51 protein-coding genes and 3 tRNA genes (1 of these 54 only partly in view) are annotated in these 53,430 nt (G+C 58.7%); 34 read left to right on the top strand and 20 right to left on the bottom strand.

The window, feature by feature from the left end; translation table 11 throughout:
- Positions 1 to 12: 12 nt before the first annotated feature.
- The 4 genes from JNB91_RS19800 to JNB91_RS19785 all read right to left on the bottom strand — a co-directional run bounded on the left by JNB91_RS19800 (position 13) and on the right by JNB91_RS19785 (position 2,660).
- A complete protein-coding gene (locus JNB91_RS19800) occupies positions 13 to 255 on the bottom strand; it encodes a hypothetical protein (protein ID WP_220327194.1) in 243 nt (80 codons plus the stop codon).
- Between the two features lie 31 nt (positions 256 to 286).
- A complete protein-coding gene (locus JNB91_RS19795) occupies positions 287 to 1,897 on the bottom strand; it encodes a site-specific integrase (RefSeq protein WP_220327193.1) in 1,611 nt (536 codons plus the stop codon).
- 84 nt (positions 1,898 to 1,981) lie between these two features.
- A tRNA-Leu gene (locus JNB91_RS19790) sits at positions 1,982 to 2,066 on the bottom strand.
- Positions 2,067 to 2,234: 168 nt separating this feature from the next.
- Complete coding sequence (locus tag JNB91_RS19785; protein ID WP_220327192.1) at positions 2,235 to 2,660, bottom strand: DUF3597 domain-containing protein; 426 nt, start codon at positions 2,658 to 2,660, stop codon at positions 2,235 to 2,237.
- Positions 2,661 to 2,842: 182 nt separating this feature from the next.
- Here JNB91_RS19785 and JNB91_RS19780 point away from each other — a divergent pair, with 182 nt between their 5' ends.
- From JNB91_RS19780 to JNB91_RS19760, 5 genes are all read left to right on the top strand, one after another.
- Positions 2,843 to 3,742: an alpha/beta hydrolase gene (locus tag JNB91_RS19780; RefSeq protein ID WP_220327191.1), complete on the top strand. Its 900-nt coding sequence runs from the start codon at positions 2,843 to 2,845 to the stop codon at positions 3,740 to 3,742.
- A 144-nt stretch (positions 3,743 to 3,886) separates the two neighbouring features.
- Positions 3,887 to 5,134, top strand: a complete 1,248-nt coding sequence (gene ilvA / locus JNB91_RS19775) for a threonine ammonia-lyase (protein ID WP_430736325.1) — start codon at positions 3,887 to 3,889, stop codon at positions 5,132 to 5,134.
- Positions 5,135 to 5,214: 80 nt separating this feature from the next.
- Positions 5,215 to 5,535: an HlyU family transcriptional regulator gene (locus JNB91_RS19770; protein ID WP_220327189.1), complete on the top strand. Its 321-nt coding sequence runs from the start codon at positions 5,215 to 5,217 to the stop codon at positions 5,533 to 5,535.
- Between the two features lie 139 nt (positions 5,536 to 5,674).
- The gene (locus JNB91_RS19765) at positions 5,675 to 8,650 is read left to right on the top strand and encodes an EAL domain-containing protein (protein WP_346269370.1); all 2,976 of its coding nucleotides are present in this window, start codon (positions 5,675 to 5,677) and stop codon (positions 8,648 to 8,650) included.
- Positions 8,651 to 8,735: 85 nt separating this feature from the next.
- On the top strand, positions 8,736 to 9,992 hold the full coding sequence (locus tag JNB91_RS19760) for a GGDEF domain-containing protein (RefSeq protein ID WP_220327187.1): 1,257 nt from the start codon (positions 8,736 to 8,738) through the stop codon (positions 9,990 to 9,992).
- Positions 9,993 to 10,006: 14 nt separating this feature from the next.
- On the opposite strand, the gene JNB91_RS19755 is transcribed toward JNB91_RS19760, so the two are convergent.
- Entirely contained in the window at positions 10,007 to 10,624 is a 618-nt protein-coding gene (locus tag JNB91_RS19755) for an FMN-dependent NADH-azoreductase (RefSeq protein ID WP_220327186.1), read from the bottom strand.
- Positions 10,625 to 10,777: 153 nt separating this feature from the next.
- Here JNB91_RS19755 and JNB91_RS19750 point away from each other — a divergent pair, with 153 nt between their 5' ends.
- Complete coding sequence (locus JNB91_RS19750; protein ID WP_220327185.1) at positions 10,778 to 11,761, top strand: LysR family transcriptional regulator; 984 nt, start codon at positions 10,778 to 10,780, stop codon at positions 11,759 to 11,761.
- Between the two features lie 204 nt (positions 11,762 to 11,965).
- A complete protein-coding gene (locus tag JNB91_RS19745) occupies positions 11,966 to 12,577 on the top strand; it encodes a DUF2087 domain-containing protein (protein ID WP_220327184.1) in 612 nt (203 codons plus the stop codon).
- A 5-nt stretch (positions 12,578 to 12,582) separates the two neighbouring features.
- Here JNB91_RS19745 and JNB91_RS19740 read toward each other — a convergent pair whose 3' ends face one another.
- The 3 genes from JNB91_RS19740 to JNB91_RS19730 all read right to left on the bottom strand — a co-directional run bounded on the left by JNB91_RS19740 (position 12,583) and on the right by JNB91_RS19730 (position 15,961).
- Positions 12,583 to 13,419 (bottom strand): PhzF family phenazine biosynthesis protein, encoded by an 837-nt coding sequence (locus tag JNB91_RS19740; protein ID WP_220327183.1) that lies wholly within the window; start codon positions 13,417 to 13,419, stop codon positions 12,583 to 12,585.
- A gap of 121 nt (positions 13,420 to 13,540) precedes the next feature.
- Entirely contained in the window at positions 13,541 to 15,529 is a 1,989-nt protein-coding gene (locus JNB91_RS19735; RefSeq protein WP_220327182.1) for a bifunctional 2',3'-cyclic-nucleotide 2'-phosphodiesterase/3'-nucleotidase, read from the bottom strand.
- Between the two features lie 93 nt (positions 15,530 to 15,622).
- Positions 15,623 to 15,961, bottom strand: coding sequence for a PilZ domain-containing protein (locus JNB91_RS19730; protein WP_220327181.1), 339 nt, complete (start codon positions 15,959 to 15,961; stop codon positions 15,623 to 15,625).
- A 219-nt stretch (positions 15,962 to 16,180) separates the two neighbouring features.
- On the opposite strand from JNB91_RS19730, the gene JNB91_RS19725 reads away from it, so the two are divergent.
- Positions 16,181 to 17,014 carry a DMT family transporter gene (locus JNB91_RS19725; RefSeq protein ID WP_220327180.1) on the top strand — a complete coding sequence of 278 codons (834 nt, stop codon included), beginning with the start codon at positions 16,181 to 16,183 and terminating at the stop codon, positions 17,012 to 17,014.
- Here the strand turns inward: JNB91_RS19725 and JNB91_RS19720 are convergent.
- Complete coding sequence (locus tag JNB91_RS19720; RefSeq protein ID WP_220327179.1) at positions 17,009 to 17,470, bottom strand: Lrp/AsnC family transcriptional regulator; 462 nt, start codon at positions 17,468 to 17,470, stop codon at positions 17,009 to 17,011. The two genes, JNB91_RS19725 and JNB91_RS19720, sit on opposite strands and share 6 nt — an antisense overlap.
- 158 nt (positions 17,471 to 17,628) lie before the next feature.
- Here JNB91_RS19720 and ald point away from each other — a divergent pair, with 158 nt between their 5' ends.
- Both ald and JNB91_RS19710 read left to right on the top strand, forming a co-directional pair.
- On the top strand, positions 17,629 to 18,747 hold the full coding sequence (gene ald, locus JNB91_RS19715) for an alanine dehydrogenase (protein ID WP_220327178.1): 1,119 nt from the start codon (positions 17,629 to 17,631) through the stop codon (positions 18,745 to 18,747).
- Positions 18,748 to 18,908: 161 nt separating this feature from the next.
- Positions 18,909 to 19,607: a PadR family transcriptional regulator gene (locus JNB91_RS19710; RefSeq protein WP_220327177.1), complete on the top strand. Its 699-nt coding sequence runs from the start codon at positions 18,909 to 18,911 to the stop codon at positions 19,605 to 19,607.
- A 657-nt stretch (positions 19,608 to 20,264) separates the two neighbouring features.
- On the opposite strand, the gene JNB91_RS19705 is transcribed toward JNB91_RS19710, so the two are convergent.
- The 5 genes from JNB91_RS19705 to JNB91_RS19685 all read right to left on the bottom strand — a co-directional run bounded on the left by JNB91_RS19705 (position 20,265) and on the right by JNB91_RS19685 (position 24,083).
- Positions 20,265 to 20,735, bottom strand: coding sequence for a DUF1203 domain-containing protein (locus JNB91_RS19705; RefSeq protein ID WP_220327176.1), 471 nt, complete (start codon positions 20,733 to 20,735; stop codon positions 20,265 to 20,267).
- 81 nt (positions 20,736 to 20,816) lie between these two features.
- Positions 20,817 to 21,374, bottom strand: coding sequence for a GNAT family N-acetyltransferase (locus JNB91_RS19700; protein ID WP_220327175.1), 558 nt, complete (start codon positions 21,372 to 21,374; stop codon positions 20,817 to 20,819).
- A 15-nt stretch (positions 21,375 to 21,389) separates the two neighbouring features.
- Positions 21,390 to 22,265, bottom strand: a complete 876-nt coding sequence (gene sseA, locus JNB91_RS19695; protein ID WP_220327174.1) for a 3-mercaptopyruvate sulfurtransferase — start codon at positions 22,263 to 22,265, stop codon at positions 21,390 to 21,392.
- A 21-nt stretch (positions 22,266 to 22,286) separates the two neighbouring features.
- Positions 22,287 to 23,024: an alanyl-tRNA editing protein gene (locus JNB91_RS19690; RefSeq protein ID WP_220327173.1), complete on the bottom strand. Its 738-nt coding sequence runs from the start codon at positions 23,022 to 23,024 to the stop codon at positions 22,287 to 22,289.
- A gap of 21 nt (positions 23,025 to 23,045) precedes the next feature.
- A complete protein-coding gene (locus tag JNB91_RS19685; protein WP_220327172.1) occupies positions 23,046 to 24,083 on the bottom strand; it encodes a cysteine synthase A in 1,038 nt (345 codons plus the stop codon).
- 267 nt (positions 24,084 to 24,350) lie between these two features.
- Here JNB91_RS19685 and JNB91_RS19680 point away from each other — a divergent pair, with 267 nt between their 5' ends.
- A complete protein-coding gene (locus JNB91_RS19680) occupies positions 24,351 to 24,995 on the top strand; it encodes a ChrR family anti-sigma-E factor (RefSeq protein ID WP_220327171.1) in 645 nt (214 codons plus the stop codon).
- A 181-nt stretch (positions 24,996 to 25,176) separates the two neighbouring features.
- Here the strand turns inward: JNB91_RS19680 and JNB91_RS19675 are convergent, their stop codons facing one another.
- Both JNB91_RS19675 and JNB91_RS30835 read right to left on the bottom strand, forming a co-directional pair.
- Positions 25,177 to 25,419 (bottom strand): DUF982 domain-containing protein, encoded by a 243-nt coding sequence (locus tag JNB91_RS19675; RefSeq protein WP_220327170.1) that lies wholly within the window; start codon positions 25,417 to 25,419, stop codon positions 25,177 to 25,179.
- Positions 25,420 to 25,599: 180 nt separating this feature from the next.
- Complete coding sequence (locus tag JNB91_RS30835; RefSeq protein WP_223218283.1) at positions 25,600 to 25,917, bottom strand: hypothetical protein; 318 nt, start codon at positions 25,915 to 25,917, stop codon at positions 25,600 to 25,602.
- Between the two features lie 153 nt (positions 25,918 to 26,070).
- On the opposite strand from JNB91_RS30835, the gene JNB91_RS19670 reads away from it, so the two are divergent.
- Positions 26,071 to 26,145 (top strand) — tRNA-Asn (locus JNB91_RS19670).
- A gap of 426 nt (positions 26,146 to 26,571) precedes the next feature.
- The gene (locus JNB91_RS19665; protein WP_220327169.1) at positions 26,572 to 26,745 is read left to right on the top strand and encodes a hypothetical protein; all 174 of its coding nucleotides are present in this window, start codon (positions 26,572 to 26,574) and stop codon (positions 26,743 to 26,745) included.
- 60 nt (positions 26,746 to 26,805) lie between these two features.
- On the opposite strand, the gene JNB91_RS19660 is transcribed toward JNB91_RS19665, so the two are convergent.
- Entirely contained in the window at positions 26,806 to 27,453 is a 648-nt protein-coding gene (locus JNB91_RS19660; protein ID WP_430736323.1) for an exopolysaccharide biosynthesis protein, read from the bottom strand.
- 125 nt (positions 27,454 to 27,578) lie between these two features.
- Here JNB91_RS19660 and JNB91_RS19655 point away from each other — a divergent pair, with 125 nt between their 5' ends.
- A complete protein-coding gene (locus JNB91_RS19655) occupies positions 27,579 to 27,908 on the top strand; it encodes a hypothetical protein (protein ID WP_220327168.1) in 330 nt (109 codons plus the stop codon).
- A 185-nt stretch (positions 27,909 to 28,093) separates the two neighbouring features.
- On the top strand, positions 28,094 to 28,231 hold the full coding sequence (locus JNB91_RS19650; protein ID WP_220327167.1) for a hypothetical protein: 138 nt from the start codon (positions 28,094 to 28,096) through the stop codon (positions 28,229 to 28,231).
- Between the two features lie 293 nt (positions 28,232 to 28,524).
- On the opposite strand, the gene JNB91_RS19645 is transcribed toward JNB91_RS19650, so the two are convergent.
- A tRNA-Cys gene (locus JNB91_RS19645) sits at positions 28,525 to 28,598 on the bottom strand.
- 240 nt (positions 28,599 to 28,838) lie between these two features.
- Between JNB91_RS19645 and JNB91_RS19640 the strand changes: the two genes are divergently transcribed.
- The 6 genes from JNB91_RS19640 (at position 28,839) to exoR (ending at position 37,014) form a co-directional block, all read left to right on the top strand.
- Positions 28,839 to 29,036, top strand: a complete 198-nt coding sequence (locus JNB91_RS19640) for a hypothetical protein (protein ID WP_220327166.1) — start codon at positions 28,839 to 28,841, stop codon at positions 29,034 to 29,036.
- Between the two features lie 165 nt (positions 29,037 to 29,201).
- Positions 29,202 to 29,855 (top strand): protein-L-isoaspartate O-methyltransferase family protein, encoded by a 654-nt coding sequence (locus JNB91_RS19635; RefSeq protein ID WP_220327165.1) that lies wholly within the window; start codon positions 29,202 to 29,204, stop codon positions 29,853 to 29,855.
- Between the two features lie 323 nt (positions 29,856 to 30,178).
- Positions 30,179 to 31,090, top strand: coding sequence for a PopZ family protein (locus JNB91_RS19630; protein WP_220327164.1), 912 nt, complete (start codon positions 30,179 to 30,181; stop codon positions 31,088 to 31,090).
- Between the two features lie 122 nt (positions 31,091 to 31,212).
- Positions 31,213 to 34,128 (top strand): valine--tRNA ligase, encoded by a 2,916-nt coding sequence (locus JNB91_RS19625; RefSeq protein WP_220327163.1) that lies wholly within the window; start codon positions 31,213 to 31,215, stop codon positions 34,126 to 34,128.
- A gap of 354 nt (positions 34,129 to 34,482) precedes the next feature.
- Positions 34,483 to 35,748: an OmpP1/FadL family transporter gene (locus JNB91_RS19620; RefSeq protein ID WP_220327205.1), complete on the top strand. Its 1,266-nt coding sequence runs from the start codon at positions 34,483 to 34,485 to the stop codon at positions 35,746 to 35,748.
- A gap of 495 nt (positions 35,749 to 36,243) precedes the next feature.
- Complete coding sequence (gene exoR / locus JNB91_RS19615) at positions 36,244 to 37,014, top strand: exopolysaccharide production regulator ExoR (RefSeq protein ID WP_430736320.1); 771 nt, start codon at positions 36,244 to 36,246, stop codon at positions 37,012 to 37,014.
- Positions 37,015 to 37,063: 49 nt separating this feature from the next.
- Here exoR and xth read toward each other — a convergent pair whose 3' ends face one another.
- Positions 37,064 to 37,870 carry an exodeoxyribonuclease III gene (gene xth / locus JNB91_RS19610; protein ID WP_220327161.1) on the bottom strand — a complete coding sequence of 269 codons (807 nt, stop codon included), beginning with the start codon at positions 37,868 to 37,870 and terminating at the stop codon, positions 37,064 to 37,066.
- Between the two features lie 108 nt (positions 37,871 to 37,978).
- Positions 37,979 to 38,308, bottom strand: a complete 330-nt coding sequence (erpA, locus tag JNB91_RS19605; protein WP_220327160.1) for an iron-sulfur cluster insertion protein ErpA — start codon at positions 38,306 to 38,308, stop codon at positions 37,979 to 37,981.
- 188 nt (positions 38,309 to 38,496) lie between these two features.
- Here erpA and JNB91_RS19600 point away from each other — a divergent pair, with 188 nt between their 5' ends.
- The 13 genes from JNB91_RS19600 to JNB91_RS19540 form a co-directional block, all read left to right on the top strand.
- On the top strand, positions 38,497 to 39,714 hold the full coding sequence (locus JNB91_RS19600) for a deoxyguanosinetriphosphate triphosphohydrolase (protein WP_220327159.1): 1,218 nt from the start codon (positions 38,497 to 38,499) through the stop codon (positions 39,712 to 39,714).
- Between the two features lie 63 nt (positions 39,715 to 39,777).
- On the top strand, positions 39,778 to 41,535 hold the full coding sequence (argS, locus tag JNB91_RS19595; RefSeq protein WP_220327158.1) for an arginine--tRNA ligase: 1,758 nt from the start codon (positions 39,778 to 39,780) through the stop codon (positions 41,533 to 41,535).
- Positions 41,536 to 41,600: 65 nt separating this feature from the next.
- Entirely contained in the window at positions 41,601 to 44,702 is a 3,102-nt protein-coding gene (locus tag JNB91_RS19590; protein WP_220327157.1) for an SPOR domain-containing protein, read from the top strand.
- Between the two features lie 123 nt (positions 44,703 to 44,825).
- Positions 44,826 to 45,842, top strand: a complete 1,017-nt coding sequence (gene nagZ, locus JNB91_RS19585) for a beta-N-acetylhexosaminidase (RefSeq protein ID WP_220327156.1) — start codon at positions 44,826 to 44,828, stop codon at positions 45,840 to 45,842.
- A gap of 69 nt (positions 45,843 to 45,911) precedes the next feature.
- Positions 45,912 to 46,715 (top strand): segregation and condensation protein A, encoded by an 804-nt coding sequence (locus tag JNB91_RS19580; protein ID WP_220327204.1) that lies wholly within the window; start codon positions 45,912 to 45,914, stop codon positions 46,713 to 46,715.
- 29 nt (positions 46,716 to 46,744) lie between these two features.
- Positions 46,745 to 47,440 (top strand): SMC-Scp complex subunit ScpB, encoded by a 696-nt coding sequence (gene scpB / locus JNB91_RS19575; protein WP_220327203.1) that lies wholly within the window; start codon positions 46,745 to 46,747, stop codon positions 47,438 to 47,440.
- Between the two features lie 155 nt (positions 47,441 to 47,595).
- On the top strand, positions 47,596 to 47,808 hold the full coding sequence (locus JNB91_RS19570) for a twin-arginine translocase TatA/TatE family subunit (protein ID WP_112507697.1): 213 nt from the start codon (positions 47,596 to 47,598) through the stop codon (positions 47,806 to 47,808).
- A 33-nt stretch (positions 47,809 to 47,841) separates the two neighbouring features.
- Complete coding sequence (gene tatB, locus JNB91_RS19565; protein ID WP_220327155.1) at positions 47,842 to 48,699, top strand: Sec-independent protein translocase protein TatB; 858 nt, start codon at positions 47,842 to 47,844, stop codon at positions 48,697 to 48,699.
- Positions 48,696 to 49,517 (top strand): twin-arginine translocase subunit TatC, encoded by an 822-nt coding sequence (tatC, locus tag JNB91_RS19560; protein WP_220327154.1) that lies wholly within the window; start codon positions 48,696 to 48,698, stop codon positions 49,515 to 49,517. The genes tatB and tatC overlap by 4 nt, the downstream gene beginning before the upstream one ends.
- 51 nt (positions 49,518 to 49,568) lie before the next feature.
- Positions 49,569 to 50,849, top strand: coding sequence for a serine--tRNA ligase (serS, locus tag JNB91_RS19555; protein WP_220327153.1), 1,281 nt, complete (start codon positions 49,569 to 49,571; stop codon positions 50,847 to 50,849).
- A gap of 10 nt (positions 50,850 to 50,859) precedes the next feature.
- Positions 50,860 to 51,630 (top strand): 5'/3'-nucleotidase SurE, encoded by a 771-nt coding sequence (gene surE, locus JNB91_RS19550; protein WP_220327152.1) that lies wholly within the window; start codon positions 50,860 to 50,862, stop codon positions 51,628 to 51,630.
- 8 nt (positions 51,631 to 51,638) lie between these two features.
- Entirely contained in the window at positions 51,639 to 52,280 is a 642-nt protein-coding gene (locus JNB91_RS19545; RefSeq protein WP_220327151.1) for a protein-L-isoaspartate(D-aspartate) O-methyltransferase, read from the top strand.
- A 124-nt stretch (positions 52,281 to 52,404) separates the two neighbouring features.
- A protein-coding gene (locus tag JNB91_RS19540) for a peptidoglycan DD-metalloendopeptidase family protein (protein WP_220327150.1) crosses the window boundary here: on the top strand, positions 52,405 to 53,430 show its 5' portion. Its footprint extends 519 nt past the window's final position; 1,026 of the gene's 1,545 nt are visible here — the first part of the coding sequence; its start codon is at positions 52,405 to 52,407; its stop codon lies beyond the right edge, outside the window.

The raw sequence follows: 53,430 nt of genomic DNA, 5'->3' as shown, positions 1-53,430 counted from the left end.
AAACGAAATCAATCACCCCTGACAGCAACCAGGCTGGCGGAAATCGATCGAGCCCGCTGTCCGCGACTTAGCGAAATGCTTGTCCGCGACTTGCTGAAATCGCTGTCCCGATTCATCGAAATCCGCACGCTTCTCGATCACCCACCGCCCCCACTTGCCGGACGGCCATTCGAACCGCTCCTCCCGGCTCCATGCGAACTCGTGGTTAGGCACCACCAGCTTCACCGTAGCCGAGCGCTCGTCTCTAGTCTCCACATTGAGGTGCCCAATATCCCTGCTATGTCATTTATCCGAGATTGTAGCGCGGGAACTTCTTCAGCTCCTCGGCCATGTCTTCCAGCGTCGGTGTTTCGTAGATGTCCCCCACATCGTCACTCTCGTGACCACAGAACGCAAAGCGGAAACGCTTCTCCATGTTCACCCTTGCGGCCTGCCGCTTGAACGTATGCCGCCATGCGTGGTTCGGGCTGATATTCGGGTCTGTAACCTCGACATCATTACGCACCCATTCTGCGAGCTTGTTCCGAGCGATTACATAGGGCGGGCGTACGGGCTTGGTTGGGTCATCCCCTGAGGCCCGCTTGTCGGCTGGGGCATAAAACAGCGGACCTGTCCTTTTCTCAGCGACGAAGTCCAAGAAGCCCATCTCGATCAGATGCTCATGGATTGGGACACGACGATATGAAGCGCCCTTTACGGTGCCGTCCTCGGGGCTGATGTCGATGATCCAGATACCGTCTTGCTGCCGCACACTCGTGGCTTGGAGCTGGGTCATCTCGCCGGGGCGCGATCCAGTATAGGCGCACAGCCACGGCACCCATCGACGGGCAGCCGCCTTCTCTGGCTTCAGTCGTGGCGATGGTGGAGCAAGGCTCGCGCTGAGAATGGCCTTCCACTCGATCGGCTCGAATGCTCGCTCCCGCACCTTGACCTTTTTAATCGTGGCAATGCGTACGCCCTCGAACGGGTTGGCAGCGACTTTCTTGTTTTCCAGCAACCAGTTGAAAACCGTTTTTGCCGCAGTAATCCACACATCGTTCGCCACCGCAGCAGACCGCTTTTCGGTGACCAACGTGCCCTTCCATCCTATCACCTCATCGTCGGTGATCGTGGCCACGTCCCTGCCGTCAAAGTGTTTATCAAGAGCGAGGAAGACGCTCCTCCAGCGGCTCACCGTTGCGGGTGCTGGACTACGCTCATTGACCCATTTTTCAAATGCCTGCCAGCAGGTCCAGCCCGATAGCTTCACGCCTTTTGAATTGATGCCGACCGGTTGCTCAACAAATCGAGCAAGCCGAGCGTCCGGCGAATAGTCGCCAACGGAACGCCGCCCTAACGCTGCGAAGGCAGGGGCTATCTCGACCTCAATCGTGTCAATGAAAGCGCTCAAGGACTTTTCGTCCAAAGAAGCAGACTGCTCGGCGAGAAAGGTGGCAACCATACCCAGTTCGGACACCGTAGCCCTGATGTGCCTGCGGGCAGCCGTTCCGACTTCCTGCTCCGGGTCCATGCTGGCAACGTCGAAGCGGTCATAAACCGCCTGAAGCTGGGCATAGCGCGACGACCAATCATCTTGATGCCCAGCGTTCTCAGCGTGAAGACTGGCAAACCATCGATACCAATCCCCCGTCAAGGCACTCAACTGGCGTTGCGTGAGGGCGACTGTCGCACCAATGCTCGCAGCCCTCAGTGCTTCAATACGGCTGCTGATAGTGGCATCCCAGTCGCGCAGCTCTGCCTTGGCTTGGCCCATAGTCGCGGACGAAGAAAGGCGGAAACGCTCCTCCATCGCGACGCCATAAGCTGCCTTGTAGGCTTCTCGAATGTCTGCGGGGATACCTTTTCGGCTAAACCAATCGCCATTAGCGGCACGTCGAAGAGAAGTCATAGCAACCATTTGTAGCGCCCTTTGTAGCGGTAGGGCGATGAAAAGGCTCTAATAATCAATAACTAACTGACATCTCAAGCTAAAATTTGAGGATGGTGCGGACGGCGGGGATCGAACCCGCATGACCGAGGCCGAGAGATTTTAAGTCTCTTGCGTCTACCAGTTTCGCCACGTCCGCGTGCTGTTGCTTTTCAGGTAGATAGACGATTCCGTCAAGCGCAGCTTTGCAAAACCGGCGGTTTTGTCTGTCTGTTTCGATATTGTCTCGCGCGAGATGTGAAGCTGAAAAGAAGAGGCCGGCACGCTGCCGCACCAACCTCTCGTCTAGACGCCCTCACATCACCTATCAGTCGAGAAGGTCTGCCGGCACCTTGCCGCCATTTTCCGACAGCTTTTTCATCAACGCCTTGTGCAGCCACATATTCATCTTGGCGGAATCCCCCGTGTCGCCGGTATAGCCCAGTTCGGCCGCGAGCTCCTTGCGTTCGGCAAGGCTTGCATCCATGCCGAGGGCCTTCATCAGGTCGACGATCGAGTGACGCCAGTCGAGCTTTTGGCCGCTCTTCTTGACCGCAGCATCGAGGATCGGCGCAACATCTACCGGGCCTGACGCGGGCTGGCTCTGCGCCGGAGCTGTGGATGTCGCAGCCGGAGCAGCAGCCGAAGTGGATGCTGAAGGTGTGGCAGGCGCAGCCGTTGTGGCGGCAGGATTTTCGGCCGCCGCTGCAGGCGAGCCGAAGATCGCATTCTTGATCTTGCTGAAGATGCTCATTGGTCCTCTCCTCAAAGTTTGACAGGAAAGAAACTAGGGCGTCGAGTAAGCGAGGAAATGGGGCGGAGGTCGAAACGAAGCGAATTCCCACCTATGCGGCTTCGCGGATACGACAACCTTCTGAACTGGCGTTGACGCGGCATGCGCCGGATCTATGTCCTCCCGACAACGGGAGAAAAAACATGGTCCGGATATTGATGTTCTTTTTGCTGGTGATCTTCGCCGGCTCGGCAGCGCGTGCCGAAGGCACGGTGAAGGAAGGCCAGTTCATGGCCAGCCGAATTCTTGGAAAGAACGTCGAGTTCACCCTTTATCTGCCGCCCGGCTATGGTCGCGATGACAGGCGTTATCCGGTCATCTACCTGATGCATGGCGGCGGTGATGGCCAGAATCAGGATTGGTATCGCTTCGGTAACGCCAATCTCGTTTTCGACAGGCTGATCGAAAGCGGCGAGGTGCCGCCCTTCATCGCCGTTACGCCCGAGGGCCGCCGTGATGAGGCCAACAAGTTCAACACCTATTACATGAACGACGCGGACGGCCAGTATCTGTGGCAGGACATGTTCGTAAAGGAGTTCGTGCCGCACGTGGAAAAGGCTTTCCCGGTCATTCCCGGCAAGAAATCCCGCGGCATTCTTGGCCTTTCGATGGGCGGTTATGCGGCGATCGCCTTCTCCATGAAATATCCTGATCTTTTCGCCGGTGCCGCGGCTTTGAGCGCTGCCTTCCGCACAGACCAGCAGATCGTCGATATGGATCAGGCTGGCTATGATCGCCGGTATGGCAAGGCCTGGGGTGTAGGATTGACCGGCCGCGATCGCCTCAACCAGAAATATTACGCCAACAGCGTCCTGGATCTGGTCGACAAGACCCCGGCAGACGACATCGCTAAGACCGAACTCTACATCGATTGCGGCTCCTACGACGATTTCTTCGTCGGCAATGCCGAGCTGACCCTGAAGCTGCAAAAGCTTAAAGTGCCGCATCGCTTCATGGCACGGGAAGGCGGCCATGACTGGACCTATTGGCGCACTGGATTGCCTCAGGCGACCACCTTTCTTGGAAATGTTTTCCATCAATAACAGGAGATTGGGAGAGGTCTCTAAGGTTTCACTGAAGCATTGTTACGGACAGGGAACCGTTCGGCGGCGAAACGGGCTTGGTCTTCCTCGGTCAGCTGTGGCATAGCGAGGGGAAATCTTGATGATCCGTGGATGGTTTTAGTGATGAAGACAGGTGTGGAAGATGCCAAGGCGGCGATGCGGACGATCTTTCCGGAGACGCCGCTCCAGTTGAACGAGCATCTGAGCCGCCGTTACGGCGCAGATATCTGGCTGAAGCGCGAGGACCTGTCGCCGGTCCGCTCCTACAAGATCCGCGGCGCCTTCAATTTTCTGCGCAAGGCAATTGCAGCCGGCGCGACAGGCAAGACTTTCGTCTGCGCCTCGGCCGGAAATCATGCGCAAGGGTTCGCCTTCGTCTGCCGTCATTTCGAAGTGCCGGGCGTGGTCTTCATGCCGGTCACGACGCCGCAGCAGAAGATCGACAAGACCCGCACCTTTGGCGGCGAATTCATCACCATCAAACTGATCGGCGATATTTTCGACCAATGCTATGCGGCGGCGCGCACCCATGTGGAAGAGATCGGCGGCATGATGGTGCCACCTTTCGACGATCTCGATATCATCGAGGGGCAGGCGACCGTTGCTGCTGAAATCGAAACGCAGCTGCCGGATGGCGTGATCCCGGACATGGTCATTCTTCCGGTTGGCGGCGGTGGTCTCGCCTCGGGCGTCACCGGCTACCTCAAGGACATCGTGCCGGCTGACGGCTTCGTCTTCACCGAACCGACGGGCGCGCCGAGCCTGAAGAAAAGCCTTGAAACCGGATCACCGGTCACTCTGCCGAAGGTCGACAATTTCGTTGATGGCGCCGCAGTCGCGCGTATAGGCGATCTCAATTTCGAAGCGCTGAAAGGTTTCTCCTCGACGCAGGTCATGCTGGTTCCCGAAAACGCGATCTGCGTCACGATGACCGACATGCTGAATGTCGAGGGTGTGGTGCTTGAGCCGGCAGGCGGTCTTTCCATCACCGCGCTCTCGCTTCTTGATCCTGAAAAGATCGCCGGCAAGACAATCGTTTGCGTCGTCTCCGGCGGAAATTTCGATTTCGAGCGGCTGCCGGATGTGAAGGAGCGGGCCATGCGTTATGCGGGCCTGAAGAAGTATTTCATCCTGCGTTTGCCCCAGCGTCCCGGCGCTTTGCGCGATTTCCTCAACCTTCTGGGCCCGGATGACGATATCGCCCGGTTCGAATATCTGAAGAAATCGGCCCGCAATTTCGGCTCGATCCTGATCGGCATCGAAACCAGGGCGCCTGAAAATTTCGCAGGCCTGTATGAGCGGTTCGAAGCGGCAGGGCTTGGATACGAGGACATCACCGAAAACGAAATCCTCGCCAACCTGATTATCTGATGGGGTGGCGCTCCCGGCCTGAAACGTTTACAGCCAAAGGGTGCGCTTCGGCGTCGGGAGCAATGTGGTAGGCAATATTCATGGCATCGTTTTTCTCTTCTCTCTTCTCCGCCTTCTCAGGCAAGGATAAATCGGCCCAGACTGCCAAGGGCGCCGAACCCGTTCCTTACAAGGATTGCCTGATCTATCCGGCGCCGATGCCCGAAGGTGGCCAGTATCGCCTGGCCGGTCGGATCGAGAAGGAAGTTGATGGCGAGACGCTGGTACGCCACATCATCCGCGCCGACATGTTTTCCTCCATGGAAGATGCCGTGACCTTTACCACCCGCAAGGCAGAGCAGATCATCGACCAGAACGGCCCGTCGCTGTTTTCCGGTGGTGAAAAGTCCCGCTCTGCCTGATTTTTTCCAAATCCCGTTCAACCATTGGTGATCGGGACCGCCGCGATACTCACTCAATATTAAAACCTGCCATCTAGGTTCGCTGGGCATTTATCAATTTTGCAGCGGCTTTTCTATGATGTCACAGCGGCTCTACTTGGTGCACGTTGTATGGTTTTTTGCGGCGATCGTTTTTTCGGCCTCTTATGCCTACGCTGAAAGCATCGTCTCCGGCGATCATCCGATTTCGCCGGTGATTGATGATGTCTGGATCATTGTTGTGGCGGCCTGCGTGGTGCTCACTCAGGTCGGTTTGCTGTTTCGGGCGGCCGGTGCCGGGCGGCCGAGAAATGCCTTTCTGGTTGCGAAGGCCAATCTTCTTGGCTTTGTTCTCGCTGTCGTCGCCTTCGCCTTGGTCGGAGCCACTCTGGCTTTCGGTCGATCGCAGATGTTTCCGTTCGGAACCGGGCCAGGCTTATCGCTGTTTGACGATCTTGTGTCCGGTCAGGCTGCGATAATCCTCTTCCATCTTATGCTGGGCGGCGTGGCCATCACCATCTTTTCCGGCGCCATTGCAGAGCGTATGGCCCCTAAAACTATGTTTCTTGCGTGTCTGTTCATGGCGGGGCTGGTCTATCCGGTCTTTCTTCACTGGGCGCGTGGGGATCTGCTTTTCCCAAACCTCACTGCATTTTTGGCCAATCTCGATTTTGTAGATCTCGCGGGTGGAGTCTCTGTGCACGCGACAGCGGGCTGGATCGTGCTTGCCGCCTTCATGGTGATCGGCTCGCAATTCGAGGCGCATGGCCGCAAGATCATTTTTTCAACCGCTGGGGCACTGCTGCTTTTTGTCGGCTGGGTTGGACTGAATGGCTGCTTTGCCATGGCATATGGCGCGAGCGTGCCTGCCGTCATCGCCAATTCACTCCTGGCTGGCGGGATGGGAGCCTGCATCGGTTATTTGATGGGAGTTCGCAAGCAGCGACAGGCTGCACCGGAGCATCTGATTGCGGGCATGCTGGGCGGAGTGGCGGCGGTCACGTCGGGCGCCGGCCTTCTCGACGTCAGCGGCGCATTGATCATGGGGGCTGCCGGCGGTGCTGTGGCGATTGGCGGCAACCTGCTCGTGGCCCGCATATTGAAGGTGAATGATCCGAGGGGGGCGGTGGGTATCTACGCCTTTGCAGGATCTGCGGGCGCGGTCCTGCTGCCACTGGTTGCGCCGCTCGCACATCTGCCTGCGGAAAGCCGCTTGGAGCAGATCACTGTCCAGATCGTCGGTGTCGGCATCAATTTTTATTGGGCGTTTGGCGCGAGTTACCTTTTCTTTCGGATTCTCGATCGCCTCATGGTCATTCGCAGGGAGGACGAGGCTGCGGATGGGCGTGATGAAGTGATCGCCGAATGGTCGCGCCAATATGATGATGCCGAACGCGTCGCGGCTCTCGCAAAGGCGACATTTGAAGCGATCATGATCCACCGCGACGGTATCGTGGTGGATGGCAACGAGGAACTGGCAAAGCTCGTCGGTCGCCCGCTGCCTGATCTGATCGGTCGCTCCATCTTCGATTTCCTGCGGGACGGGCAGGCGATCGGTGTGTCCGAGATCATCAAGCTCAACGATGATGCAAGGCATGAGATTTCGATCGAACTGCCGGACGGAACTCTGGTGCCGGTGGCAGCCCGTGGCCGTGACATTACCTTCCATGGCGAGATGGCGCGCGTCGGCTGTTTCGTCGACCTCAGGGAACGCAAAGAGGCCGAGAAGCATATCCGATACCTGGCGCTGCATGATCCGTTGACCGGTTTGCCGAACCGAGTGCTGTTCACGGAAAGCCTGAACGAGATCATGGCGCATGCCGGTACCAGCCCCGCTTTCGGCATCGCGATGATCGATCTCGATCGTTTCAAGGACATCAATGACATTCACGGTCATCAGGCTGGTGATACGGTCATCCGCGAAGTCTCTGCGCGGTTGATGGCTGTCGCAGGGCCGCGGGATATGGTGGCCCGCCTTGGAGGCGATGAATTCGCAGCCATTCTCGGCGGTGCATCGACGCTGGAGGATCTGGAGGCCTTCGGCGCGCGTCTGCTCGCCGCCATGGCGGTACCGATCGATATTCGGCGTCACGAGCAGGTGAATGTCACGCTCAGCATCGGCGCAGCTCTCTTTCCGGACCATGCGGCAGATAAGGATGCGCTTGTCGGCTGCGCCGACACCGCGCTCCATCACGCCAAAACCTCCGGCAGAAATGCCTTCCGCCTGTTTCGTTGCGGCATGAACGATCTCATTGAAAAGCGCCGTATGCTGGAAAGCGATCTGGAGCTGGCTTTGCACCAGGGGCAGTTCGAGCTTTATCTGCAGCCGCGGGTTCGCGCCGATGATGTCTCCATCAGCGGGTATGAGGCTCTGTTGCGCTGGTCTCATCCGGTACGAGGCATGGTCAGCCCGGCGGATTTCATCCCTGTTGCTGAGGCTTCGGGCAAGATCATCCAGCTAGGCGAATGGGTTCTGGCTGAAGCTGTCAGGCTGCTGGATCATGTTGATGGCCATATCAGCGTCAATGTCAGCCCGCTTCAGTTCCGCCATGGCGATTTTATCGCCAATCTCGCGGATCTTTTGCAAAGAACCGGTGCCGATCCTCGTCGCATTGAGCTGGAGATCACCGAGAGCGTGCTGATCGACGATGACAAGCGGGCGGTTCACATCCTGGATGAGTTGAAGCGCATGGGGTTCACCATTGCCCTCGACGATTTCGGCACCGGCTACTCGTCGCTCAGTTACCTGAGCCGCTATCCGTTCGATACACTCAAGATAGACCGGAGTTTTGTTGCCAATCTCGGACTTGACGACAAGGCGCGCATGATCGTGCGAACGATCATCGATCTCGGTACGGGCTTGGGAATGAAAGTCGTCGCCGAAGGTGTGGAAACGCCGGAAGAGGCACTGTTCCTAACCCAGGCGGGCTGCCACGAATTGCAGGGCTACCTTCTCGGGCGCCCTGCAAAAGTCTCCGGGATAATCAGCAAGGTCGATCCGGCGATCGCCGCTCAGCTGAAATATGCACGGGCGAGCGAGAAGGGGGATCACGGCCTCGAATTCGTACAGGACGAAAACACACGCCTTGTTGGCTAATTTGCGCAGGATCAGCCGCGATTTGAGAGAAACTTAACTGAGGCGATCCTAAAAGAACCTATTCTCAATGGCGCAAGGAGCGCCCATGCAATGGCTTAATCTCGGCCTGTTTCTGATTGAAGCGGTCGTTTATTTCTCCGTCATGACGGCGTTCCTGCATTTTCGGCGTCCGCTGGGCCTTGGTGTGTTCCTGGCTGCGCTCGGCGTCATGCATTTCATGGAAACCTATCTGGCGGCGGTCTTCTATGTTCAGCTGCCGTTTGGAACAGTCTCGCCGGGCTCCTCCATCTTTTTTGCCGGCAAGCTGATGATGATCCTGATGCTCTACATCAAGGAAGATGCAGCAACGGTACGCCAGCCGATCTATGGCCTGTTTTTGGGCAATCTGCTGACGGTCGGTATTGCGCAGATCCTGCAATTGCATGCTGCCGTGACACTTCCCGGCGGCCGCGCTGCCGACATGGGCTTCCTCGACGAGATGGGCTGGCTCATGGTTTGGGGCACGACCATTCTCTATATCGATGCCATTGCCATCATCCTGCTCTACGAGCGGCTGGGACGTTTCGTCGAGAATGTGGTGATCCGCTTCGCAATCAGCGGCGCCATCATTCTGACCTTCGACCAGGTCGCGTTCTTCTCGGTACTCCATATCCTGCTCGGTGTGCCTTTGCCGGTCTTCTTCGGCGGCTGGTATGCGAAGCTGTTGGCAGTGCTGCTCTATTCAGGTCTTTTTGCCATCTATCTGAGGATCGACCAGAATGATCCCTGGTCCGCGTCTTCCCGGCAGATCAAGGACATCTTCCACGACCTGACCTTCCGGGAGCGATACCAGGCATTGCTGGCCAAGGCCGGAGTGGATGGGCTGACCGGTCTGTTCGATCGAAGCCGTTACGAGATGGACGGGCCGGAACTGGTGAGAAAAGGCCTTGCCATGCGCCAGTCGGTCAGCATGGTCATCGTCGACGCTGACCACTTCAAGGAGGTCAACGATCGCTTCGGCCATCAGCGCGGTGACACCGTGCTCAGGGACTTGGCCACCTGTCTGAACAGGAGTGCACGCGCGAGCGATCATCTGTCCCGTTTCGGCGGCGAGGAGTTTGTGCTCCTCTTGTCCGATACAGATCACGAGAAGGCTCTGGAAGTGGCCGAGCGCCTTCGCCAGGATGTTGCTGCCAATATAACGCGTCCGGACGGCACGCCATTGACGGTCTCGGTTGGCGTCGCGACTGCGCCCGAGGATGGCCGCACGCTGGATCTCATCTTGAGCAGGGCCGATGAACGGCTTTACCAGGCAAAAAATAACGGCCGTGATAGGGTTCACGGCCGTCATGGGAAGTTCTGAACCTAGTCAGTAAATCAGGCGGCGAGCGCCAGCTGCTGGGTCCGTTCCTGCGCCGAAGCGATTGCCTTCTCGAAAGCTTCCGGACCGAAGGCGGTGCCTTCGACATAGATGACTTCGACATCCGTCATGCCCATGAAGCCGAGAACGGTCTTCAGGTAAGGAACGGCGTGGTTCATCGCCATGGCCGGGCCTTCGGAATAGATGCCGGCGGCCGAAAGGACGACATAAACCTTCTTGTTGGTGGCAAGACCTTCAGGGCCTTCTGCCGTGTAGCGGAAGGTCAGGCCGGCGCGGGCAACGTTGTCGATCCAGCTCTTCAGCTGCGAATAGATGTTGAAGTTGATCAGGCCGGTTGCCAGCACGACGGTGTCGGCGGCCAGCAGTTCTGCGGTGAGCTTGTCCGACAGCTCGGCGGCAGCGGCTTCTTCGGCATTGCGCTGATCGGCAGGCTTGCGAATGGCCGAGGTCGTCACGGTGTCGAGATGGGCGATCGGGTTCTGGCCGAGGTCGTGGCTGACGACGGTCGAGCCTGGGTTCTTCGCCTTCAGCTTATCTACGAATTCGTTGGCGATCTTGGTCGAAAGGGATTCGTCGCCGCGCGGGCTGGAGGTGACGAGAAGAATGGAAGACATGGTGCCAATTCCTTGATTTGTCTTGGAGGTCTTTGTCGACCTCGATATGTGAGGCGAGACTGGAGGCTCGTGTGACTGACAAATAGGTCTGGACCGCCATCGACAAAACAGGGATAATATCGAAGGTTCCTATCGAATATCTGGATAGCTTTCATGGATGCCAATCCGACCCTCGACCAGTTGCAGGTCTTCATCGCCGTTGCGGAAACGGGAAGCTTTTCGGCCGCGGCCCGCTCGCTCAACCGGGCGCAATCGGTCGTTAGCTACACGATCGGCAATCTCGAGGCCCAGCTTGAAGTCACGCTTTTCGAGCGCAGCGGCGCACGTCAGCCAAAACTCACCGAGGCGGGCAGGGCGATGCTGGCCGATGCCCGCCGGATCGTCGCCGACCTGCAGGTCATGCGCTCTCGCGCCAAAGGCATCAGGCAGGGGCTTGAGGCGGAGATCACGCTGGCGATTAGCGTCATGGTTCCGGCCGATGCGCTGGTGGCTGAACTCAAGGAATTCAGGACGGAATTCCCGACCGTCGCGCTCAACCTCAATGTCGGCGAACTTGGCATGGTGATGAACCTCGTCACGAACGGCAAGGCGGATATCGGCATCGGCGGGGCTTTGTTGAAACAGGACGATTCCCTGATTGCCGAAAAGATCGGCCACGCATTCCTGCTGCCGGTCGCAGCCGCGGATCATCCGCTTGCAAAGCTCGGGCGTCCGCTGACGCTTGCCGATGTCCGCGAGGAGACGCAACTCGTCGTCACCGACGCTTCGGGCATGACGGCCGGACGCGATTTCAACGTTCTCTCCTACAAGATCTGGCGGGTCAGCGACATTGCCACCAAGCACCACCTCGTCAGGGGCGGTCTCGGCTGGGGCGGCCTGCCGGCATCGTTGGTGCGTGATGACGTTCGCGACGGCAATCTTGTCGTGCTCGATATCGAAGCCTACGAGCAGGGCGAATATCCGCTTTATGCGCTGCGCAGAACGGCAAGTCCGCCGGGCCCTGCCGGCCAGTGGTTGATCGATAGCTTCGCCCGCCGGCTCTCGACCTGCCCGAACAAGCAACATTTCACCACCGCGCTCCGCGCCGACATCGACAAACCCAACAATGGGTCTGCCTATCCCGAGGCGGCCGAATAAGCATATCCATGCGGTCGGTTGACCCTGACTGGCTGATCTTGGTATAGGTCTGCCACGGTCAGCAGTTCACCGAGGCGTCGCCGTCCCTTAACCGGGAAGCTAAACCTGCGATTTTCAGATATCAGCACTTATCCTGTGCCGAAGTCGACAAGACGGTGACCAGCGACATACCCAGACGGACCGGCACGCTTAAAAGGATAAGCCATGCCCAGAACCATCTTCCCGATGGCCGTTTCCGATATGTCGGCCTTCGCAAAATCCCTTCGGGACCAGATCGAAAAACTCGACCACAAGCCGAGTCATGTCGAGATGCTCAATCTCCTCAGCCGCGCCGCTGGTTTTCGAAACTACCAGCATTTTCGTGCGCAGGCGGATAGTGTCGATCCGGTCGAGATCACCTATGTCACAGCAGAGCCCGAGCCTCAGCCGGACGAACGCCGCGTCATGCACACGCTCCGCGTCTTCGACCGCGAAGGGCGCATCACGCGCTGGCCCGGCAAGCGCTCGCAGCAGCAATTATGCCTCTGGTATCTCTGGTCGAAAATCCCGCGCGGTAAGGTGTTTTCCGAACGCGAGATCAGTGCCTTTCTGGATGGTCTGCATCTCTTCAAGGACGCGGCCTTGCTGAGGCGGGATCTCTTCGACCTCGGCCTCGTTAGCAGAAATCGCGACGGCAGCGATTATCGCCGCATCGAGAAGAGGCCGCCGCCGGAACTTGGGCTTCTTCTGCGAAGGATAGCAACGTCACCTGTGAAAACGACGATCAGACAGGACCGGGCGGCGGCAACCCCTGTCGAAGCCGCCAGCCCTACCTGACGACGTTACAGCGTCAGCGTGCCGGAAATGCATGTCGCGACGTCGCCGCCGATCCAGATGTCGTCGCCGACCTTGTCGACATGCACCCGCCCGGCGCGGCCAAGCACGGTGCCCTGTGCCGCGACATAGCTTTCCGGCGCAATCCCGGAGCCGATCAACCACTGTGCCAGACCGGCGTTGAGGCTGCCGGTTACCGGGTCCTCTGTTCCACGATTGCTGAAGGCGCGCACTTCAAACTGCGCGTCTTCGCCATCGATCGACGGATCGAAACGGCCGACCAGTCCGACGCGCATGCCTGCGAGAACCGAAAAATCCGGTTTGATGGCCAGGACATCCGAACGCAAGGGCAGGCGCACCCCGATCCAGTCCGGCCCATTCTCGATCCAGTTCGCGTCCTCGATCATCGTCGCAGGAATGCCGAGCCCTTTGGCGATCCTGTCGATTAGCGCAGGCTCCACGGGACCGCTGCGCAGAAGCGGCGGTGCGGCAAAAGCCAGCCGCTTGCCATCGCGTCGGATGCGCACTAGCCCGGCCCCGCATTCCTGCACGATCTCGCCTTCGGGCTCATTCGCCGCCTGGCTCAGCCAGACATGCGCGCTGCCGAGTGTCGGATGCCCGGCAAAAGGCAGTTCCTGTGTCGGCGTGAAAATCCGCACCCGGTAATGCGCCTCCGCTGTCGTCGGCTTCAGAAGAAAGGTGGTCTCGCTGAGATTGGTCCAGTTTGCGAAGGACTGCATCTGTTTGTCGTCCAGTTCGTCCGCACCAATCACAACGGCAAGCGGATTGCCGCGCATTGGCTGACTGGAGAAGACATCGACCTGCTGGAAAGAGAAAGTAGGCATGAAATCACGATACTGAATGGTTGAGACAGAGAGGCCGTCATCCTCGGGCTTGTCCCGAGGATCTACAACGGCTTCTTATGGCAGATCCTCGGGACAAGCCCGAGGATGACGAAAGTGGGGTTCACAGCACCAGCCGGAACTTCGCAAAACCGTTTTCACCGTCGCCGGCATCCTCGATCTTGGCGCCTTTGATCTCTCCGGCGAAATGACGTCCCTTCGGACCGCTCTCGAACACCGCCGTTGTCCCCGGCAGCGGTTTGAACGACCAGTTGTCGTCGGCGGACGGGTTGATCGTTCCCTGCTCGACGATATAGCGCACGATCACGTCTCGGTTGGTATCTGGCGCGACGAAGATCAGCTTGTCGGCTGCGATCTCCGGGAATTTGCCGCCACCGCCGGCCCGGTAATTGTTCGTCACGACAACGAATTTCTGTGTCGGGTCGATTGGTTTTCCATCGAATTTCAGATCGGTGATGCGCTGCGCATCGGCATTGATGAGCTTGCCGTCCTTGTCGAAGCGCACCGGCTGCGAAAGATCGATCTGATACGTCACGCCGTCGATGACGTCGTAATTGTAGGATGGGAAACCGTCATTGATGAGCGACGCATCCTTTTCGCCGGCCTTGACCTGGTTGAACATCCCGGCCGACATTTCCAGCCAGTTCTTCACCTGCTCGCCGGTAATCAGCACGGCCTGAACCGTGTTCGGATAGAGATAGAGGTCGGCGACATTCTTGATCGCGATGTCACCCACCGGCACGTCAGTATAATATTCAGCGCCGCCGCGCCCGCCAGCCTTGAATGGTGCCGCTGCCGAAAGCACCGGATAATCCTTGTAGGGACCATCCTTCAGCATCTCTTTGATATACCAGGTCTGCGCATTGGAAACGATCTGCACCGACGGGTCGTCGGCCACCAGCGCGAAATAGGAATAGAGCGGCGCGGAGGTCTTGCCGACGGCGCGGCGCACATAGGCAAGCGTCGCCTCATGCTCGGTCTTGGCAGCGGCCAGCACTTCCGGCTTGTCCTTGACATCGGCGACCACCTTGCGGTTCTCGTCGCGATGATAGATCGGCCGTGCCTCGGACGTGGAGGAAATGATCTTCCAGCTATTGCCGTCCTTTTCGAGGAGCAGGTCGATCAGGCCCATATGCGAGCCCCAGAAACCGGCCATCACCGCCGGCTTGCCCATCAGCGTACCTTTCTTGGCGTCGGCTCCGGCAATTCCGTCAAAATCCTTCGGGCCGGGGAAGACGAGATGCTGGTGGCCGGTAAAGATCGCGTCGATACCCTCGACACCGGCGAGATAGAGCGAGGCGTTTTCCATCCGCTCGCTCTGGCCGGAACCGTCGATGCCGGAATGCGAAAGCGCAATCACGATATCGGCGCCTTCCTCCTTCATCTGCGGCACCCAGGCCTTGGCGGCATCGACGATATCGCGCGTCTGTGCCTTGCCTTCCAGGTTCTTGGCATCCCACACCATGATCTGCGGCGGCACGAAGCCGATGAAGCCGACCTTGATCGGAGAACTCGCGCCCGAGCCGTCACGGATCTGCTTTTCGATGATCACATAGGGCTTGAAGAAAAGCTCATCCTGTTTGGGATCAGATGCCAGCATGCCTTTGGTAAGGTTGGCGCAAACATAGGGAAAGCCGGATCCGGAAAGAGCCTTGAACATGAAGTCGAGGCCATAGTTGAATTCGTGATTTCCAAGTGTGCCGACATCATAGCCGAGCACGCTCATGGCTGTAATGACCGGGTGCTTGTCACCCTCCTTCATGCCGCGCTCATAGGCGATATAGTCGCCGAGCGGATTGCCCTGCAGGAAGTCGCCATTATCGACGAGCATCGAATTTCCCGCCTCGGCGCGGATCGCATCGATGATCGAGGCCGTGCGCGCAAGCCCCAGCGTGTCGTTCGGCTTGTCGGCATAATAGTCGTAGGGAAAGACGTGGACATGGATGTCCGTCGTTTCCATGATCCGCAGATGCGCCTGGTTCGCTTGCGCTCGGGCGGCAAACGGATGCAGCATGACAAGAGCGGATGAAGCGGTAATCCCGCCGAGAACCGAACGGCGCGACATGGTAAGAGCTGGAGTTGCGGACGGCATGAAATCTCCCCTGGGTCATGAAATGGCGTCACACTAGGCTCATTCGCATGAACCCGCATCACCAAAATGACAGGGGTATTATCTCGCTGCGCTCTATCGCCTCAGAACCGGATTGACGTCTTGGTGGAAGAAACGGAAATAGGCGGCGACCTGTGCCGATGCGTTGGTGTTGGGGCGAAACTGGATGCCGAGCCGTCCGCTATGGCTCCATTTGACGATGCCTTCCAGAACACCGAGTTCTTCGCTTTCGATCCGCACCGGGCTGCCGACGGATGCGCCGAACGGCGCACTGAGATCGAGTGCCAGGCCGCTGACCGAAATGTCGACGATCCTGCCATTCACCGACTGCCCGTAATATTTCAGCGTTCCGGGGATACGCGACTTGCGCCGGGGAGCAGAGCGCACCTTCATGTTAAGGTTGTTGACAGCCATATCCTGATGCCTCCTATTCTTTTGTCCCGATCCTAGCTGGCATGAATTGATACGCGTTTATCTTGCGTCTCAAAATTGTATCGGATCGATTAAATCTTGCTTTACTTCCTGCCGCGACTGAGCCGAATGGATGAAGCGAGAGGGATGTTTCCTTCTGGAGAGGAACGCGCATTTGCCCGCACATATCACGGATGCCGAAATGACCGTCGAGCCTGGGAGATGAGCACATCGGTCGTTCTCCTGGCATTGCTCGCAGCAATCCTTCATGCCAGCTGGAACGCTTTTCTGCGTTCCGGCGCGGATCGCTTCTGGATGATGACGGTGATGAACCTTTCCATCACGGTCGCCGCCCTTCCTGTCGCGCTGATCTTTCCTCTGCCGGTCGCCGATGCCTGGCCCTATATCGTCGGTTCATCGCTGTTTCAGGTCGCTTATGGCCTGCTGCTCGTCGCAGCCTACAGGCATGGCGAACTGGGGCAGGTCTACCCGATCATCAGAGGCAGTGCGCCGCTTCTGGTCACGGCCGGCAGTTTCTTCCTGATGGGCGAGGTGCTGCAGCCGCTCGCCATGCTCGGCGTTCTCCTGATCGTGCTCGGCATCATGACGCTGGCACTCGGCAAGGCGAGGGCGTCCGGCGCATCCATGCTGTTTGCGCTTGCAACGGGCGTGGCGATTGCCGGCTATTCCACTCTCGATGCAATCGGCATCCGGGTGGCGGTAGAACGTCCCGGCTACATCGCCTGGGTCTTCATTTTTCCGGGGCTTCTCCTGACCGCAGCCTACATGGTCATGCGCGGCCCGCTGAGAATAGACATCCGTTCACCGGAAACGTCGAAGGCGATCGGCGGCGGCCTGGTTTCTCTTCTCTCTTACGGCACCGTTCTGGTCGCTTATTCGCTGGCCCCGGCAGGGCCGGTCTCGGCTCTGCGTGAAACCAGTGTCGTCTTCGCGGCCCTTATCGGCTGGAAGTTCCTCGGTGAACGCCTGACGCAGCGGCGCATCCTTGCCTGCACAGTGGTTGCCGCCGGCGCCATTCTGATCGGGCTTTCATAATCCGACATTCGGCCTGTCGATGATTTCGCGCAGCGCGAAGCTTGAATTGATCTTCACCACATGCGGAAGGGCCGAAAGCCAGTCGCGGTGGATGCGCTCGTAATCCTCCAGATCCTTGGCCGCGACCCGCAATATGTAGTCGTATTCCCCTGACATCAGGTAGCAGACCAGCACATTGGGACAGAGTTTCACCGCGGCCTCGAATTCCGTCAGCGTCTTGGCGAACTGACCCGACAGCGAGATATGCACGATCACCATCATCTTGTAGTCGAGCGCGACGTTGGAAAGACGCGCATGGTAGCCGCTGATCGTCCCGCTCTTCTCCAGAATGTCGAGCCGCCTCGAACAGGCAGAAGCTGACAGGCCGACGCGCTCGGCGAGATCTGCATTCGAGATTCGCCCATGCTCCTGCAGAACCCGCATGATCGCACGATCTATGGCATCAAAGCTGTTCATCGGGGTTTCTTTCAAGAATTGGCTGTTTTGCGCAATAATCCCCGAAAACAGCCGCTTCGACAATCGCTCTTCGCAAGGACATTCCGCCGCTTTTCTGGTGTGCTCGCCCGGTAAAAAAAACAGACTGGCTCTAGCCAATATAAAGAGAGGAATGCTGAATGCGTGTCGGGTGCCCGAAGGAAATCAAGAACCATGAATATCGTGTCGGCCTCACTCCCGGTGCCGTGCGTGAATATGTGGCGCATGGCCATGACGTGATCGTCGAGACCAAGGCCGGAAGCGGTATCGGTGCGGATGATGCCGCCTATCAGGCAGCCGGCGCAAAGATCGTCGCCTCGGCAAAGGAAGTTTTCGAAAAATCCGACATGGTGGTGAAGGTAAAGGAACCTCAGCCGGCCGAATGGGCGCAGTTGCGCGAAGGCCAGATCCTTTACACCTATCTGCATCTCGCTCCCGATCCGGAACAGACCAAGGGACTTCTCGCTTCCGGCGTCACCGGCATTGCCTATGAAACGGTAACCGATGAGCGCGGCGGCCTTCCGCTTCTGGCGCCGATGTCGGAAGTTGCCGGTCGTCTTGCGATCCAGGCCGGTGCGACGGCGCTTCAGAAAGCCACTGGCGGCCGCGGCATTCTGCTCGGCGGCGTGCCCGGTGTCTTGCCGGCCAAGGTCACGGTCATCGGCGGCGGCGTGGTCGGCCTTCATGCGGCCCGCATGGCGGCCGGTCTCGGTGCCGATGTAACGATCCTCGATCGCTCGCTGCCCCGCCTGCGCCAGCTCGATGATATTTTCGGCGGTCGCGTCCATACCCGCTATTCGACGATCGATGCTTTGGAAGAGGAAACCTTCTCCGCCGATCTCGTCATCGGTGCCGTCCTCATCCCCGGTGCCGCAGCGCCGAAACTCGTCACCCGCGAAATGCTGACCGGCATGAAGCAGGGGGCGGTCATGGTCGATGTGGCGATCGATCAGGGCGGCTGCTTCGAGACCTCCCATGCCACGACCCATTCCGATCCGACCTATGAAGTCGACGGTATCGTGCATTATTGCGTCGCCAACATGCCGGGCGCCGTGCCGATCACCTCCGCCCATGCGCTCAACAACGCCACGCTCCAGCATGGTCTTGCTCTCGCCGATCGCGGCCTGCGTGCCATTGCCGAGGACCGGCACCTGCGCAACGGGTTGAACGTCCACAAGGGAAGGGTGACCAACCGGGCCGTTGCCGAAGCGCTCGGTTACGAGGCCTTTGCTGCGGAAAGCCTGCTGAACGTCGCCTGATCTGCCATTATTCTGCTGGTCTGAACGTCGGGTGCGATAGTGCCCGGCGTTTTTTCGTCCGCGAAATCAAATCGATATGATTTAGATATATCTAAGACCTTGCGTTTGGCGCTGTGTCGACTATCTTTAGATATATCGAAAGACACTCTAAGGAGACAAAAATGTTTGGACACAGATTTGATGGCCGTGATCGATGCGGCGAACGTGGTGGTCGTGGAGGTCACAAGGGCTTTGAGGAAATCTTCGCCGCGCGCGGCGGGCCGTTCGGCCGCGGTTTTGGTGGTCCCGGCCGTGGCGGGCGAGGCGGCGGCCATGGTTTCGGTGATGAAGGCGATGGTCGTATCGGCCGTTTCCTGATGCAGGGCGATCTCCGCCTTCTGGTTCTGGCGCTGATCGAAAAGGAACCGCGCCACGGCTACGAGATCATCAAGCATATCGAGGACATGACCTACGGCTTTTACGCTCCGAGCCCCGGGGTCATCTATCCGACGCTGACCTATCTTGAAGAAGCCGGTTATGTTGTCTCGGAAGCGGATGGCAACAAGAAGCGTTACGCCATCACCGAAGAGGGCAGGGCGCATCTAGAAGAAAACCGCAGCTTTGCCTCTACCATCCTCGGCAGGCTTTCCGAGCTTGCGGAACGCATCAAGCAGCGCCAGGAACGCAGCGAGCATCATCAACGCCGCGAACAAGGCCCCGACCTGCCGCGCAGCGTCGATGCAGCGCTTCTCAACCTGCGCGAAGTGATTGCGGCCAAGCTGGCGACGGACGAAAAGAAAGCCGGCGATCTCGTCAAGCTTCTGCTGCAGATGGCTGAGGATCTCGATCGTGACGGAACGGAAGACCGGAGCCAGAACTGATACTGGCAATGTCGACTTTCTCGCATTTACGAACACCACGCCATCGCAAGCCGCTTGCCCCTCACCCTAACCCTCTCCCCGCATGCGGGGAGAGGGGACGTGCCCAGTTCGACCTTGGATATTGGGGCAAGACCTTGCCACGAGCCTCCTTCTCCCCGTCATTACGGGGAGAAGGTGCCGGCAGGCGGATGAGGGGCATGCCGCCGCCACAAGCGTGGATGAAATCCGCCACCCAACCCAACAATCCCAACCACTTAACCAGCTTCTCGTCCCCGCCCTCAAAACCCGTGCCTACAATGTCCCCGTTCCGCTTCGGCTACACCGGTCCGCATAACCGGCGAGGCGGGGCCGGTGATCGGAGGAACCGCCCTTATGCAGGTGGAACATCCGGGGCCGCGCAGAAAATGGTCTGCCTCTCCTCATCGCAGGGGACGTGCGTGTGTCGCACACATACCGGCCGGCAGTCCGCAAGGACATCAGCCCGGTCGCCGCAGACGGACCGGAGTTGCGTGGAAAAACACACCGAACGGGACACGCCGAGTGTCATTTATAAAAATCAATTCGAGGCACCCGACGTGTCCCGGCCGAAACGAGAAAAACGCTCAAGCACCAAGGGCGGAGTCCATTCGTCGTTCAGACGGCAGGCTCTGCATCACCTCAAGCTCTGTCTATCCGGCACTGATAGCAATTGTTGCGGGCCGAGCGCACATGCACATAGGCAATCTCATGCCGCTCGAACAAGGCGCTTGCGCGTGCCGGGATATCCTCGGTCGGCGTCACCGCGCCAGAACCGTAGACGATGCGATCGTCAGAACCGTATCCCCGAACGATATAGTCAGGGCTGGAAAGGATCGGCGGCAAGGCCTCCTCGCAGGCATAACGCGGGCAGGGCGCCGCATGCAGAAAGATCGGCCCGGTCTCCGCATAGGGTTGCAGCGCGGGAAACGGCCGATAGGCAATAACGAGCAGTCTCTGTCCCGCGTCGATATTCTGCAGGCAGTGGCGGCAGGGATGGCCGGGTCCATCGGAAACCATTGTCTCCGGCCGGTTTCCATAGGCGTCTTCTCCACCGCTCCAAAGCGTTTCGGCGTCAACGGTCGGCATGGCATGAAATCGGATCGTCGTCACGGGCATCTCCTGAAACTGGAAAAGCCCTGTGATGTCGCTAACCCTTCAGGTCCGCCACCCGTTTCTTGCCGGCTTGGAAGGTTACCCGTCGAGGGCCTTCAGAAGCTCCGCATCCGTCATCGGCAGGATCGTTTCTTCGCTGGTGCCGACCGGCGAAAAGCCCATCATCTGGTAGAGCTGGATCGCCCGCGGATGATCGAGATTATTGGTGGTCACGGTGACTTTCGAAGGGTTGTCCCGCCAGGCTGCATAAAGCGCCTGCAGCAGGAACCACTTGCCGATGCCAAGCCCGATCGCCCGTTCGAACAGGCCGAAATAGGAAAGTTCGACAACATCGTCATCCTGCTTGGCAAGCTCGAAGAAACCCGCCGGCGCGCCGTCGACATAAAGCACGCTGATCGAAACCTGCTTGCTGTGAATGATCGCAACCAGTTCCTCGTCACTGAGCTTAAGGCGCTCATACCAGTGCCAGCGCTTGCCCACCTGCCGGTAGAGATAGCGGTAGAAATGCAGCGGTATCTCCGGCGACCGCATGATCGCCGTCTGGACATTGACCGGAACCGGAAGGCTGTTACGCGGTGCGGCCGTCATTTCGAGCCGGGTGACACGAACCGTCAGCGGGAGAGGCTTCTCTGTCATGAAAACTGTTCCGGTCTACCGCGCATCCGGCGGGCCGGTCACGACCGGCGCTTCCTCGCGAGCGCCCCATTCGGTCCAGGAACCGTCATAGAGCGCGTTATCTTCGTGCCCGAGCGATTCGAGCGCCAGCGTGATAATCGCGGCAGTGATGCCCGATCCGCAGGTGGTGACGATCGGCTGACCGAAATCGATCCCGGCATCCTCGATCGCTTGGCGCAGTTCCGGCAGGCTGCGCAGCTTGCCATTGGCCGAAAACGTGCCGGAAGGAAGGCTGCGTGCGCCCGGCATATGGCCGGATCGCAGCCCCGGCCGGGTCTCAAGTTCGGTCGCGGCAAACCGTCCGGCGCTGCGGGCATCGGCAATCTGCCGCTTGCCATCGACGACGATCGACAGCATCTCGCGAAAATCGATCACCTTGTCGAGGCGCAGATCGGCCTTGAACGTGGCGATCGGATGGGTGGGAGCGTCGGTCTCCAGAGGTCGTCCTTCGGCCTTCCAGCCGTCGAGACCGCCATCGAGCACGAAGACTTGCCTCGCACCCATGATCCGGAAAAGCCACCAGCCGCGCGGCGCGGAAAAAATGCCGGGACCGTCATAAACGACAATCCGGTCAGTCTCGCTGATCCCCATCTTGCCGACGGCCTCGGCAAAGACCTCCGGGGCAGGGACCATATGCGGAAGACCTGTCGAATGATCGGCTACCTTGTCGTGATCGAAGCGGATGGCGCCGGGAATATGCCCGGCCAGATATTCGGCATCGGCATTGCGGCCCTGTGCCGGCAGGTAGAAGGAGGCGTCGATCACCTTCAGGTCCGGCGCGCCAAGCTCCCTAGCCAGCCAGTCGGACGAAACCACGAAGCGGCTTGTCTGCGTTTCATTAGCTTCGCTCATATGATCTCTCCCTCGGCCTCTTCAGGCCTTTGCTTCGGGCTCGCCGAACCGGATCCTGAAACGGCGGTTCTCTTTGCCCTTCTTCTCGATCCTGGCGATATGGATCGCCCCGATCTCGGCTGTTCTTGCCACATGTGTGCCGCCGCAGGGCTGGCTGTCAACGCTGGAATCTTTGCCGATACAGACCAGGCTGACGCGTCCGAGACCGACCGGCGGGCGCACGTTTTTCGACTTCACGATGCCCGGATTTGCCGAAAGCTCGTCGTCGGTAATCCATTGCAGAGTGACCGGATGATCCGCGTCGACGAGTTCCATCAGCCTTGCCGTCACATCGTCCTTGTCGATCGTGTCGGTCATGTCGAAATCGACCCGCGATTCCTCCTCGCCGACGGCAGCCCCCGTGATCGGATACTGGCAGACGACCGAAAGCAGATGGCAGGCGGTGTGCATCCGCATCAGGTTGAAGCGGCGCGGCCAGTCGATCGAAAGCGTCACCGTCTCTCCGACCCGAGGTTGGGCCTCGCCTTCGAGCGGCATGTGGATGACGATGTCTTTCGTTGCGCCATGCCTGGTCTGGCCGAGCAGGATACGGCTCCCGTCCGCCCGATCGAGAAAGCCGGTATCGCCGGGCTGTCCGCCGGATGTCGCGTAAAAACAGGTGCGATCGAACTCGATCCCGCCATCCTCATGCACGGCCGTCACGACGGCCTCTGTCGTGGTCAGATAGAAGTCGTCACGGTAAAGCAGCTGGGAGGGCATCGGGTGCTCGCGGATATGTTTTCAGACAGTCTCGAAAGGCACGGGAATATTCCGCTTCTGCGTCAGCCATTTCGGCAGTGGCAGGCTCTTCGACTTCAGGAAATCGGGGTTGAAAAGTTTGGATTGATAGCGGTTGCCATAGTCGCAAAGCACGGTGACGATCGTGTGTCCCGGCCCGAGATCCCTGGCAAGCCTGATCGCACCGGCAATATTGATGCCGGACGATCCGCCGAGGCAAAGCCCTTCGGTTTCCACGAGGTCGAAAATATAGGGCAGGGCCTCCGCGTCGGAGATGCGATAGGAAAAGTCCGGGGTGAAGCCTTCGAGATTGGCGGTGATCCGGCCCTGGCCGATGCCTTCGGTGATCGAGTTGCCTTCCGATTTCAGTTCGCCATGCGCGTAATATTCATAAAGCGCTGCACCCTCGGGATCGGCAATGCCGATCTTGATGGCGGAATTCTTGGCTTTCAGGCCTATCGCCGTGCCGACCAGCGTTCCGCCGGATCCGACCGAGCAGATGAAACCGTCCACCTTGCCACCGGTCTGTTCCCAGATTTCCGGTGCTGTCGTCTCGATATGCGCCTGCCTGTTGGCGATGTTGTCGAACTGGTTCGCCCAGATCGCGCCGGCAGGTTCGGTCTTGGCCAGTTGCTCGGCAAGCCGGCCGGAAACCTTCACGTAATTATTGGGGTTCTTGTAGGGAACCGCCGGAACCTCGACCAGCTCGGCGCCGAGAAGTTTCAGCGCATCCTTCTTCTCCTGGCTCTGGGTCTCGGGAATGACGATGACCGTCCGGTATCCGAGGGCCTTTGCAACAAGCGTCAGGCCGATACCGGTATTGCCAGCCGTCCCCTCGACGATTACACCGCCGGGCTTCAGCAGTCCCTTTCGCTCGGCATCGCGGATGATGAAAAGCGCGGCCCTGTCCTTTACCGACTGGCCGGGATTGAGAAATTCTGCCTTGCCGAGAATTTCGCAGCCGGTCTGTTCCGAAGCGTCCTTCAACCGGATGAGCGGTGTGTTGCCGATGATGTCGATGACGTTGGGATAGGAAACCATGATGACACGCCTTTTTGGCTGATTTAATCAGCGTCTTTTCCACGGACAAGCACTCCAGCGCAAGAAAATCCGTTCTCAGCTTGTCGGTTCAGGCGAAAAGCACTGCCGCTTCACGGCGAGCCACGCAAAAACCTTCACCAAGCCTCCAAACGCTTGTGATTGAGTGGGCGGAGAACCACAGGCGCGATTTTGTGATCCGATTAGACGTACCCCTGAAATCTACCATCTTTACGTTGTGTCGATACGCCTCTAGATTTGACAACAGACATGTTGCTGAACCTCGAACGACTGGATTTGCTTGTTGCGCATTACGTCGCCGGTTGCCTGCCGGAGCCGGCGCATATCCTCGTGGGCTCACATCTCGAGATGCAGCCGTCTTCGGGACGATTGGCCGGCCAATTGGAGATGCTGGCAGGGCAAGGCCTTGATGATGCCAAGCCCAGCAAGCTGTCGTCATCCGCGGATCGTTTGAAGGCTATCCTGGAATCAGAACCGGAGATCGAGGTGCAGCCATCAACGACGAGGCGCGACGATCCGCTTCCGTATTACCTGCGTTCCTATGCAGGGCGGAATCTTGAGGATGTTCCCTGGAAAACAAAGCTGCCCGGTCTCAAGCAGCATGTGATCGAAAAGTCTTCCGGTATGGAGGCCAGCCTTCTATGGGCAAGACCAGGTCGCGCCCTGCCGCATCATCACCATCGTGGACTTGAACTCACGCTGGTATTGCAGGGACAGTTTCACGACCAAAGAGGAGCGTTTTCACAAGGCGATGTCTCCGTCGCCGACGAAACGATCATCCATCGTCCTGTGGCGGGGACAGATCACCCTTGCCTGTGCTTCTCGGTTTTGTTGGCGCCGATCACCCTGAGTGGTCCGACATTCCGGATGCTGGGCGACATAATCGGCGTATAATCTCTCCCGACCCGTGTCTTCGATGATGAAGCTATGGCCGCCTGCGGGATGCCTGCATTACAGGTGACCAGGCGAGCTAAGTCGCCTGGATTTGTGTATCGATTTAGCGCGACCTCCATACGCGACAGCACCTCTCCGACGAGCAAATGCGGCCGGTTACGGAAGCTTGAGGGCGCAAGCCTTAATTGACGTGGAGTTGCGCCTCGCTGACCGCCTGCTCGAATTGCAGTCGGGCCTCTTCAGATGTGCGACGCCCATCAAGAGCCGCGCGGCAACAACTGCGCGCCTTGACGAACTGTGGACCGCGCAGATCAGGCCATCGATCGGTCAGCACCAGCAATGCCTCGGATGGGCTGCTGATCGTTTCTGTCCCTTGATTTCCGAATGCGATCTGAACCGGCTTTTGCCAATTTCCCTGCGGCATGAACGATCCTCCCAGTGCTCAGCCTCGAATAACGCTGAGCCTACACCGCGCGATCCGTTGCCGCTACGAATTTTTTCTCGTTTAGGCTGTGCCCCTTGGGCTAAGTTGCCGCATAGAGGCGATTGTGTAGAAATCGCACGTGCTGTCTGCTGTCTCCGGAGAATTTGCAGGTGATCGGCATCATTCGTCATTCGTCCGCCGGGGCGGAGTAGCGGAGCCTGAGCTTGGCTGCCCCTTGCGCCGCGACCACCATATGACCATCCGGCGGCGTCTGCGCCGGATAAAGGATATGTCGTTCGACAGAACGACGAAACCGAGTGGCAGCATCCAGAAGCCGAGCACGGGAAGAAATCCCAAGGCCCCTCCAACCATAAGCGCAGACCCCAGGCCGATACGCCCGACACGGGATCTCGGCATCGGGATTCGCCACGTACCGAGCGCCAGTTTGCCGCTTCGCGGGTCTATGCCGAAATGCCGTTTATGCGGTGCTGCAACCATTCAGTCAGAAATCCCTTTGAAAACACACGATATCTGCCAGCGAAATGGGGAGGAGTTGGGGATTAAACAAGGAATTTCGCTTTTTTTCAAAAAACCGCTTGGCAAATCGGAAAAGCATGCGTATTACCCGCCGCACACGCCGCGACGCGGTGTTCCCTGGTAGCTCAGCGGTAGAGCATTCGACTGTTAATCGACAGGTCGCCGGTTCGAATCCGGCCCGGGGAGCCAGTTTCAAAGAAGCCTCGTTTTCATGAATATCATGAAACGAGGCTTTTTTATTTTCTACAGCATGTCTCCCGAAAGTGGTCACCGGTTTCGGGATGAAGACATGCGCAAAAGCAAAAAAAAGCTAAAGCACGGCGAGCGAATCTGAAAGATCGCGAAGTGCTTTAGCCAATTCACATGTCTCTACTGTGACACGGACGTGCCCGGTTCTGCCGGCCCATATTCCGACCCCGCGACCTGCTTTGTTCCCAGTTCAATCATTTGAACCACCCCCGGCTTTTGTCACCAGCGCGACAAGTCAGTTGCCGCAGACATGCTCGGTTGCTGCGTGAGTTCCGCAAGAGCCGCAAACATTTCGATCCGTAAAAGCAGCCATGTTGACTCGATACGGAAAATATGGAACATATAGTGAACAAGATGGAGGTGCAGATGAAACGTGCCGAAGAAGTCGCAGAACGTGCCCTTGCCATGGTTGCAGCATCCCGTGCTTTGCGGGAGCGCCAGGACAGAGAGCGCAGGGAGGTTTACGAACGGGTGCATATTGCCTCGCTGCGCAAGCCGACCATCCCCAAGGGGATCCAGTTGAGATTGAACCTGCAATAAAAAATCCCGACATAGCCGCGCCATGCCGGGATTGCTCTTTGGTTGTGGTCGGCGATCTTGTCAGCTGAAGAATGTCGCGAGGCCCTGGCCAGCGCTGAAGGCTGCATAGGCTAAAATGCCGAAGTAGACGATCGTGATCAGATTGAAGAGGTGACCTGCGAGCACGACTGCGCCATCCCGCTGTAATATGCCTGCGGAAAGCAGCAGAATGGCGATGCCGGGAAGTGTGTTCGAGAAGGGAATAAGGCCCAAGGGAAACATCAGCAGAACGCCGGCAAGCGTGATTGCAAGTCCGTTAAGCCGATTGACCGTGGCTCCGGTGGTAAGCGCACGCATGCGCGGCTTCAGAAAGCGATCAAGGCGGGACACGATGTTGGCGCCTTTGTCCAGAGCAGGGACAAGCTTCTGTGTATCGAGTTGGCGATCCAGGATCTTGCTGGGCAGCCAGGGCATCCGGTTCAATGTGATCGCAATACTGATGAGAATGATGGCGGCCCCGAATACGGTGCTGACGCCGGGAATGGAAACTGGAATGAGAAAGGGCAGGGAGGCAATCGCGCAGACCAGCAGCAATCCCTGTTCGCCGATCCGCTCCATCAGGTCCCTCAGGGAAACCGTCGGTCCCTGAATGCCTTTGATCAGGTCTCGAAGCGTTTCGCTCAGTGAGGTGCTGGTATCCTGAAAGTCGAATTTATCGTGCAAAAGCATACTCCATTGCCGCCGCAGGGGTGGCAATGGATAGCAGCAACAATACGTCAAGCAAAGTCCAGGCTCCTACCCTCGCGGGAAACGGATAGAGTGAAGTCGAATATGCTGCGGTTTTTCTATTTCTGATGGGTCTCGAGCCAATGGTCGTAGATGCCGCAAATGATGACCACGGCCAGAACGCCCAAAACAATCGGATTGATGGATGTGAAGAATTCCACGTAATGCATGCCAGTCTCCTCCTGCTGCATTTTCGATACCTGGCGCCTTCCCCCGCCGAGTATGTCTTCAATATTATCATCAACGTCCGGTTGATGCAAAAAGATGCTATCCGGCAAAATGCCGCAGGATCAGGATTTGAGCCGTCCGAAAGGGGTGAGTTGGCAAAGGGGCGGGAGCACCTGCTGAGGATGTGTCAGGGCGTCCGGCTGTCGCTGGCGATGAGGCCGCTTGGCTAATGTCGCTTTTCGATCGCGACAGGAGGTTGCAGGCCTGAGGCGTCTGCATGAAAACTTCCCGAAAATGCGCACCTATTTCGGGAGGTTTGCCTGCAGAAAGAAGCAAGGAATTAAGGCCAAAAACAAATCTGAGGGCGCGCCGCGGGCGTTAGAAGAACGCTAGAACCATGTGTAGAACATAAAGTATGGCGGAGAGCGAAACGATTGTCGCGAACGCAGCAAAGGCGTCTGATAAGGTCAGCTTCATGTCGATCATCGCCGTCATGGCGATCCTTCTGAAAGAAAGGCACTGGCGGCAACATCGCCGCTTCGCACATGAATAGGCCGACCGCTTTAAGGAATGGCCAATGGGGACTGTAAATATTGAGTTAAACGAATGGCCTCGGTCGGCTTTCCCATGCAGGCCTCACTGCTGGTGAAGGCGAGTGTTATCTTACTTCGGCACCGAGATCGGCCGCCGTTTCTCGATGATGCAAATAGGGAGGACGGAAAATGGGGGATTGGGAACGGAGCGCCACACCTTGATTTGGTGTGACAGAACGTTTGAAGCCCATATCGCCACACCTGAAAAACTGTTCAGTGTTGGCAATCGGTTACGTCATTGCTTGGAAGGAATTGGAGGCCTCGCCCGGAATTGAACCGGGGTACGAGGATTTGCAGTCCTCTGCGTCACCACTCCGCCACGAGGCCATCCATGCAGTAGTTTGCGGTGTGTGACGGGGCGTTTAGAACGAATCGAATTGTCGCGCAAGCGCCTTGAACGCCAATCTTCACATTTTTCTTGTCGCATCCGTTGTCGCAGAAACTTCATGCAACGAACCAAGTCTCGCCACGTACTATGGTTAATTTTTAACTTCTTTGGCCCAGCCTGGAACCGAAGGCGCTTTGATTGGCTTTATGGCCGTAATGACGTGAATGGAGGATCGGATCATGCTCACCAAATTCGCCAACGCATTTCGTCCGCCTGTTGCCGATATGGAAGGGACAGGCACTTATCCGGACGGATTGTTTGCAGCAGCGATTGCCGGCCAGGCTAAGGTCGACGGATCATGCGGTCTGCGCACATCCTATGAACAGGATTATCTCGCAGCGAAGAAACTCAACGAGCCGCTGCGACCGCATTCATGATGTCATTGTCATGACCCAAGCGGTCTGCGTTGCGTTGCGCCATCTTCCCTTGGCGGGATTTGAGCGGGTGAATGCAGCTTTTTTATCGACCCGCCACGCACCGTCTTGAAACCCTGTGCCTGCGCCAGTAATACGGTCGATAGACAGGATACGAGGCGCAGGCACATGGTAGATTTCGAAGCCGCCCGGATAAAGATGGTGGAGAACCAGATCCGGACAACTGACGTAACGTCGCATTCCGTTCTGCGGGCGTTTCTTGCCGTGCCGAGGGAAGCCTTTGTGCCCGAAAAGGCAAAGCAGCTGGCCTATCTCGATACGGATATCGAGCTGGCGCCGGGGCGCTATCTTATGGAAGCTTCGCCTCTGGCAAAGCAACTTCAGGCAGCCGAAATCACCAAGACGGATCGGGTTCTCGATGTCGGAACCGGCAGCGGTTATGTTGCGGCCATTCTCTCGCATCTGGCCGGATCGGTAACTGCGCTCGAAAGCGATCCGGCGCTCGCCGAACAGGCGAGCCGCAATCTGAAGGCGCTCGACTGTCAGAACGCGACGGTCGTCACCGGGGAGCTGAACAAGGGGTATTCGGATGCGGCACCCTACGATCTCATCTTCGTTAATGGCGCAGTCGAGGAAGTCCCATCGGCACTTCTCGATCAGCTGGCCGATGGCGGACGGCTCGTTGCCGTCATAGGCTACGGCAATGCGGCGGAGGCCAAGATCCTGCTCAAGGAGCGCGGCGCGATTTCTGAAAGCTCCCGTTTCAATCTTTCGATCAAGCCTTTGCCGGGCTTCACCAAGGCCAAGGAATTCGTTTTTTGATATCGATCTGATCAATCACATCACGGGGGCGCATGGCGCCCCTTTTTCGTTTCAGATTGGTTGCATCTGTTGCACGGGAGACTCAATGGCTGTGCAAAACCTGTGTATCGCGGTCTTTGCCAACCCTCGTCACATTGTGTCTTCTCGCCAAGCCCTTACACTAAGCGGCGAGTTTACCACCGTCGTTTAAAGCGTGTCGCGAAAAGTGTGCAGCGGTTTTGCGGTAACGACATGCGATAAAACAATGAGTTAAAGCGTGATCAGCTGATCTTAGGGATCGCGTCACGCTTTTGACGGCAGCACTCGGCAACTGCGAGGACGAAATGGCTCAGCCAAATGTAGCGCGAGAACCCTCCATGGAGGAGATATTGGCGTCGATCCGTCGGATCATTGAAAGCAATGATCCGGGTTCGGAGGCAGCCCTGCAGGAAGACGTGTCTGCATTCGATGACGACGAGATCGAAAGCTTTGACGGTCCTGCGGCTTTCGCGCCTGATCTTGCGGCCAATGATGCAGGCCTGCCGCGTCAGTCGGAATTTTCTCCGCGGCCGGAACTGGTTGCCGCGCCCGCCGCTGCAGAAAAGTCGTTGTCGCTTGCCGATGTCGCAGCCCGGGTTCGTGCCGCCTCGGTACGCCATCAGGATATGGCGGCGTCACGCGCCGGTGCGGCCTCGGATGCGGGGTCGTCCCTGGCCCGCGACACGATGCCTCTTGGCGCCGAAACTGTAACGCAGGCCAGTTTCAAGGAGCCTTCGGCGCCGGTCATTGCTTTGCAATTGCCCGAGCTTCGACCCTCGTTCGGTTCCGCGGACACGGTACAGCCCAGTGCTCCGATGTTGGCTGAAACCGCGCGTGTTGTTGATGAAGAAATTCTGCAGCCGGCGCGATCCGCGTCCATTGAGGATGTGACGGCTCTTGAGACAAACAGGTCTGAACCGGCAGAAACATCGGCCCATCCCACTCCGGTGGAAGCCAAGCCGGAACCTGCGCAGCCGGTAACGTCGGTTGCCGCCATGGCGGGTCTGCTTTCAGAGGCAGCCGGCGCCCAGGTCGCGCGGTCCTTTGGTGAACTTGCTGAAGTATTCGACGGGCTGGAACGTCGCTCGGTGGAAGAAATGGCGCAGGACATGCTGCGCCCGATGCTTCAGGAATGGCTGGACGACAATCTGCCGACGCTGGTCGAGCGTCTCGTGCGCGAGGAAATCGAGCGCGTCGCCCGCGGCCCGCGCCGCTGATCCGCCGTATTGGTTCTTCAATAAGGCCGCTCCGGCAACGGGGCGGCTTTTTTATTGACTTGCCACCCCCCACATCTTTAACAACCCAGCATCATATTCATAAATAAAAAACGGGTCAGGAAATGCTCGAAAAGACCTACGATTCCGCCGCTGTCGAACCGAAGATTGCAAAAGCCTGGGATGATGCGAATGCTTTTCGCGCCGGCGCCAATGCCAAGCCGGGTGCGGAAACCTTCACGATCGTCATCCCGCCGCCGAACGTCACCGGTTCGCTGCATATGGGCCATGCGCTCAACAACACGCTGCAGGACATCATGGTCCGCTTCGAGCGCATGCGCGGCAAGGACGTGTTGTGGCAGCCGGGCATGGACCATGCAGGTATCGCCACGCAGATGGTCGTCGAGCGCAAGCTTGCAGCCGAAAAGCTACCCGGCCGTCGCGAGATGGGCCGTGAGGCTTTTGTCGACAAGGTCTGGGAATGGAAGGAAGAATCCGGCGGCCTGATCTTCAACCAGTTGAAGCGTCTCGGCGCTTCCTGCGACTGGTCGCGTGAACGCTTCACCATGGACGAGGGACTGTCCAAGGCCGTGCTCGAGGTTTTCGTCACGCTCTACAAGGAAGGCCTGATCTATCGCGGCAAGCGATTGGTCAACTGGGATCCGAAATTCGAGACGGCCATTTCCGACATGGAAGTCGAGAACAAGGAAGTCGACGGCCATATGTGGCACTTCAAGTACCCGCTGGCTGGCGGCGAAACCTATACCTATGTCGAGAAGGATGCCGACGGTAACGTCATACTGTCGGAAGAGCGCGACTATATTTCGATCGCCACCACCCGCCCGGAAACCATGCTGGGCGATGGTGCTGTTGCCGTTCACCCAACCGATGAGCGTTATGCCTCGATCGTCGGCAAGCTCTGTGAAATTCCGGTCGGGCCGAAGGAACATCGCCGCCTGATCCCGATCATCACCGACGAATATCCGGAGAAAGATTTTGGCTCAGGCGCGGTCAAGATCACCGGCGCGCATGATTTCAACGACTATCAGGTCGCCAAGCGCAACGACATCCCGCTCTATCGCCTGATGGATACGAAGGCGGCTATGCGCGATGACGGCGAGCCTTATGCCGATTGCGCCGCAAAAGCCCAGGCAATCACCAAGACGGGTGAGTTGCCGAGCGAAAACGATGTCGACGAGATCAACCTCGTTCCCGACGATTACCGCGGCCTCGACCGAATGGTCGCGCGTGCAAAAATCATCGAGGCGATCAATGCCGAAGGCCTTGCCGTCACGATCAAGGATGCCGAAGGCAACGACATTCCCTATGTCGAGAACAAGAAGATCATGCAGCCCTTCGGTGACCGTTCCGGCGTCGTCATCGAACCGATGCTGACCGACCAGTGGTTCGTCGACAACAAGGCGCTGGCTGGCCCGGCGCTCGATTCGGTTCGCGAAGGCCGCACCAACTTCGTTCCGAAGAACTGGGAAAAGACCTATTTCAACTGGCTGGAAAACATCGAGCCCTGGTGCATTTCGCGCCAGCTCTGGTGGGGTCACCAGATCCCCGCATGGTACGGTCCGGATGGCCAATGCTTCGTCGAAAAGGGCGAAGAAGAGGCGCTTGAAGCGGCAATCCAGCATTATCTGGCGCATGAAGGCCCGTGGAAGGCCTGGGTGCAGGAAAAGCTTGAAAACTTCGCGCCGGGCGAAATTCTGACCCGCGACGAAGATGTTCTCGACACCTGGTTCTCGTCGGCTCTGTGGCCGTTCTCGACCCTCGGCTGGCCGGACAAGACGCCGGAACTGGAGCGTTATTATCCGACCAATGTGCTCGTCACCGGCTTCGACATCATCCCGTTCTGGGTGGTGCGCATGATGCAGATGGGCCTTCATTTCATGAAGGACGCCGAAGGCAACGGCGTTGAGCCATTCAACACGATCTACATCCACGCGCTGGTTCGCGACAAGAACGGCAACAAGATGTCGAAGTCCAAGGGCAACGTCATCGACCCGCTCGATCTGATCGACGAATACGGTGCCGACGCGCTGCGCTTCACGCTGGCCATCATGGCGGCTCAAGGGCGGGACGTGAAGCTCGATCCGGCCCGCATCGCCGGTTATCGCAATTTCGGCACCAAGCTGTGGAATGCGACGCGCTTCGGCGAGATGAACGGCGTTGCCCGCAATGCCGCCTTCAAGCCGGAAGACGCCAAACTTACGGTCAACCGCTGGATCCTCACCGAACTGTCGAAGACGGTTGTTGAAGTGACGACGGCGATAGAGACCTACCGCTTCAACGAAGCGGCAGGCGGCCTCTACCGTTTCGTCTGGAACCAAGTCTGCGACTGGTATGTCGAACTGCTGAAGCCGATCTTCATGGGCGAGGACGAGGCTGCGAAGGCGGAAGCACAGGCCTGCATGGCCTATGTCATGGAGAAGGCCTATGCGCTTCTGCATCCGTTCATGCCGTTCATGACGGAAGAGCTGTGGGAACATACGGCAGAGCGTGACGGTCTTCTGGCGCATGGTGAATGGCCGGCGGCCGACTTTGCCGATGAGAGCGCGGCAGACGAAATCAACTGGCTGATCGATATCGTCTCCGGTCTGCGCTCGGCACGTTCGGAAATGAACGTCCCGCCTTCCGCTACCGCACCCCTGATCGTCGTTGGCGCCAACGAGGTGACCTCGGCGCGTCTTGGCCGTCACGAGGCAGCAATCAAGCGCCTCGCGCGTGCGGAAAGCATCGAGACGGCAGGGAGCGCACCAAAGGGTGCCGCTCAGATCGTCGTCGGCGAGGCGACCGTCTGCCTGCCGCTCGGCAACCTGATCGATCTGGCTGCTGAAAAGGCGCGTATCGAAAAGGCGATCGGCAAGACGGAACAGGAAATGGAGCGCTTGAACAAGAAGCTTTCCAACGAGAAGTTCATTGCCAATGCCGATCCTGAAGTGGTTGCAGCCGACCGCGAGCGCTATGCCGAGCTTGAGGTCCAGCTTGCCAATCTCAAGATCGCGCTGACGCGGATTGCCGAAGCCGGCTGATTTTAGACCCGAATCATCGATGTCAAATGCCGCATCCATCACTGGGTGCGGCATTTTCGTATGCGCCAAGATGTCCAATTGATTTATTGTGCGGGTGCGTTGCCAGAGAAAAGGCGCTCTGTTGCACGAAGGTCACAGTCGAATATTACCACAAGATAAAATTCCACGATCGGCTGCGATTCGTCAAATCTGCGGGTAATTTCATCTCCTGTCGGCCGATTCTCTCCCCGTTGCTGAATAGCTTACGTAAATTTTGAGCGATTGTGCATTGCAATCGTCCCGACACTCGAAAGTTGTTGTTTAGGATCAACGAACTACAGTGGCACCGGTAACTTACCGGGAGTGGGAGAAAACATGGTAAGACACTTTATTTCAGGCGGAGTTCTGGCTGCGGCGGCGGTCGGAATGTTGCAATCGCCAGCGCTCGCTGGGGGGCTTGAGCGCGGCGGTTACAATATCGATCTCTTGTTCGATACGTCTCGGTTTACGGCAGAGGCGACCTCGACGTTCGTCATGCCGGATCGCAAGCTGAAGAATGTGACGGATACTGATCCAACGCCGTTCAACCCGGTAGGGACACCACCTACGGGCGGTGGCGGTAATCTTAATGGATTGCCCGGTTCGGCAAACGGTAGTGAAAATTACTGGTCGCCGCGTATCGGCGTAAAGGCTGGCATCGGCGATGCGGCAGACTGTATGTTTGATTATTCAGAACCTTGGGGTGCCCACAAAAATCCCGGTGCGAACTGGGCTGGCGCCAACGAGGATATCGAGACGAAGGTCGAGAGCCGCAACTATGCATTGACCTGTTCCTATCGTTTCGATGTTGGTCCTGGCCAGCTGAGGCTCATTGGAGGTGGCTTTTACCAAGAGGTTTATGGTTTTCAGGAGCGCTTGGTTCAGGGGGCTCCTTACACCGCCCCTGGTACGACCGGAGTGGGGCGGCTTGACCTTGAGGGCGATGGCTGGGGCTGGCGCGCCGGCTTGGCTTATGAAATCCCTGAATATGCCTTCCGGGCAAGCCTGGTTTACAATAGCGAAGTGAAGCTCAAGGATATCACCGGTACGCTTGATCTTTCTCAGGTGATCGGTGCTGCACCGTTTGATGTGTATGGCTCGCAAGCCATGCCTGATGTGCTTGAGTTGAAAGTCCAGTCCGGCATCGCTCCTGACTGGTTGGCTTTCGGCTCAGTGAAGTGGACCGATTGGAGCCAACTGCAAAAGGTTCCTTTCTTCTGTAGTCCGACAGCCTTTGCGCTCTGTGCTGCACCCGGAGCGATCACCACCCTCGATCTCGGCTATCGTGACGGCTGGACGGTCATGGGTGGTATCGGCCACAAGTTCAACGAACAGTGGAGTGGTGCCGTCAGTCTGACCTGGGATCGCGGCACTTCTCAGGGGTTCGGCTCGCAGACCGATACTTGGGCGCTGGGTGTTCTCGGATCCTACTCGCCAACCAAGAATGTCGAGTTTCGTCTTGCCGGCGTGCTTGGTCTGATGACCGGTGGCTCGTCGCGAACGGTGACGCTTGATGGTGTCACATACGGTCAGCGCGCCAATTACGACTTTGACGATGATATCGTCGCGGCTATTTCAACCAGCGTGAAATTCCGCTTCTGATCTTTGCAGATGTCAAACACGAAAGCCCGGTTTCGACCGGGCTTTTGCTTTGTCACAGTTGTTTGCCTGGCTGCTAAAATACTGTGACGATTTCGCAACACTTTTTTGTGACCATGCAGTCGCGCTTCAAGGCTAGGACTTTTGTCCATTTCCCGCCACAAACGAAGCGCAGCGGTAATGGAGTAGAGAGCACGGACTGCGGGGGCGGGGCGTGCATGTTGGAGTATCATGGGCGGGTTTTTTGAACATAAACGGGGCGTTGCTGGCGCGCAGAGGCGGATTGACCATTTGCCTTCCGCGTTCGCAGCAACCTTGTTCGGGGGTCCAAGTCTTGCCGAAAATGGAACCTACAGTTTCTCTCGCCTATCGGGAGGCAGAGTGTTCGGATCGTCTTGTCCGAATTTTCTGTACGCACGGCCAATAATGTACGCCGCGGCTGAAAGCCGCGCGCGGGTCGAAAGAAACTGAACCATGCGGAAGTCTAGCACCGGATCCATGAGAGTATTGCTTCTTGGAATATCGCTGGCGGCATTCTGTGCCGGAAACGCTCTTGCCTTCGACATAAAGGCAGGCGTGTCGAAAGAATCTGGCCCCTTCGACCTCTTCAAGTTCGGCTTCAAGGCCTACAAGAACGGCCAGAAGGAAGATGCTGTCGAAGCCTATCGCTACGCCGCTGAAAAAGGCCATACCGGTTCGCGCTGGGCGCTTGCCAACATGTATGCCTATGGCGATGGCGTGGCCAAGGACGACTATGCCGCCTTCAAGATCTATAATGAGATCGCAGCCCAGGGCGTTGAGCCGGGGTCGGAAGACACGGGCTTTTTTGTCAATGCGCTCCTGTCTCTGGCGAGCTATTACAACCACGGCATTCCCGGCAGCCCGGTAAAGCCGGATCTCTATCAGGCGCGTCAACTCTATTTCCAGGTTGCCTCCACCTTCGGTGTAGCGGAAGCCCAATATCAGCTCGCTCGCATGATGCTGTCGGGTGAGGGCGGCGGCGCCAATATCCAGCAGGCCAAGAAGTGGCTCAATCAGGCGCGCAAGAGCGGCCATGCCGGCGCCATGGCCGTGTTCGGCAACATCCTGTTCCAGGAAGGTCAGTCCGTCCGTGGCCTGGCATTCATGACGGCTGCACTCGATCGCTGCATCGCCAAGGAATGCGGCTGGATGGAACAGCTTCAGGAACAGGCATTCTCGGTTGCCGACGAACGGGATCGGCGCGGTGCTGTCGCGCTCTCGCACCAGTTGGCAGATACCGACGACTGACCCGAGCGGCGCTCAACGGCGCCTCCGGGTCAGATAGTGTCAGCTCTGGTCAGGCAGCAAAATCGAACAGACCGACCACCGGAACGTGATCCGACGGTTTTTCCCACGCCCGTACATGCTTTTCGATCGAAGTCGCCTTGAGCCGGTCTGCCGCTTCCGGTGACAGCAGAAGGTGATCGATGCGGATGCCGTTATTCTTCGGCCACGCGCCAGCCTGATAATCCCAGAACGAATAAAGCTTCGTTGCATCCGTGGTCGCGCGCACGGCGTCAATCAGGCCAAGATTTTCCAGCCGGCGAAAGGCCTCCCGGGTTTGCGGCAGGAAGAGTGCATCTGTGGCCCAGACAGCAGGGTCGAAGCAGTCATGCGGTTCGGGGATGACGTTGTAGTCGCCGGCGAGGATAAGCGGTTCTTCCAAAGCCAGGCAGGTTTCCGCATGGCGGCGAAGCCGCTCCATCCAGGCAAGTTTGTAGGGATATTTGACCGGATCATCGGCCGGATTGCCATTCGGCAGGTAGATGGAAGCAACCCGGATGACGCCCGTGGGAACGGAGAAGACGCATTCGATATAGCGAGATTGTTCGTCCACAGTGCCGTCCGGTCCTTCGCCGCCCGGCAGGCCGCGCATCACCTCGTCCGGCTTGGTCTTCGACAGGATCGCGACGCCGTTAAAACCCTTCTGGCCGTGCGTCTCCACATGATAGCCCAGCGCTTCGATCTCAAGTCGCGGAAAGCCCTCGTCGACCGACTTTATTTCCTGAAGGCAGACGATATCCGGGGAGGAGTCGGCGAGCCATTGGCGCAGGTTGTCGATCCGCGCCTTGACGCCGTTGATGTTCCAGGTCGCGATTTTCATGCCGTATCCACCTTCTGTTCCGTATCGTCTCTTTTAGACGATCGGTCGCAGGAGGGAAGCCGGGTCAGATCGAAATGCCGGTCATTGTGGAAAGGTCAGCCAAGGGGATTAGATCGAGAAGCTCGTGCCGCAGCCGCAGCTGGCGACCGCATTCGGGTTCTTGATCTGAAAGGATTGTCCGAGCAGGTTGTCGACGAAATCGATTTCCGATCCGGCCATGTAGATCAGCGACATGCTGTCGATCAGCACCTTGGCGTCACCGTTCTCGATGACGATGTCGTCGGCCTCCGGCGCGTCGGCCAGATCGAATTTGTAGGAAAAGCCGGAACAGCCGCCGCCCTCGACGGAGACGCGCAGCGCCTGCTTGCCGGCATCGGCGGCAACGATTTGTGTGATGCGCTTGGCCGCGGCATCGGAGAGGGTTACATTTTCAGTCATTTCTTGGTCTCCTGCCGGGGTTAAGGCCCGGTGAGTTTCAGGCCGTGCCCGAATAACTCGAAGATTATTGTCACCGTCTTTGCGCACGGTCCCACTATAGGTATGAAGGCGTGAACGGCACGTCAATGGGCCGGGCGGAACGGAATTGCAATGGAAATGCAGTTGAGGGCGGAAATGCAGGTGAAGGCATGACGATCGATACCAGGACGCTCGGGTTCGGCAGCGGCGAGCGGGCGGTTTATGCGTCTGACCCGTGGGGTTCCCGGGGCCGGATGTTTCCCGAAGACGGCAGTCTGACGCGCTCCGAGTTCCAGCGTGACCGTGACCGTATTGTCCACACGACGGCCTTTCGTCGCCTCAAGCACAAGACGCAGGTTTTCATCAGCCCTGATGGCGACCATTATCGCACCCGCCTGACCCATACGATCGAAGTCGCACAGATCGCCCGTGCGCTGGCACGCGCCCTTAAGATCGACGAGGATCTGGCTGAAGGCGTGGCGCTCGTCCACGATTTCGGCCACACGCCCTTCGGCCATACTGGCGAGGATGCGCTGGACGAGATGATGAAACCCTTCGGCGGCTTCGATCACAATGCCCAGTCGCTTCGGATCGTCACCAAGCTGGAGCGCCGTTATGCCGAATTCGACGGCATCAACCTGACCTGGGAAAGCCTCGAAGGGCTGGTCAAGCACAATGGCCCTCTGATGACGCCGGAGGGCGAGGGGCTGCACGGTCCGGTGCCGCAGCCGATCCGCGATTATTGCGAACTGCATGATCTCGAACTGGCAAGTTTTGCCAGCCTCGAGGCGCAGGTCGCGGCAATCTCGGACGATATCGCCTACAATACCCATGACATCGACGACGGGCTCCGCTCCGGTCTCCTGACCTTCGAGATGCTGGAGGATGTGCCGTTCCTTGCCGGCCTGATGCGCCAGGTGCGGGAGAAGTATCCGGATCTGGAGCCGAGCCGTTTTGCCTATGAGGTGACCCGCCGGCAGATCACCCACATGGTCGAGGACGTGATCGGGGTGGCGCAGGCCAATCTTGCCGATATTCGCCCGGAATGTGCCGCCGATGTGCGGGCTGCGGGCCGGGTGATCGCGACTTTTTCTCCTGAAATGGCAGAGACCGATCGTCTGATCAAGAAACTGCTCTTCGCCCGCATCTATCGCCATCCCGAGATCATGCGCATTCGGGCCGGTGCTTCGAAGATCGTCACCGATCTTTTCGAGGCCTATATGAACGACCCGACGCTGATGCGCAGCCACTATTGGGTCAATCACATTTCCGGGCTGAAACAGGCGGCCAAGGCGCGCCATGTGGCGGATTACCTCGCCGGAATGACCGATACCTATGCCATCCGCGTGCATGGTGAGCTGTTTGACCAGACTCCCGATTTGCGCTAGGCCGACCTCCAAACACCACCGGCTTTTCAAAAGCCCGCTTCGCACTACGCGTGGAAACGAGACATGAACCTTTTTGCAGACTTCGATAAAAGAATTAAGAACGCGCTGGAAACAATTGATATTATCAAGGAAAAGCGCAGCGAAGTCGATTTTGGACGACTGACCGTCGAGCCACCGCGCGACCAGAGCCATGGCGATGTCGCCACCAATGCGGCCATGGTTCTGGCAAAGCCGCTCGGCACCAATCCGCGTGCGCTTGCCGACCTGATCTCGGCTGCATTGCGCAATGATCCGGATATCAGCGAAGTTTCTGTCGCCGGCCCCGGCTTTATCAACATCCGTCTTTCGACCGGCTACTGGCAGCGCATTCTCGCCTCGATGATCGAGGCGGGCACCGATTATGGCCGCTCGGCTGTCGGTGCAGGCAAGAAGACCAATGTCGAATATGTTTCGGCAAACCCGACCGGCCCGATGCATGTCGGCCACTGCCGCGGCGCGGTTGTCGGCGACGCGCTCGCCAATCTTCTGTCTTTCGCCGGCTATGATGTCGTGAAGGAATATTACATCAACGACGCAGGCGGTCAGATCGACGTGCTTGCTCGCTCTGTGTTCCTGCGCTACCGCGAGGCGTTGGGTGAAGATATCGGCGAGATCCCCGCCGGTCTTTATCCGGGCGATTATCTCGTGCCGGTCGGCAAGGAACTGGCAGATGAATTCGGTCCGCGGCTGCACAATATGCCGGAAGAGGAGTGGCTTCCGCTCGTCAAGGATCGCGCTGTCGCCGCGATGATGGTGATGATCCGCGAGGATCTCGAGGCCTTAAACGTCCATCACGACGTGTTCTTCTCCGAGCGCACGCTGCATGCGGAAGGCGCCAAGCTGATCCGCGCTGCGATCAACGACCTGACCTTCAAGGGCCATGTCTACAAGGGCAAGCTGCCGCCGCCGAAGGGCCAGCTTCCGGAAGACTGGGAAGATCGCGACCAGACGCTGTTCCGCTCGACGGAGGTTGGTGACGATATCGACCGTCCGCTGATCAAGTCGGATGGCGCTTACACCTATTTCGCCGCCGACGTCGCCTACTTCAAGGAGAAGTATGACCGCGGCTTCGACGAAATGATCTATGTGCTCGGCGCAGACCATGGCGGTTACGTCAAGCGTCTCGAGGCCGTTGCTCGTGCCGTATCCGAGGGCAAGGCGAAGCTGACTGTGCTCCTGTGCCAGCTGGTCAAGCTCTATCGCGATGGCGAGCCGGTGAAGATGTCGAAGCGGTCGGGCGATTTCGTCACGCTGCGTGAAGTCGTCGATGAAGTCGGCCGTGATTCGGTCCGCTTCATGATGCTTTACCGCAAGAATTCCGAGCCGCTGGACTTCGATTTCGCAAAAGTTACTGAACAATCGAAGGATAACCCGGTCTTTTACGTCCAATACGCACATGCCCGTTGCATGTCGGTCTATCGTCAGGCGAAAGATGCTTTCCCGGATCTCGATATCGATTCGCTCGACCTTGCCTCCACGGTTGGCGAAATCACCGATCCGAACGAGTTGCAGCTGGTCGCAAAGCTTGCCGAATACCCGCGGATAGTCGAGAGCGCAGCGCTTTCGCAGGAGCCGCATCGCATAGCCTTCTACCTTTATGACCTGGCCAGCTTCTTCCATGCGCATTGGAATAAAGGTAAGGAACAACCGGAATTACGTTTTGTTAACGATAAGAACCGAGAATTGAGTATCGCCAGGCTTGGGCTGGTGCGCGCAGTTGCTTCCGTATTGAGGTCTGGCCTCACCATTACGGGTACGGCTGCACCGCAGGAGATGCGCTGAAAACGCCCTCATTTGCCCACATTGCTCTGGCAGCAACGGTGTAATGTAGGTGAGTGGACGAGGTAATGGCGGATAATAACCTTGCGCGTAGCCGCAATGACGTGCCGGATTTCTTTGCTGATGGTGACCCATTGGCGGAACTGGCGCGGATTGTCGGTTATGAAGATCGGGTTGTTGCAAACCCGGCTCCTGTGGTTTCCGAGCCCGTAGAGGCAAGGCGAACCGACCCGGTCTTCAACCTGGAAGACGAGCTCCTGCGCGAGTTTGAGCGCTATGATGCGCCCAGGCTCGATCCGGCAGGCGATATAGTTGTCGAGGCGCCTTCGGTGCCTGTCGCCGATAACGGTCCTGAGGAGCCTGTTTTCGATAGTCGCGATTTCGTTTCCGACTTCGAAGCATCTGTTGTCGAGGACGAATATCGCAACGCCGGTGAGCCGCTGCAGCAATGGGCGGTGGAAGGCGATTCGCAGGGTTCTGTCGATCAGGTCGTGGAGCCTGCCGGTTATGACGCGGAAGCGGTCGATCTCCGTGATGGCAGTTTGTCCTATGATGCTCCCGTTGAAGGCGAGCTGGCGCCATTCTCGCCGCACGTCGATTCAGATGGCTATCAGGTAGCGCCTGTCGAAACCGTCTCTGCTTCCAGCGCAACTGTTGCTGCCGAGCCCGAAATCTCTTTCGACGATTTCGATCTGGCTGCCGAACTGGAAAACTCCTTCTCGGCTGCGCCGGTCGTGGAACCGCTCCCGGTCTCTGCCCCGCTTGCCGCTTCGCCAATTGTCGCCCCGATCGTTGAGACACAGCCGGCATCTGCGGAAGTCCTTCCGTCTTCGGCTGATGCCAAGCGGAAAGGGGCGGGGTATACGCCCAGCTTCCGCATGCCGCTTGCCAACTTCCAGTCTGGCGCCGGCGTCGCGTCGCATTTGCGCGAAGAGCCCAAAGTTGAGCCGCAGCTTGCTCCCAAAGCGGCTGAGCCGGTTTCTCCGGCCGGTTGGGATGCTTTACCCGTGTTAACACCGGTCGCTATCCCGGTAGCCACTGTCGCCGCTCCGGCAATGTCTATCCCGTCGCTGGATATTCCGTTGGCCGGTCCGGCCGAAGCAATTTCTGCAAGGGCTGCACCGCTAGCATCCGAACCTGCGCTGCGTGTGGAAAAGGATGCGTTTTCAGAACTGGATGATCTTCTTTCAGGTGCTGCTGCCTATTCGGTCCGGCCTGTGATCGATGATTCACTGGTCGAGCCCGTGCGGAGCCATGTCGATCACAATGTTCAGCCGCAGGCGGCGGTGACGGCACCAGTACAGAATCCGGTCTACGACGCGCCGGCCACACCTGTGGCTCCGGCCGCTTCTGCCGCTTCTGCCGACGACGATAACGATCCGTTTGCCGATCTCGACTTCGAACTGGCGCTTGATGATCTGGAGCTCGACTTGAGCGACATGGTGGTCGAGGAAAACAGCAAGGGTGTCGCGCCGGTCGTCGCTGCGAGCGAACCGAAGGCTGCTGCTCCTGTCGCCGCTGCTTTCGTTGCTCCGCCGGCTCCGGCTCCATTCATTCCGCAGGCTGTAGCAGCGCCCGTCGCTGTGCCCGCTTATAGCGCGACACCGGCATTTAATGCGCAGGCCGCTTTCGAAGCCCAGCGCCTGGATGGTGCCGAGCCCGAGGACGATGTTGCGTTCGATCCTGCTCTTCTCGCAGAGCCGGAAGAGCAGCCGGAAGTGATTGCCGAACTCGACGTGCCGACGCTTACCGTCGAAGAAAAGGAAGTGCCGCCAGCCTACCGCAACGATTTCGACCTCGATATCGACGCCGAACTCGCCTCTCTGCTCGAAGCGCCGGAAACGGTGACGCCGGTTCAGCGCGCAAGCGCCGAACAGCCTGCCGCTGCGGCAGTCTCTGCTGCTCCCGCCGCCCCAAAATCCGTTTATGCGGATCTGGACGATTTCGAGCGGGCACTCGAAGAGGATTTCCGTCGCAGCCTCGCGACGCCGCTCACGGCCAACGAAGGCTATGCGTCGGCCGAAGATTACGAACAGAACGTCGATGATGTTGAAGGGCGTGGATCTTCGCGCCGCTGGATCGCTCCGCTCGTGGCTGTTGGTGTTCTGGCCGTCTGCGGCGCTGGCGCCTATGCGTGGTTCGGAAGCTCCTCTTCCGGTCTTGGCGGAAATGGCGAGCCGGTGGTGATTGCTGCCGACAGCGAGCCGGTCAAGGTTGCGCCGGCGAACCCGGGCGGCAAGACCGTGCCGAACCAGGACAAGGCCGTTTACGACCGCGTCGCCGGTGCAGGATCGGAAACGCCCAAGCAGCAGCAGCTGATTTCCACCAACGAAGAGCCGGTCGATGTCGTCCAGAAGACGCTGATGCCGGATACGCTTCCGCTGGAAGGCGAGAACGACATGCAGATGACCGAGGTGTCTGACACCGAGGATCCGCGTCTTCTGCCGCAGGATCAGCAGCCGGCGGGTGAACAGCCCGTGACCGTCATGCCGCGCAAGGTCAAGACGATGATCGTTCGCGCCGATGGCAAGCTGGTCGAACAGGAAGTCGAACCTGCCGCTGCAGAAAAGATTGCTGCCGCGCCGGTCAGGGGCGATTCGCCTGCCCAGACGGCTGCAGCTTTCCCGACATCTGCGCCGGCTTCCGCCGCTGCCCAGAGCGGTATCGTTCCTGCGTCGGCACCCGTATCCGCTCCGGTAGATGCCGCACCGTCCATGCCTGTTGCCGCAGAGGCTCCGGCAACGATCGAGCAACTGGTCGATCCGGCTCCTGCCGTTCGCGCTCCGGTTCCGGGCACGCGTCCGACTGCACAGTCTGCCAACGCTGTCGCCAGCAGCGATCAGGGTAACGCTCGCCCGGCAGCACCTGCTGCCGCACCGACATCTGCCCCTGCTGCACAGAACACGCAGGTCGCATCGCTGGGCGAAGGCGGCTACGTCATCCAGATCGCTTCGCTGCCGTCCCAGGCGGATGCACAGCGCTCTTATCAGAGCCTGTCGGGCAAGTTCGGCAGCGTGATCGGTGGACGCGGCGTCGATATCAAGGCCGCTGAAATCGCCGGCAAGGGCACCTTCTACCGCGTCCGCATCCCGGCCGGCAGCAAGGAGCAGGCCGTGGCACTGTGCGAAAAGTACCGTGCAGCGGGAGGCAGCTGCCTCGTGGCTCGATAATAAGGCCATCAACAGATACAGACGGGGCGCAATGCGCCCCGTTTTCGTTAGGGCGGTTCCAGCAAAGCCGGGAACCTGTTTTGCGTCCGGAATGCACCGGATCATCACATCGGGTAATTTGACATGAGTGTTTCCAAATCCATGATTCTCGGCGCCAGCGGCGCAACACTGACTGCCGACGAAATCTCGCTATATCGGGACGAACGCCCCTGGGGTTTCATTCTCTTTGCCCGCAACTGCGTGGAGCTTCCCCAGATCGCCGATCTTGTGGCTTCGATGCGCGATGCCGTCGGAAGGCCGGATGCGCCGGTTCTGATCGACCAGGAGGGAGGGCGCGTGCAACGCATTCGCCCGCCGATGATCGAGCGTTATCCTTCCGCAGCCGCATTGGGTGAAATCTACAGGCAGGACAAGGAGAAGGGCCTGCGCGCCGCCTGGTTGATGTCGCGCCTGCATGCATTCGATCTTATGAAGCTCGGCGTGACGGTCGATTGCCTCCCGGTTCTCGATGTGCCGGTCGAAGGAGCAAGCAATGTCATTGGCGACCGCGCCTATGGTTTCGATCCGCAGACGGTCGCGTCAATGGGCAAGGCGGCGGCCGAGGGCCTGAAAGCGGGCGGTATGCTGCCGATCATGAAGCACATGCCGGGCCATGGCCGTGGCATGGCCGATTCGCACCATGAGCTGCCGGTCGTTACCGCCTCACGCGCCGAGCTCGAAGCGCATGATTTCATCCCCTTCGTCGCGATGAAGGATGAATTGATGGCGATGAGCGCCCATATCGTCTTCACCGCCTACGACGATCGTGATCCCGCGACCATCTCGCCGATCGTGATCGAAGAGGTTATCCGCGGCCATATTGGCTTCGATGGCCTGCTGGTCTCGGACGACACCTCGATGAATGCCCTGAAGGGCACGATCGGCGAACGTGCCGCACGAATCATGGGGGGAGGCTGCGATATTGTCTTGCATTGCAACGGCGTCATGGACGAAATGAAGGCCGTGGTGGAGGAAGTGGTGCCGTTGTCCGGCAAGGCTTTGGCGCGCGCCGAGGCTGTCGAGCGTAGCTTCGCGGCACCTGATGCCTCCGACGAGCAGGCATTGCGTGCGGAGTTCCATGAAATGATGGCGGTCGCCTGACGTAACAGGACCGCTGAGCAAGAGAGGTGAACGGGTTTGGCGGTGAATTCGGGGCAGGGCGCCATTCCTATGGATAAGCTCTGGCAGGACGTTTCCGAGCGTGCTGCCGACGACCCGGCGCTAGTTATCGATGTTGCCGGCTTCGAAGGTCCGCTCGACCTGCTTCTGCATCTGGCACGCAGCCAGAAGGTTGATCTCTCCCGTATCTCCGTGCTTGCGCTTGCGGAGCAATATCTTCTCTTCGTCGATAGCGCGCGGCGCGTCCGTATCGAGCTTGCGGCAGACTATCTGGTCATGGCCGCATGGCTCGCGTATCTGAAATCGCGCCTTCTCATTCCCCAGCAGGTCAAGGGCGACGACGGCCCGACCGGCGAGGAAATGGCGGCAACGCTTGCCTTTCGTCTGCGACGGCTTGAGGCCATGCGCGAGGCGGCAAGCCAGCTGATGAGCCGCAACCGGCTGGGGCGTGACGTGTTTGCCCGCGGGGCGCCGGAACATATCCCGCATCGCGTTCAATCCGCCTATGACGCCAGCCTCTACGATCTTCTATCTGCCTATGCCAATCTGAGGCAGCGCACGGCAATCACCCAGGTGACGATCGAGAAGCGCAAGGTCTGGTCTCTGGTTGATGCGCGCGAACTGCTGACCCGCATGCTCGGCGAGATCGCCGACTGGACGGCATTGCAGACCTATCTTCTTCCCTACCTGCCGCCCGAAGACCGGGTGACCGCGACGGCAAGCGCATTTGCCGCGTCGCTGGAACTCGTGCGCGAGGGCAAGCTCGAGATCCGCCAGGACGGCGCCTTCCAGCCCATCTATCTGCGTGGCGGCAATCGGTCACGATCTGCCCCTGTGTCCGGAGGTGGCGAGTGATGGAAGATAACAACGAGGTCGAAACATCCATGGACGCCGTTCATGAAGCGGATGATGGTCAGGCGCTAAAATTTTCCGACCTGGAAGCCGAACGCATGGCCGAAGCGCTGATCTTTGCTTCCGCACAGCCCGTTCCCGAAAGCTTTCTGGCGGACAGATTGCCACGAGGGACGAACGTCCCGGCACTTCTCGCGCGCCTTGCCGAAAATTACGCCGGCCGGGGCGTCAATCTGGTTCGCACAGCGGACAGCTGGGCCTTTCGCACCGCGCCGGATCTCTCCTTCGTCATCCGAAAGGACGAAAACGAGGTCAGGAAACTGTCGCGCGCGGCCCTCGAAGTGCTTGCGATCATTGCATACCATCAGCCTGTGACCCGCGCTGAAATCGAGGATATCCGCGGCGTCCAGACCTCCAAGGGCACGCTTGATGTGTTGATGGAGGCCGGCTGGGTTCGTTTTCGCGGCCGCAGGCGCTCGCCGGGCCGTCCTGTCACACTCGGTACGACGATCGATTTTCTCGATCATTTCGGCATCGAGGAATTACGCGATCTTCCGGGGCTGGAAGAGTTGAAGGGTGCAGGCCTGCTGAGTGGCCGCATTCCCCCCGGATTTCATATTCCCATGCCCGGCGCGGATACGGATCTGTCGGATGACGAGGATCCCATCACCCAGCTCGACCTTGAGGAACTCGGCCTGCTGGTGCCAGGCGGCGCTTCCGACGATTAAGCCCTTTAAACTGTCGCGTAGCGTGTGTGGGCGAGAGGTGATCTCGCATGACGCTAACGACCGCGTGATTACCGATGTATCATGCAAATTTGCTGTTTGAAAAAGCAGCACAAAACGCTTACATCGAAAGCTAATTCGAATTTGGAGTTGGACTAATGGGTTCTTTCAGTGTGTGGCATTGGCTGATCGTTCTGGTCATCGTGCTCGTCTTGTTCGGGCGTGGTAAGATTCCGGAACTGATGGGCGACGTCGCAAAGGGCATCAAGAGCTTCAAGAAGGGCATGACCGACGAAGACGCTCCGGAAACGACCACTGCGAAGACCGTCGACCACAAGGCTGACGAGGCGAAGGAAACCACCCGCTCTTAATGATCGGGCAGGGGGCTTCAGGAGCTTCGTTGCATGTTTGATATCGGTTGGACCGAACTGCTCGTCATAGCGGTCGTACTTATCGTCGTGGTTGGTCCGAAGGATCTCCCGCCCATGATCCGCGCGTTCGGCAAGATGACCGCCAACTTTCGCAAGATGGCAGGTGATTTTCGCGCGCAGTTCGACGAGGCTCTGCGTGAAGCGGATATGGATGACGTCCGCAAGACGATTTCGGATGCGCAGAAGCTCAATCCGACCAATGCCCTGCGTGACGCGATGAATCCGCTGAGGCAGATGGGTGAGGATCTCAAGGCCGACCTGCAGAAGGCGACCCAGATCCCGAACCCTCTTGCCGACAACACCACGGATCTTTCGCCGGCCGATGCAGAGGCACAGCAGGCGATCGAGAGTGCCGAACCGGTTTCTGCAGCATCTGAAGTGCCGGCAAGTGTGGAGCCGGCTGCAGCCGCGAAAGCTCCGGCAGCCACTGCTGCATCGGCAACGCAGTCTCTTGCGATTTCTGACGCCAAGAACGTAGCGGATGCTAAGACGGCCGTATCGGCGACGACACCTGCTGCTTCGACGACGCCCGTTGCTGCTGCTATTTCGGCTGAACCTCAGCCGTCTGTCGCAAAGCCTCGTGCGCCGCGCAAAACTGCTGTGAAAGCGGCAGCTGAAACGAAGGCTCCGGCCAAAGTCGCTAAAACTTCTGTAGCGTCCAAGAAGGCAATTGCCGAGGCCGCTCCTGTTGCCGACAAGCCCAAGCGTGCCAAGGCGGCGTCGAAGACGGCTGACAAAACTGTATCCGCGGCTGTTGAGGCTCCGGTTGCCAAAGCGCCCGCCCGCAAGCGCGCGGCCAAAAAGACTGATACTCCGAAGGACGAAGCATGAGCGACTACGAGGACAAGCCGCAGCCGCTTATCGAACACCTGATGGAGTTGCGCACCCGGTTGATGTGGGCGATCGGCGCATTCTTCGTCGCCTTCGTCGGCTGCTTCTTCTTCGCCAAGCAACTCTTCAACCTGCTCGTCGTGCCCTATAAATGGGCCGTCGTCTGGGCTGGGCTGGACATTACCAAGTCCGAACTCATCTACACCGCACCGCAGGAGTTCTTCTTCACCCAAGTGAAGGTAGCGATGTTCGGCGCTCTGGTGATTGCCTTCCCGGTGATCGCCTCGCAGATCTACAAGTTTGTCGCGCCCGGCCTCTACAAGAACGAACGCTCGGCCTTCCTGCCGTTCCTGATTGCTTCGCCGATCCTGTTTCTGATGGGTGGTGCGCTGGTCTATTTCTTCTTCACGCCCATGGTCATGTGGTTCTTCCTGGCCATGCAGCAGACGGGTGGCGATGGCGAAGTGGCCATTTCACTTCTGCCGCGCGTTTCGGAATATCTCAGCCTCATCATGACGCTGGTCCTGTCCTTCGGCCTGGTCTTCCAGTTGCCGGTCGTGACGACGCTGCTTGCCCGTGTTGGCTTGCTCACCAGTGACTGGCTGAGGGAAAAGCGTAAATATGCGATCGTTATCGCGTTCATCGTTGCGGCAATCCTGACGCCGCCGGATCCGATGTCTCAGATCGGTCTTGCTATACCGACCATCCTTCTCTACGAGATTTCCATCTATGCCGCGCGACTCGTCGAGCGCAAGCGACGTGAGGATTCTGAGACTGCAGAATCGTCCTCGGACGTCGCCGAGACCGATAAGGCTTGAGGATCCTCCTGGCCTGATGCGCGCGGCATCTCGCGTTGAAGGCTAGGGACTATGCTTGATATCAAATGGATTCGTGAAAACGAACAGGCCCTCGATGAGGCGCTCGCAAAGCGCGGCGCCGAGCCGATGGCAGCCGAACTCGTGGCGATGGATGAACGCCGCCGCAGTATAATCCAGAAACTTCAGGACATGCAGTCCCGCCGCAACGCCGCCTCCAAGGAAATCGGCGCAGCGATGGCGCAGAAGAACCTTGAACTGGCTGAAAAGCTCAAGGCCGAAGTTGCCGAGATCAAGGAAACCATGCCTGCCGCCGAGCAGGAAGAGCGTGAGGCAATCGCAGCACTCGATGACGCGCTGTCGCGTCTTCCCAATATCCCGCTCGATGACGTGCCGGTCGGCGAAGACGAGAGCGGCAATGTCGTAAAGCGTGTCGTCGGTGAAAAGCCGCGCTGGAACCATCCGGCGAAGGAGCATTTCGACATTGGTGAAGCACTCGGCTACATGGATTTCGATCGCGCCTCAAAACTTTCCGGCGCGCGTTTCACCGTTTTGACCAGCCAGCTCGCACGTCTGGAGCGTGCGCTTGGCCAGTTCATGCTCGACATGCACACGATGGAACATGGTTATACGGAAGTCTCTTCGCCGCTGATGGTGAAGGCCGAAGCCATGTATGGCACCGGCCAGTTGCCGAAATTCGAGGAAGACCTTTTCAAGACCACCGACGGCCGTTACCTGATCCCGACCGCGGAAGTCACGTTGACCAACCTAGTCTCGGCCGAGGTGCTGGAACAGGAAAAGCTGCCGCTGCGCTTCACGTCACTTACGCCTTCTTTCCGCTCGGAGGCAGGTTCGGCCGGCCGTGACACGCGCGGCATGCTGCGTCAGCACCAGTTCTGGAAATGCGAACTGGTCTCCATCACCGATGCGGAAAGCTCGCTCGCCGAGCATGAACGCATGACGGAATGCGCCGAGAATGTCCTGAAGCGTCTCGGTCTGCATTTCCGCACCATGACGCTCTGCACCGGCGACATGGGCTTTGGCGCTCGCAAGACCTATGACATCGAAGTCTGGCTGCCGGGACAGGATACCTATCGCGAAATCTCGTCCTGCTCGGTCTGCGGTGATTTCCAGGGCCGTCGCATGAACGCCCGTTACCGCGTCAAGGACGAGAAGGCATTGCGCTTCGTCCACACGCTGAACGGCTCGGGCACGGCTGTCGGCCGCTGCCTGATCGCAGTTCTGGAAAACTACCTGAATGAAGACGGCTCCGTCACGATTCCGGATGCTCTTCTGCCTTACATGGGTGGCCTGACACGAATCGAAAAGGCATAAGGATATACGCATGCGCATTCTCCTCACCAACGACGATGGTATCCACGCGGAAGGTCTGGCAGTCCTGGAACGGATCGCTCGCACCATTTCCGATGATGTCTGGATCGTTGCGCCGGAGACGGACCAGAGTGGTCTTGCGCATTCGTTGACACTGTCCGAGCCGCTGCGGCTGCGCAAGATCGACGAGAAGCGTTACGCCTTGCGCGGCACGCCGACCGATTGCGTCATCATGGCGATCAGCGAGATCATGGGCGGCAAGCCCGATCTCGTCCTGTCGGGCATCAATGACGGCGGCAACCTTGCCGACGACATCACCTATTCCGGTACGGTGGCCGGCGCGATCGAGGGAACGTTGCAAGGTGTGCGTTCGATTGCCGTCAGCCAGGCGGCGCGCAAGGAGAATGGCCGTTTCACGCCATGGGAAGTGGCCGAAGCTCACGCGACCGATATCATCCGCAAGCTGATGACGGTCGAGCTTCCCGAGGGAACGTTCCTCAACGTCAACTTCCCGCATTGCGCACCGGAAGAGGTTCAGGGCATCGAGGTGACATCGCAGGGCAAGCTCGATTTCGGCCTGATGATAGATGCGCGTGAGGACGGCCGCGGTCGCCCTTATTACTGGCTGAAATTCTCCGATCGGAAAGGCAACTTCCGTGACGGGACGGATATTCAGGCGCTCAAGCAAAACAGGATTTCCGTGACGCCGTTGAAGCTGGACCTGACCGATTATTCGGCTCAGGATCGCGTCGCATCCGCACTTGGATTGGGAGTTGCCGGTTGAAACCTGGAATGGTCGAGAGGGAAGGATTTGCTGCACTCGTCCTGCGACTGCGGGCTGAGGGTATTTCCGATCTCGACCTTCTGACGGCTGTCGAGCAGACGCCTCGGTCCCAGTTCGTACCAGCGCCGCTTGCAGAGGAAGCCTATTCCAGCCGCACCATCCCGATCGACTGCGGCGCCTTCATGGAAGGCGCCGATCTCGCTGTACGGCTTTTGCATCGCCTGCAGGTAAAGCCCGGTCACCGAGTGCTCGAAATCGGCACAGGCAGCGGTTTTACCGCAGCCGTCATGGGGCGCATCGCCGAACGGGTCACCACCGTCGAGCGGTATCGTACTCTGGTCACGTCGGCCAATGCACGGATGGATGCGCTTGGGCTTCGCAATGTCATCATCCGTCAGGCCGATGGCATTAATGGATTGCCGGGCGAGGGCACGTTCGACCGCATTCTCGTGACGGCCGCTTTCGCCACTCTGCCGCGTTTCTATGCCGAGCAACTGACGCATGGCGGCTCGATGATCGCCCCGCTCATCCTTGACGACGAGACCTGCCTGATGACGCGCCTGACCAAGACCGGCAGCCGTTTCGAGCGCGAGGATCTCTTCCCGGCTCCCTATCTTCCGCTCGTTCCCCATATCGCCGCCGCTCTTTGAGCGCGGTCGGCATGGTTAGCAATTTGACAAAATACCGACTTTTGGTGCGGTGCTTTAACCACCCAGTAAGACTAACGGGTTTTAATGATCTCCATGATGGTTGCGTCATGAGTAGGTCGAGTCAATGCGTTTCAAGAGTTCATCCAAGTTCGGTACATCCGTTGTAAAGTTCGCAGCGGCAGCCTTGCTGGCCAGCGCTGCGACCGGTTGCAGCTCGGACGCCACGCGTTTTTCCGGTCTGTTTGACGGCACGGACAACATGACGACGGCATCCATCCCGCAGCGGCAGGGTGGTGGTGCTTATGGTCAGGCGCCTGTGCCGCGCGGAGATGTTTCGTCCTCCCAGGGCATGCAGCCGCAATACAGCTCGAACAATGTTGCGTCTTCGCAGCCTTATCCAGCATCGGGCGGTTACTCATCTCCGGCGCGCGTCGCATCGGCTCCGTCGAGTGTTCAGCGCTCTGAGCTTGCTGCTCCGGGCGAACTTCCACCCGTATCCGGTTCTGACTCGGCGGCGCGTCAGCAGGCCATGGCTCAGCCGTTCCCGCAGTCTTCCAACGTCGCCCCGGCGCGCAATGCGGACAACCTGACGACCGGCACGGTCAAGCCGATGTCCGGCTGGTCGACAGTCAACGCACCGCGCGTCACGCTGCGCCCGGGTGAAACCGCCAAGACGCTTGCAAACCGTTACGGCGTTCCGGAAAAGGAAATCCTTCGGGCCAATGGCGGCGCACTCGCTGCCGGTCAGTCGGTGGTCATCCCGACATTCGGTCCCGCACGCAACTCCGCCAAGACGGCTGCTGGCGACATCGATTTGCCGAACAACGCGCCTGCACCGGCAAATCAGACCGAGCAGAAGCTCGCTGTCCTGCCGTCGCGTGACAAGTCGCTGGCAGAACCCGGCAAGATCACCCCTCCCGGCGGCAAGCCGCTCGGTGGCACCTACACCGTCAAGCCCGGCGACACGCTGACCAAGATTGCCCGCGAAACCGGCACCTCCGTCGATGCGCTGAAGGCTGCAAACGGCATGACCGACGGCACCGTCCGCACCGGCCAGACGCTCAAGGTCGGCAATGGCATGACGGATCCGGTTCGCACCGCATCTGTTCCGCAGAAGCCTGCCGAACCTGCGCCCGTCGCGCCTAAGGTT

The sequence above is a fragment of the Aliirhizobium wenxiniae genome, assembly GCF_019511445.1.
Classification (GTDB): Bacteria; Pseudomonadota; Alphaproteobacteria; order Rhizobiales; family Rhizobiaceae; genus Neorhizobium; species Neorhizobium wenxiniae_A.
This window is presented reverse-complemented; position numbering and strand designations above follow the sequence as displayed.

Coding starts and splice junctions, on each gene's coding strand:
- JNB91_RS19795 (WP_220327193.1), bottom strand. CDS start 1,897: ATGGTTGCTATGACTTCTCTTCGACGTGCCGCTAATGGCGATTGGTTT.
- JNB91_RS19785 (WP_220327192.1), bottom strand. CDS start 2,660: ATGAGCATCTTCAGCAAGATCAAGAATGCGATCTTCGGCTCGCCTGCA.
- JNB91_RS19780 (WP_220327191.1), top strand. CDS start 2,843: ATGGTCCGGATATTGATGTTCTTTTTGCTGGTGATCTTCGCCGGCTCG.
- ilvA (WP_430736325.1), top strand. CDS start 3,887: ATGAAGACAGGTGTGGAAGATGCCAAGGCGGCGATGCGGACGATCTTT.
- JNB91_RS19770 (WP_220327189.1), top strand. CDS start 5,215: ATGGCATCGTTTTTCTCTTCTCTCTTCTCCGCCTTCTCAGGCAAGGAT.
- JNB91_RS19760 (WP_220327187.1), top strand. CDS start 8,736: ATGCAATGGCTTAATCTCGGCCTGTTTCTGATTGAAGCGGTCGTTTAT.
- JNB91_RS19755 (WP_220327186.1), bottom strand. CDS start 10,624: ATGTCTTCCATTCTTCTCGTCACCTCCAGCCCGCGCGGCGACGAATCC.
- JNB91_RS19750 (WP_220327185.1), top strand. CDS start 10,778: ATGGATGCCAATCCGACCCTCGACCAGTTGCAGGTCTTCATCGCCGTT.
- JNB91_RS19745 (WP_220327184.1), top strand. CDS start 11,966: ATGCCCAGAACCATCTTCCCGATGGCCGTTTCCGATATGTCGGCCTTC.
- JNB91_RS19740 (WP_220327183.1), bottom strand. CDS start 13,419: ATGCCTACTTTCTCTTTCCAGCAGGTCGATGTCTTCTCCAGTCAGCCA.
- JNB91_RS19735 (WP_220327182.1), bottom strand. CDS start 15,529: ATGCCGTCCGCAACTCCAGCTCTTACCATGTCGCGCCGTTCGGTTCTC.
- JNB91_RS19730 (WP_220327181.1), bottom strand. CDS start 15,961: ATGGCTGTCAACAACCTTAACATGAAGGTGCGCTCTGCTCCCCGGCGC.
- JNB91_RS19725 (WP_220327180.1), top strand. CDS start 16,181: ATGAGCACATCGGTCGTTCTCCTGGCATTGCTCGCAGCAATCCTTCAT.
- JNB91_RS19720 (WP_220327179.1), bottom strand. CDS start 17,470: ATGAACAGCTTTGATGCCATAGATCGTGCGATCATGCGGGTTCTGCAG.
- ald (WP_220327178.1), top strand. CDS start 17,629: ATGCGTGTCGGGTGCCCGAAGGAAATCAAGAACCATGAATATCGTGTC.
- JNB91_RS19710 (WP_220327177.1), top strand. CDS start 18,909: ATGTTTGGACACAGATTTGATGGCCGTGATCGATGCGGCGAACGTGGT.
- JNB91_RS19700 (WP_220327175.1), bottom strand. CDS start 21,374: ATGACAGAGAAGCCTCTCCCGCTGACGGTTCGTGTCACCCGGCTCGAA.
- sseA (WP_220327174.1), bottom strand. CDS start 22,265: ATGAGCGAAGCTAATGAAACGCAGACAAGCCGCTTCGTGGTTTCGTCC.
- JNB91_RS19690 (WP_220327173.1), bottom strand. CDS start 23,024: ATGCCCTCCCAGCTGCTTTACCGTGACGACTTCTATCTGACCACGACA.
- JNB91_RS19685 (WP_220327172.1), bottom strand. CDS start 24,083: ATGGTTTCCTATCCCAACGTCATCGACATCATCGGCAACACACCGCTC.
- JNB91_RS19680 (WP_220327171.1), top strand. CDS start 24,351: ATGTTGCTGAACCTCGAACGACTGGATTTGCTTGTTGCGCATTACGTC.
- JNB91_RS19675 (WP_220327170.1), bottom strand. CDS start 25,419: ATGCCGCAGGGAAATTGGCAAAAGCCGGTTCAGATCGCATTCGGAAAT.
- JNB91_RS30835 (WP_223218283.1), bottom strand. CDS start 25,917: ATGGTTGCAGCACCGCATAAACGGCATTTCGGCATAGACCCGCGAAGC.
- JNB91_RS19665 (WP_220327169.1), top strand. CDS start 26,572: ATGAAACGTGCCGAAGAAGTCGCAGAACGTGCCCTTGCCATGGTTGCA.
- JNB91_RS19660 (WP_430736323.1), bottom strand. CDS start 27,453: ATGCTTTTGCACGATAAATTCGACTTTCAGGATACCAGCACCTCACTG.
- JNB91_RS19655 (WP_220327168.1), top strand. CDS start 27,579: ATGGGTCTCGAGCCAATGGTCGTAGATGCCGCAAATGATGACCACGGC.
- JNB91_RS19650 (WP_220327167.1), top strand. CDS start 28,094: ATGGCGGAGAGCGAAACGATTGTCGCGAACGCAGCAAAGGCGTCTGAT.
- JNB91_RS19640 (WP_220327166.1), top strand. CDS start 28,839: ATGCTCACCAAATTCGCCAACGCATTTCGTCCGCCTGTTGCCGATATG.
- JNB91_RS19635 (WP_220327165.1), top strand. CDS start 29,202: ATGGTAGATTTCGAAGCCGCCCGGATAAAGATGGTGGAGAACCAGATC.
- JNB91_RS19630 (WP_220327164.1), top strand. CDS start 30,179: ATGGCTCAGCCAAATGTAGCGCGAGAACCCTCCATGGAGGAGATATTG.
- JNB91_RS19625 (WP_220327163.1), top strand. CDS start 31,213: ATGCTCGAAAAGACCTACGATTCCGCCGCTGTCGAACCGAAGATTGCA.
- JNB91_RS19620 (WP_220327205.1), top strand. CDS start 34,483: ATGGTAAGACACTTTATTTCAGGCGGAGTTCTGGCTGCGGCGGCGGTC.
- exoR (WP_430736320.1), top strand. CDS start 36,244: ATGAGAGTATTGCTTCTTGGAATATCGCTGGCGGCATTCTGTGCCGGA.
- xth (WP_220327161.1), bottom strand. CDS start 37,870: ATGAAAATCGCGACCTGGAACATCAACGGCGTCAAGGCGCGGATCGAC.
- erpA (WP_220327160.1), bottom strand. CDS start 38,308: ATGACTGAAAATGTAACCCTCTCCGATGCCGCGGCCAAGCGCATCACA.
- JNB91_RS19600 (WP_220327159.1), top strand. CDS start 38,497: ATGACGATCGATACCAGGACGCTCGGGTTCGGCAGCGGCGAGCGGGCG.
- argS (WP_220327158.1), top strand. CDS start 39,778: ATGAACCTTTTTGCAGACTTCGATAAAAGAATTAAGAACGCGCTGGAA.
- JNB91_RS19590 (WP_220327157.1), top strand. CDS start 41,601: ATGGCGGATAATAACCTTGCGCGTAGCCGCAATGACGTGCCGGATTTC.
- nagZ (WP_220327156.1), top strand. CDS start 44,826: ATGAGTGTTTCCAAATCCATGATTCTCGGCGCCAGCGGCGCAACACTG.
- JNB91_RS19580 (WP_220327204.1), top strand. CDS start 45,912: ATGGATAAGCTCTGGCAGGACGTTTCCGAGCGTGCTGCCGACGACCCG.
- scpB (WP_220327203.1), top strand. CDS start 46,745: ATGGACGCCGTTCATGAAGCGGATGATGGTCAGGCGCTAAAATTTTCC.
- JNB91_RS19570 (WP_112507697.1), top strand. CDS start 47,596: ATGGGTTCTTTCAGTGTGTGGCATTGGCTGATCGTTCTGGTCATCGTG.
- tatB (WP_220327155.1), top strand. CDS start 47,842: ATGTTTGATATCGGTTGGACCGAACTGCTCGTCATAGCGGTCGTACTT.
- tatC (WP_220327154.1), top strand. CDS start 48,696: ATGAGCGACTACGAGGACAAGCCGCAGCCGCTTATCGAACACCTGATG.
- serS (WP_220327153.1), top strand. CDS start 49,569: ATGCTTGATATCAAATGGATTCGTGAAAACGAACAGGCCCTCGATGAG.
- surE (WP_220327152.1), top strand. CDS start 50,860: ATGCGCATTCTCCTCACCAACGACGATGGTATCCACGCGGAAGGTCTG.
- JNB91_RS19545 (WP_220327151.1), top strand. CDS start 51,639: ATGGTCGAGAGGGAAGGATTTGCTGCACTCGTCCTGCGACTGCGGGCT.